Below are 48,695 nucleotides of genomic sequence, written 5' to 3'. Positions count from 1 at the left end.
GGCGGATCCTCCGCAAAGCCCGCTGCAACCCGAGCCAGATGACATCAATCGTCAAAGCCATCCTCACCCTCGAGACTCACCGCTGAACAAGCTCACTGGGTGGCCGGCCCCCAGTACCTGGCGGCAGTCTTCTTCGAGCGCCGCCAAGAGGGGAGTTGCCGCGTCCGGCCCGTGGAGGGCCCGTGTGACGAGGGCGTGATCGAGACGGGTGGCCAGCGTGCGGGGATGGCCGGGGCCGTGCCATCGTTCCTGGTCGGTTATGACCTGCGTGAGGCGCTCTACCGCTTCAGGGGTCCGTGGCGAGGAGTCTGCCGAGTTGGTGGCGTGTACTGAGTGTGCGCGAGTGGAGGCCCAGAACCCGCTGTTGGTCCTCGAGGACGGGCTGGAGCTGCTGGACTGCTTCATGCGGGGCGCCTGACTGGGCGACCAGGAGCGCCTGCTCGAAGCGTGTGCTCAGAGTGTGGGGGTGAGCATCTCCCAGGACGCGTCGCTGATCGCACAGGACCCCATTGATGGCGGTCAGCGCCTCGGCGGTCCGGCCTGCCCGGCCTGCCCGGCCTGCCCGGCCCATGGAGCGTGCGAGCTCCTGGCGGGTGAGCGGGACATCGAGGTGGTCGGGGCCGAGAACTGCCTCCTGCTCGGGGAGGACGGCGCGGAGCTCGCGTATGGCCTGTTCGTGGTTTCCGCCGTAGCCGGTGAACCGGGCCTTGCTGCCCCGGGTGACCAGGGTGGCGGGATGACGGGCACCCAGAATGCGCTCACGGTCGTGAATCAGGCTGCTCAGCCTGGTCACGGCTTCGCCGCTTCTACCTGCCTCAGCGAGGTAGCGTGCGATGTCATGGCGGGTGGAGAGAGTGTCGGGATGATCCGGTCCCAGGCGAGCGTCGCGTTGGCCGTGTAATCGGCGCAATGCATACGCCGCAGCGAGGGGCCGCCCCGCATTGCCCAGGGCGACGGCGTGTGCGTAGTCGGCATCGGGCACCCCATGGTGACGCGCGTGGTCGAAGGCTTCCATCGCTATCCCAGCTGTCCTCGGGTATCGCTGAAACTGCTGCCATGTAGTCGTCTCGCGCGATACGGCTGTGCGCTGCCGCGGGTGCCCACTCGCAGTCCTGGCTGTGACCACGGATGCGGGTGAACAGCGATCAGGGCGTGGTGATGGGCCACCCGGGTAGTCATGCCTACGCTCTGGCGCGCCTGCCTCACCCCTCCGCGCGAACCTGATCGGCTGGATGGGAGTCGATGCGCGTCGACTCTGCACTGAGCAAACCGGGCAACGCAACGTGCGCTCTTTCGGCACGGCCGCCCGCACCCTCGCGGGGTGCTGGGCGTCGGTGCCGGGCCGTGCGTTCCCTCGGTCCTTACGGCACGCGGGTGCGTGTCCGTTGTTCTGTCGTGCACCGGCGCAGGAGGAAGCATGCGCGAGACGGACATCGCACAGTTCTGGTCGTCCCATCCCTGCGGTGAGCAGCTGGTTGGCGGCGGTCCGGCCGAGCGGGACGGGGATGACCATGCATCCTTCTTCACCCGGTACGACGCGTTCAAGTACTCGCTGGAGCCGCACATCCCCCAGTGTCTGGATGACTTGGACCTGGCGGGCCGCCGTGTCCTGGAGATCGGGCTCGGCCAGGGCGCGGAATCAGAACAGCTGATCCGGCGCGGCGCACGGTGGACGGGAGTTGATCTGACCCAGGAGTCCCTGGACCGGGTCAGAACCAGACTGTCCCAACGTAATCTGCCCTTCGAAGGACTACACCAAGGCAGTGTCCTCGACCTGCCCTTCCCGACCAACGCCTTCGACATGGTCTTCAGCCACGGTGTTCTGCACCATGTGCCGGACATCCGCTCCGCCCAACGGGAAATCCACCGTGTCCTCGATCCGGGAGGCGAGCTGGTGGCCATGCTGTACGCCCGGTGGTCACTGAACTACCTCATCGCCATCGGTGTCCTACGGCGGACCGCTCTGGCGGCCGCCGTATCCCTGACCCGGGCCGGGCTGCTGACACCGGGCGGAATCGTCGGCGCCCATGTCGGTCAGGCCAGGCGTCTCGGCCTGTCCCGGTACCTGCGGATGAACGAGTTCATCCACCACAACACCGACGGGCCGGCCAACCCCTACTCCAGGGTGTACGACCGGCGCTCAGTTCGTCGGGCGTTCCCCGACTTTCGCCTGACTCGGACGTACAAACGCTTCATGCACGCGCCGCCCCTGCCCGTGCGCGGTCTCCCGGGCGGGTCGTTGATGGGCTGGCACCTGTGGGTACACCTACGTCCACGGTGACGTCGTGCCGCCACGCGCCCGGCAACCCCTGCCAACGCTCCCTGGAAGCCGACCCCTTGCCGGGATAGTCCGGGCGGCGTCGGGCTTGGGTCGGTATGCGCACTCCCTTGGTGTCGATGCCGATCACCGGCGATGGCCGGCGGCATCCGCCTGAGGCCGGAATTGTGCGCCATGTGCTGCTGGGGTGGTCTGCTGTGGCTGGCGTCCGCCTCGACCAGGAGGTGCTGGCATGGAGACCGGGAGCGGTCGCGCGGTGTTTCCCACTGCCCGGCAGTTCGCTGTGGAGGGAGACAGCGAGGCCGGTCGCCCCCGGGCAGCGCCTCGCGCTGCCACCGGCATTGCTCGTCGAGTACGGCGTGGTGCCCGGTGAGCTCCGCTGATGTCGCTGTGAGCCCGGGCTCCGGTCGTGCGGTTGGAACGCTGCCGCCTCGGTCAGTGCGGAGCCCTGACTCCTCGCACCGGGGTGGCCGGATCCGCGTCCGCTTCGAGCGGCGTCGCGGACGATGGTGTGGCCGTTGCCCGCTGCCGCCCGGCCGGACTTGGAGGCGGCCGGCGCCGGAGAACCGCGACGCCGCGGCGCGGGTTCGGCCGTCCGTCCCGCCGCCGCCGCAGCTCCTGACGCTGCGAACAGCCGGGAGCGTGTAATCGAGCTCTTGACGCGAAGGGTGAAGTGGCCCAGTCTGAACGGATGTTCAGAACAAGCGTTCAGAACGTTCAGGAGCATGCCGACGTGGCGGTGGTCGGCGGCGGCATGGCAGGCATGGCGACGGCGTTGCGGCTGCAAGCGGCCGGGCTGTCCACGCTCGTACTGGAGGCACACGGCCACGCCGGCGGCTGCGCCGGGTACTACAGGAAGCGGGGCTTCTCCTTCGACGTGGGTGCGACCACCCTGGTCGACTTCGGCCCCGGCGGTGTCGGCGGCGAACTGCTGGACACAGTGGGCATTCCGTCACTGGCCGCACACGAACTGCCGGGCTACCGCGCCTTTCTGCCGGACCGTGAGGTCGTACTGCACCGCGACCATGTCGCGTGGCACGCCGAGCGACTGCGCAAGCTCGGCGACAGCGAGGACCACCGACGGTTCTGGGCGCTGCTCGACCAGCTGGCACACACCTTCTGGCGGGCCAGCCGGAAGGGCGTACGGTTGCCGGTGCGCGGCCCCGCCGACGCCCTCCGCGACCTGCGGGCGGTCGGGATGCCCGGGGTACGGCTCGCCCGCCACCTGAACCGGACCCTGGGAGACGCCCTGCGGGACCACTCCCTGCGGGGCGACCACGCACTGGTCGGGCTGCTCGGCATGCTGGTCGAGGACACGGTGCACACCAGTGTCGACGACGCGCCCCTCATCAATGCCGCGCTCGGGGTGACCATCCGGGGCGCAGGGCTCAGCCGGCACACCGGTGGCATGCACGGGTTCTGGCGTGTACTCGTGCAGCGCTACCGGGCCCTGGGCGGCTCGCTCCGGGTGGGCTGCCGCGTCGGGCGTGTCGAAGGCGGCCCGGGCCACTTCCGGCTGACCACCCGTCAAGGTGTCGTCCACGCCCGCCGCCTCGTCTGCGCGGTCCCCGCCGCCACAACGGCGACGATCTGCGCGGGGCTCCCGGTCGCCGGCAGACTGCGGACGTATCTGGAGCGGGACGCGGACTCCCTGGGCGGTGCGGCCGTGGTCTTCCTCGGTGTACCCGAAGCGGAGGTGACGGGCCAGGACCTCACCCACCACCAGGTGCTGCAGGCATACGACCGCCCTCTGGGCGACGGCAACAACATGTTCGTCTCCGTGTCCGCGCCCGGCGACACGCTCAGTGCTCCCCGCGGGCACCGGGCGGTGATGATCTCCACCCACACCGAGCTCGCCGCCTGGCGCGGCCTCGACCAGGCCGCGTACGAGCAGCGCAAGAAGGAAACCGGCGAAAGGCTCGTGGCCCTGGCCCGGCGCGTGTACCCCCAGCTCGGAGAGCGAGCCGTGTTCACGCAGACCGGGACGCCCCGCAGCTACGAACGGTTCGGCTTCCGCCCCGACGGAGCGGTCGGCGGAGTGCGCCAGCATCTGCGCAACACCAACCAGCACGCCGTTCCGCATGATCTCGGTGGTCCCGGGCTGTGGCTCGTCGGTGACTCGACCTGGCCGGGCCTCGGCACGGTCGCCTGTGTGCTGGGCAGCCGCATCGTCGCCGAGGGCCTGCTGAGGGAGAAAGGCCGAGCCCGATGACCCCGCCCGATCCGGCCGCAGGGCGCGAACCGCCAGTCGCACCGGCCGCAGGGCCCCAACCGCCAGTCGCACCGGCCGCCTTGCCGACTCGGGCGGCTGGGTCCCCGGCGCCGTCCCTGCCGTCCCTGGCGGATCTGGGCGATGATCTCCTCGTCACCACACGCAGACAGCGGTTCGTCGCCCTCTGCCGCCCCGGCGCCGGCCTGCTGTGTTTCGTGGGCGCCGTGTGGTTGGGTTGGTGGTGGCTGACGCCCGTGATCGTCTTCGGCATCTTCGTCGCCGTCGTGACCGTCACCCACGACGTGGTGCACCGCACGCTCGGCCTGTCGCCCCGCGCCACCGACTGGGCGCTGTTCGCCATGGGGTTGGTCCTGCTGGAGAGCGGGCACGCCTACCGGTCCACGCACACCCAGCACCACCGGATCTTCCCGCACCCCGACGACCCGGAGGGTTACCCGGCCGAGCTGTCGCTGCTCGGCGCCGTCGCCTACGGCCCCGTGTTCCTCGTGCGCCTGTGGTTCTGGTCCTACCGGCACGGGCGGGACCGCAGCTGGCTCCTCGCGGAAGCCGTGGTCCCGTTCGCCGCGCTGGGCGGGGGAGTGCTGCTCCTGTCGCGCACGCCATGGGTGCTGGTCTATACGGTGATGGCGATCGTCGGGAGTTGGGTGTACCCCCTCCTGACCGTGTACCTGCCGCACCACGACTACGGAGATACCCCGTTGACGCAGACCCGCACCTTGCGTGGGAGGATCATCCCCGCCGTTTTCCTGGAGCTCACCTACCACTTGGAACACCATCTCTACCCGCGCGTGCCCAGCCATCACCTGCCGGAGCTCTCGCGCCGGCTCGAAGGCCACTTCGCCGCTCACGGGGTCCGGCCGGTGCGCGTTGTCTGACACCCGTGACCGCGTCCTGGACGCCACCCTCGCCTGCCTGGTGCGCAACGGCCACGGAGGCACCACCGCCCGGGCGATCGCCCAGACCGGCGGCTTCGCTCCCGGGGTGATCTACTACCACTTCTCGGACCTGGACGATCTGCTGGTGGCCGCGCTGGCACGGACCAGCGCGTCCCGGATACGGCGCTATCGCGCCGAGCTGTCCGGGACGGACCGGGCCGTTCACGCTGTCGCACGGCTCCGCGAGTTGTACGACGAGGACATCGAGACCGGGCACGTCGCCGCCGTGCAGGAGCTGTACGCCGGCGCCAGGCCCGAATCGAAGCTCTCCGCCCGGCTGGTCCTCGAGACCCGGAACTGGGAGAAGCTGGCCGAGGAACTGCTGACTGGGCTGCTGCGCGGCAAGCCACTTGCGTCCGTCGTACGCGTGTCCGTACTGGCGAGCGCGTCAGTGGCGTTCTACCTCGGCATGGAGACCCTCACCCACGTCGACGGTGACCGCTCCCGCCCACAGGCCCATTTCGACCAGGCCGCCAGGCTCGCCGCGGTCTTCGACCGGATCCCCCGCCTGAACCGGCGGACGCGGCAGTCGCCCTGAGCCCTCGGCTTCCGCCACGTGATCGACTCTGCCCCCGAACACATCCCTCGTCCAGGGGCCAGAGCAACGCGCGGTGGTGCAGCCGCCGGCAGCCTCCGTTCTCTGTCGTCCTTGAACGTCCACGGGCCGGCTTCTGCGGTACTAGGGGGTGTTCAGCTGAGCGGTGATCTCCGAGGAGAAGGCGCTGACGCGGGTGTAGAGGCCGGGGAGGCCCGGCTTGCCGCAGCCGATGCCCCAGGAGGTGATGCCGGCGAGAACGCCGTCGACGACGAGCGGGGTGCCGCTGTCGAAGTCGCAGGTGTCGACGCCTCCGCGGGCGAGGTCACCCGCGCACGTGTACTGGGCGGGGTCGTATGCGTCGCCGTACGAGTCGATGTCGGCGCAAGCGGAGTCGGCGGCCACCGGAACCGTAGCGGTGCGCAGCACTCCGCCGTCCAGGGCACCGGAGGACGTGGTGCCCCAGCCGAGGATCCGAGCGGTCCGCCCGGGTTCGTAGAGGTCGCTCGAATCCGGGCCCGCGATGGGCAGGGTCGGGGCGTTGATCGGCGACTTGAGTGTGAGTACGGCGACGTCGTTCCGGTAGCCGGTCTCGCCCTTGTGGGTGAAAGTGGCGTAGCGCGGATCGCGCCAGACGCGCGCCACGCTCACCTTGGTGCCCTTTGAGGACCACATGTTGTCGCGACCGGAGACCACCTGCAGAAGGCCAGGGGTCTTCAGGAAGGCGTCCACGCAGTGCCCTGCGGTGAGGACTTTGGTCGGGGCGATCAGAGTGCCGCCGCAGAACGCGAACGGGACCAGCACAGGCTTGACCGCCACGGCCCAGGGGTAGTCCGCCGCCCGGGCAGGCTGGCCGCCCTGGACGGCCGCGGCCGGAGTCGCGGTGTTGAGCAGCGCGGCGGAGACCAGCGCCGTGGTCGACAGAGCCGTGACAGCGCGTTTGCCTATGGCAGTGATCATCACGAGAGACCGTCCTTGCATGACTTGAGGGGGGTTATGGAGTCGCATCGCCCATGCGCCGGTGTGGCTTGGCGCGGATGGGCCGGCTGGGCGAAGTCGTACGAGGGACGCGCGGTAGACGTGTCACGTCGGGACTCCGCCGTTGCCATCCCTGGAGCACACCGTCTTGGGCGAGGTCGTCGCCCGGGCTGACCACGGCCGACAGGACTGCCGGACACCTCGAGATCATCAGGCGTCTGCGCTGGCGCGGTTCGGGCCCTCGGGCAGCACCCCGATCACGTACCGCCGCTCGTATCATTCTGGCCGTCTCCGCGCGGTTCACAGGCAACGTGATCTCGGCAATCCGCGAACAGTGGTCTGGTTGGCTACAGTTGCGTTGAGAAGAGGGACCTGAGCCCTGATCGGTTCCATGGAACTCCGGCCCGATCGGGCTCGGGAGCAGTCGGCAGAGCAGTTCCGCCTCGGACGCTGATCGCGACGGCCTTCGCCGTCACCCGATCCCGCAGTTCCTGATGCGGGGCATCGGCCATACATCGCCGCACACTCCCGCCACCGCACAACACCGACTTCGTTCTGTCCGGCGGGCCATGAGCTAGCCGGAGGCGAATGGCTGCGACGGTCACCGCGCCATGGAAGAGGTGCTCTTGTCGAATGAGTTGGCACGGAGCGGAGCTCTTGGAGCATCGATCGTGTGCTCGACTTCGTCGCGGCGCTTGCAGGCCGTGATCGGCGGATCGTGGGTGGGCCGCAGGGGCGGCCACTGAGAGGCTGCGCTGGCCGGGGAAGCGGAGGGTAGCCGGGGCCTGCCGGTGGGTGAAGGGGATCAGCCGAACTGAACCGATCGCTTCGCCAACCCCATCCAGAATCCGTCGATCACGCTCCGGTGGGTGTCCAGTTCGCCGAATGTGTCAGCGGTCCCCATGGTCACGAACAGCGGCGCGAAGTGCTCGGTACGCGGATGGGCCAGTGCTCCGGCCGGGGACTTGTGCCTGAAGTCGAGCAGGGCGTCGATGTCGCCGGCGTCCAGAGCACGGTGGCCCCAGTCGTCGAACTCGGCCGACCAGGACGGGATCCCGCCCCGGCGCAGTGCGGCGAGGTTGTGTGTGAAGAAGCCCGAGCCGACGATCAGGACGCCCTCGTCGCGCAGTGGGGCGAGCCGGCGCCCGATGTCCATGAGTTTCCGCGGGTCGAGCGTCGGCATGGAGATCTGGAGGACGGGGATGTCTGCGGCGGGGTACATCTCGACCAGGGGTACGTACGCGCCGTGGTCGAGGCCCCGCTCGGGTGCCTCCTGCACGGTGACGCCGGGCGCGGTCAGCAGCCTGCGCACCGATTCGGCGAGTTCCGGAGCGCCCGGGGCGGTGTACGCCACTTGGTAGTACTCGGGGAAGCCCCAGAAGTCGTACACGAGCGGCACGGTCTCGGTGGCGCCGAGCGCGAGTGGGGCCTCTTCCCAGTGCGCGGAGACCATCAGGATCGCCTTGGGGCGCGGCAGGTCGGCCGACCAGGCAGCGAGCTGGCCGGGCCACAGAGCGTCATCGGCGAGCGGCGGGGCGCCGTGGGAGAGGTACAGCGCGGGCATGCGCTCTGGTGCGGGCACGGCGGACACGACATCCTCCTTCACGTTCACCACGGCGTGCACGCCGCGGTCGTCTGGTTCCGAACGACCGCGGCCTTGCGGTCGAGTACCGGATACCGCACCCACGGGAACGGCGGTGGGGCGGCAGCCGGCGGCGGTCAGAACATGGTGTCGCCGTTCTCGTCCGGCTGGAAGCTGGAAGGCGGAGTCCCGGCAGACGCGGGGAAGCACATGCTCCTCCCCGTCGCCGCGGTGGCGTCAGAACAGGCCGTTGCCGTGCGGCAGGTCAGCCGGGACCGGAGCGATGACGTCCCAGTGCTCGACGATCTTGCCTTCGGCGACGCGGAACAGGTCGTAGTACGCCACCGGGACACCGAACTCGCCTTCGGACTGAAGCAGCACGAACTCACCCTCGGCGATGACTTTGTGGACGTTCTTGTAGACGAGGTTCTTGCCCTGCTCGGCCCATGTCGCGGCGGCGGTACCGAAACCGTCCAGGCCGTCGGCGGCCTCCGGGTTGTGCTGCCGGTAGGTCTCGGTGGAGATGTAGTCGGTGAGTACCGAGTAGTCGGCGCCGACCAGGACCTTCTCGGCGAACTCCGCGACCAGTGCGCGGTTGGCCTCGGTCTTCTCGACCTCGGTGACGTCGGCGGGTCCGTCCGTCTGCGTACGGCCGGAGGCGGTGTCGGTGACGACGGGGGTCAAGGCGTCCCAGTGCTCGGCGAGCTTGCCGTCGCCGTCGACGCGAAAGATGTCGAAGCCGACCAGTGGGGCAGGGCCGAAGCCGAAGTACGTCCCGTGCAGGACCACCAGATCCCTGTCGGCGAGGACACGGGCGCCCTCGTAGCGGAAGTCTCCCGGCAGACCGGCGACCAGCTGACGCAGGGCCTCGGGGCCGTCGCCGGCCAGAGCGCTGTGCTGTGTGTAGTCGGTGGAAACCCAGCGGTCCACGGCGCTCGGGTCCTTTTCGCCGAACAGCTCGGCGGCGGCCGTCAGGACGGTGTTCTTGGGGTTGCTCATGGTGCTTCTCCTTGCGTGGGAAGAGGGCGGGGCCACCTGCTGGCCGAGTGCGCTGGTCAGACAGGCGGAGGCGATGCTCAGGCAGACTCCAGCGGTGCCGTGCGAAGCCGCAGCACCAAGCGCGGTAGTCGCCGCAGTACGCATCACACTCCTCCGCTCTTACTTCTTTCCGACATCCACGCGACACCGGCTGATGTCGCACTTCCAAACTAGGAGGACAAGGGGATGCACTCTGAATACGCTTGCGACTACTGATGGCCAAAAACCGACACGATGCCTCTCTGGGAAATTTTGAGATCCCCGAGGTCTCCTTCACCGCCCCTGCCGGAACCCCCGCGGGGATCGAGGTGCTGCCCCTCTCCGACCTGCGGTCCCGCGCACCGGCCGAGCGTCTCGCGAACCCCCAGCGCCCGGACTTCCACCACCTGCTCACCCTCACCGACGGCAGCCTGTGGCACACGGTGGACTTCACCGCCTACGCCCTCGAGCCCGGCTCCTGGCTATGGGTACGCCCCGGCCAGGTCCAGCAGTGGGGCGACCTCACTCACGCCGAAGGCACCCTCATCCTGTTCCAGCAGGACTTCGTCGACGCGGCCTCTGCCCGTACCGCCCGCATCGACGACCCTCATGCCCCGGTCCTGCGCCGCCCGCTGCCCGACGACGCGACGGCGTTGCTCCAGGCGGCCGACCACCTCACTGCCGAGTTCCGCGCACTCGGACAGCTGCCCCTGGAGATCCACAGAGCGGCCCTACGCCACCTGCTGTCCGTCCTGGTGCTGCGTCTGGCCCACCTGACCGCACCCGAGGGCACACCTGCCCCCGAACCTCACCACACCTACCTGCGCTTCCGTGATGCCGTCGAGAAGGACTTCACCAGCTCACGCCAGGTGGAGGACTACGCGCGGGCCCTCGGCTACTCGGCCCGCACCCTCTCCCGCGCCACCTTGGCCACCGCCGGCCTCGGGGCCAAGGAGTTCATCGACCGCCGTGTCGTCCTCGAGGCCAAACGCCTCCTGGCCCACAGCGACCAGACGGCCACCCGCATCGCCGACCGGCTCGGCTTTCCCAGCGCCACCCACTTCAGCAAGTACTTCCACCAGCGCACTGGACAGACCCCGATCGCCTTCCGCGACACGGCCCGCGGGCACTCCGGCACGACACACGGCGGCGCCGCCTAGTAGTCGCAGAGACCCAGCAGCTGTCCGAGAGGGCTCGCCCAGGGAACGGCGATCCGCCTGGGGATCTGCCATCCGCCGGCGGAGAAGCCCGGGACCGGTGCGGCCGCGGTGGTCCGGGATCGGCGGCCATCTCGACAGGCCGCCCTGGCTGGCTGGATCACGCTCACCAGGGCCCGCTCACCATCGCCGGTGTCGACACGATCGGGGCACACCACCGCAGCGGCCCTGCCGGCCGAGCCTGCCTACTCCGGCTGCCTGCATCTCGGATGCCTTACCGAGCGGCGGGCCTGGTCGGAACTCTTCGTCTGATGACCTGTGGGAGCTGGTCGGCATCGACCACAACGGCGCGAGACACGCTTTGGGTCCTGCATCGCTGCCCGGGCCGGACCGGTCGCTCGGCCGGTGTGCGTTCCAGACGGCCGACGGGGCAGGCGCTCCGAGCGTCCCTCGTTCGCCCTCGCACGTCGTGTCACCTTGAGTGGCGGGACGTCTTACTGTCGGTGATGGAAGTGACTGTGGTGAGACGGAAGAGACAGGTGGAAGGCTATGCACGGGACACGACGTGCGACGCGGGTGCTCGGAGCGTGCGCGGCGGCGCTGACGCTGGCCTTGGCGGCCCCAGGCACGGCGCAAGCAGCCAACGGCGTGTTGATCATCGACGGGGCGCCGTACATCGCTCCGTCGGGTTGTTACCCGCTCGGTGACTTCGTGCCCTCGAAGGTCGCCAACTACACGGATGAGGTGGCCTTTGTGTGGTCTGGGTCATCCTGTGACGGGCAGGTGACAGCCGCCGTCATGCCGGGACGGGTTGGGCGACCGGCCCCCGGCAGGAGCCTGTTCATCGCCTGACGACGCGGCGCGCCTACCGCCCGACGAGCTCGCTCGGGATTCCATGCGCGGCGCGGGTATCCCTGGCGAGCGCATCCGGAACGACGGCATGGCCCCGGTGGGGTGCCGGAAAGGAGTCGTCGGCGTAGGAGCGGCAGGGACCGTGGCGTCCATGCGTTCGTCCTGGACGCGGTCGTAGCTCAGCGCGATCGTCCGCAGGGGGGTTGGAGCTGCGCTGAGTCGAGGCAGCTGCCGAGCGATGCCGTGCTGCGGGGTGCGAGTGGCTGCATGCAGACTTCGACGAGCACGTGCGTTTCGATGCCTGCCGTTTCGGCGAGACCGCGGCAGGGCTGATCGCCCTGTGACTCTCGGCCTCCCGGGCCTGATGACGTGTTCGGAGGCCGGGGGAGAAGCTCGTGATCCGGCAACATGCTCTTTGGCTGGGGCGGCACCCTGAAGAGCAGCTCGGTGCCATGGCGATCAGGTCCCATGTGCGGTCGCTGCGGCGAGCCCGAGGCTGAAAGACGAGTCACCTATGTCGGATGACCGTCACGCCGGTGGCGTGGCCGCGTCGCGTTCGGCAAGCTCTTTGATCGTGAGTAGTTGTTTGCGCATCATGATCACGTCGCCCCAGGCTGTCAGGCGGCGCTGTATTCGGTGTAGCGGCTTGGCTCGCTTTTCGACGTCGACGGCTGCGATCAACCGGCTTCCGTGGGGTGTCGGTTCGAGGAGGTAGGTGACTGCCATGTGCCCGTGCCGTTTTGCGGGCTCGTCCGGGAGTACCCCGGTGATGTGGCGGTCGGACTCGAAAGCGACGATGCGGAACACGATGAACGGCTGTCCGATTTCAAGAGGCTCTGCCTTCTCGGGCAGTTGGTCCGGGCTCTTGCGTCCGCGGAAGTCGATCCAGTCGTAGCTGTAGGGCGCAGTGCGCAGCTGCGCAAGCCAGCGGAAGACGAGCTCCTGCGGCGCTGCCACGTCGACGGCTCGCGTCCAGCGCTCATAGGGCATGCTCATGAAATCGTCGCAGGGGCGGGCTGTGTGCTGCTCTGCCGCGCTTGCGCCCCATACCGTGCCGGTCAGATCCATGTCTGGAGCGTACGCCTGTGGTGTTGGCGCAGCGCGGATGTGGCCCAAGAGACCCAGGACATGGAGGGCGTCGGCAGATTCGGTTGGGTCACCGATCCTGAGGGCAATCGGCTGGAGCGGTGGCAGCCTGCCTGACCGTGTCACCGCACGGGCGAAAGGGTCTGTCGCGGGATTGGTGGTCTCTCTCACGGTCGGGGACATGGGGAAGTCCCTGCGATCCGCCTGGTCTTTGATGATCCATTAGGCCCGCAAGGATGGCGGATGGCGGATGGCGGATGGCGGACGGCTGACGCGACGCCACGCGTCGTCGGGTCGCGGCCCGGGTCCTCTACCTCTGGGCACGCCAACACCCAACACCCAACCGTCAATGGCGCCCGCTTCGGCGGTACGCAGGCCAATGGGAGGCCTCGGCGAAACCAACCGCGCCGTCGCCGACCTGATGTACGTCCGCGACGGCGCCCAGCTCCTCACCCGGTCCACGATGAGCGCCGAAGGTGCCCGTGCGGTCGGACATCTGCTGACCGGGTCGGGAGAGTGGCGACGCTCTTTGTTCGTGTCTCTCCGCTCGTTCTCCGCTATGCCTCCAGCAGCAGCGTCAGGCCTCCGACGGTGTAGCAGATCATGAGCACCAGCAGGGGGAGCTGTCCGGCGACAGCGCGAGATGGTGGGAAGAGACGGACGGATCGGTCGTGGGCGGCGATCACACCGAGGATGTGGCCGAGGACGATCGCGGTGACCTGGAGGGATGCCAGGGCGCCTGGCGACATGAGATCTGCGGGTGGGGGCGGATTGTCAGTGCCCCATGCGATGGTGACTGTACGTACGGATTCGATGATGAAGAGTGATAAGTAGTGGGCGAAGAGATAGCCGGTGGCGATGGGGAGGAGGGAGTGCGCGAAGGCGTTGGTGGGACGCTCGTCACCCGGGCCTGAGATGAGACGTGTGGCGGCCGCACAAGAGGCGTAGAGCAGGGCGACGATGACGCAAGAGGCGGTCAGGCCAAGGGTGCCGGCACCGGTCCGGCCCAGGGACGAGGTCTGGAGTGTGGTTATCCACCACGGCGCCTTGGAGAAGCCGTCATAGGCGGTGCTGCCCAGCATGACGCACAGCGTGGCAGCGAGACCCGGCGCGACCGGGACGGCGTCCAGGCTGTTGAAGGGGCTGCGCAACACGAGAAGGTGGTCGTGTGGGCGGCGGCCCAGAGGAGAGAGGTGACCGAGGAGCGCGGAGTACACCTCGAAGGCGTCCCCGCGGTCGAACCAGTGGGCCCCGTACACCGCTGCCCCGGCGAGCTGGGCGACGGCGTAGAGGAAGAAGAACGTGAGCAAGGCGGCGAGGGAGGCAGGCTCCCGTGAGGCGAGCTCCAGCCAGGTGAAGACGAACAGGCCCACGGCGGCGGGCCAATAGCCCAGGGCATTCGGGAGGGGGCGCCCGGAGCGAGGGTCGCGACCGAAGGCACGGCAGGCGCAGGCATGGAGCGTGCGCAGGGGGTTCACCAGACGCCAGACGGGGCCGAGGAGTACGGAGGCGGGGACCAGGCCCACCCAGAACAGGACGTAGACCGTGCCGGGGGCGGGGTTGCGGTCGGGATTGTCGGGGCCGAGGAGGAGGTGGACGGCGACGAAGGCGGTGGCGGCGAGGCCGAAGGCTTTCAGGATGCGGCGCAAGGGCGCGCCGTCCGCGGCGCGTTGGAGGGCGACTGGCAGCGGACGCCCGGCGGTGACGCCGGTGAACCTGGGGGTGGGCCAGAGCAGGCCCAGGGCGAGGAAGGAGACGAAGAGGGCCGTGATGGCTCCGGCATAGGCGTAGAAGGCTGAGATGGGCAGGTCCTGGCGGCTGCCGATGCCGTGGGCGAGGTCAAGAGCGTGGTCGACGTCGAGGTCGTGGATCATGAGCGGGTACCGGGCAAGAGCGGGACGGGTGCCGCGGCGGCCCGCCGCGACGCCTCGCCGGTGAGCGGTGCCATCAGCGGACGACGAGCTGGATGAGTACGAGTCCCGACTTGTGGGTCTCGACCGCGAACAAGCCCGTCCGGACGGCCACGAAGGACAGCGTCCGGGCGCGCTCCGGAGTCAGCTCGGCGGTTACGTCGAAGCCATGAACGTGCAGTTCGTCGGCCTGGTCGCTGGTGACGACGAGGGTCACCCGGGTGCCCCTGGCCACTTCGACGCGGCGGGGAGCGGGGCTCACCTCGTTGCCCGTGATACTGATGCGGACGGTTCTGGTGGACGGCCCAGCGTCCTCGTCACCGTGTTTCTGCATGTCACTGCCTGAATCGTCGGGCGGCTGGGTTGCCGGCGCGACGGGGGCCGTTGCAGTGTCGTGGCTGGTCCCGGGCTTGTGGTGAGTGGTGGGAGGGGCGCAACCGCCCTCAGTCACGGTGACCGCGAGGACAGCGCCGATGGCGAGCGCAAGGCGCAGTGACGCGGTTCGGTTCCTCATGACGTCGCCGTCTTCGTGTCCGGTCCAGGCTCCGCCGAGCCCTCGGTGCGTACATCGCCCGTAGCCGTAGCCGTAGCCGTAGCCCGACCCTGGGACCGGCTCTGGTTCGTGGCATCGCCCGCCTGCTCCGGCTGGCCGGCGGCAGCGATCACCGCCCAGACCACCCACGCCACGCCCACCAGGATCCGCAGCCACGCTGGGCTCAACGGAGTCCACGGCACCATCACGACGGCCTTGTCCCAGGCGTCGAGCACGGTGAGCGCGCCCAGCCCCACGGTCACCCAGCCGAACACCCTGCGTCGCTGAAGTAACCGCAGGCCCATACCGGCCCATCCGAGCCCAAGCAGCAACAGCGACACGGCCGGGATCACCGAATGGTCGTACGGCCTTGCCGAACCGATCACATCGACCACCAGCCCGGCCAGCCCCACCCCGGCAGCCACCGTCCCCCACCGATCGTGGCGCAGCGTCCGCCGCCACAACACCCCGCCGACCAGTGCCAGCACGGCCGCCACGGCGATCGCGATCTGAGTCTCGATCCGCTCCACACCCCGCGCGCCGTACCAGTCGCACCCCGCCGGCAGCTTGCGCGCCCGGACGTCGTACTCCGAGCACACCAGCAGCTGTACCAGCTTCACCGGCTCGCCGACGATGCGGTCGCTGCCTCCCGACACCTCGCCCGGCTTGTCCCCGCACTCCGGCAGCGTCCGCGGGTTGCCCGGACCCGCGAGCCCGGTCCAGCAGTTGCCCTCGCCCTGGCCGTCCCACCAGACGGAGGTCTTGTTGGGGCGGGAGTTGTTTTCCCGGTCGACGCCGAGGTGGTTGCCGATGAAACGGTTGTGGTGGGAGGTGTCCCACTGCTTTTCCATGCCCTCCTCGCCGCGGATGAACCCGGGCACGGCGTGCAGCACGAAAGCGGTGCGCTGGTTGCCGTAGATCCAGTTGTCCTGGAAGAGGTTGTAGTTGCCGCCGGCGATGATGACGCCGGATCCGACCGGGACCGGGATCTGAGGACAGACGACGCCCCTCTCGTATCCCCGCTCGGCGGGCGGCTTGGCACAGGTGCCTTCACGGACGTGACGGTAGTAGTCCTGGTTGTTGTCGTGGATCAGGTTGCGTTCGAACTTCGAGTGGTCCTGCGGGAGTCCGGGATGACCGGGGAAGGCACTGTCCATGGCGGCGCCCGCCATGTTGTGGTCGAACTCGTTGTCGTGGGCCCAGACGGAGTTGCCGGCGGTGCCGGAGTAGCCCACCATGTTGTGGTGGCTGCGGCAGCCCGTGATCTCCATGGAGTAGCGCTCGACGCCGTAGCCTCGGTCGCTGTTGACGTCGGAGGCGCTGCCCGGATAGATGCCGGAGTCGCCGTTGCCGTAGGACTCGCAGTCCTTGTACAAACCGTGATCGCTGGCGAAGGTCAGGAAGCCGTACTCGTCGTTCCAGCGGGTGAGCACGTCGTCGATGACGAAGCCGTCGCCCGCCAGGATGTAGAGGGAGTTGAACGTCGAGCGCTGCGCGGTGAAGTTCTTGAAGTAGATACCGTCGGCCATGTCCGCCCGGATGACGTTGAGCTTCCTGTACCTGCCGTCGATGATGACGTCGTTGCGGCTGGCGCCGGTGCCCTCGATCTGCAGATCTGTCTTGCCGAGGATCGCGATCAGGTTCTGGTTGTTGGGGCACTGCTCCTGCTGCTCGTACGACAGTATTTGGTATCCGAACGACGACGTGGGTGCCTTGAGCCGGGCGCACTCGCCCGTCGGGGCCGACTGGGTCGGCTCCTCCAGATACAGCCCCGGCAGAATCGCGATGTTCATGCCCGGCTTGTCGACGGCGTTCACCGCTTCCTGCAGATGCCGGAATCCCTTGCCCTGGCAACGCTCGAAGAGCCGGATATTGCGGTCCTTCAACTCCGCCGGGAAGTCGGAGACGCGGCGCTCGAAGTCAGCTCGGTCGGTCTTGCACACGATGAGATCGGGCTCCACGCCCCGATACGCGGGGACGCTCCCCGAACCGTCTGGAAAGTCCACGGGTCGCTCTTCGTGCGCCATTGCGGGCATGGCACCGGCAAGCATGAATATGCAGGCTAAGAGGACGCTCATGGCACTGCGGGGCCTCGGCATGGCGGAAGAGTAGAGCAACGCTCATCATTTGTGATCCCCTGGCACATCACACGTTCTGGTCGCCGTTCCAGCCCGATGTCGGGGCGGACGCGTCGCCAACGGGACGACGGTGAATCACGTTCGTGCAGTGCAGCGAGCACGTGAAACGTGTCATGAGGCGGGAGGGCGCCCGCACCGAACTGCGAGCGCTTCCACCGGCGGCACGTGTGGGGCCACGCCAGGCGACTGCACACCTTGCCGATGCCGAGGAGCGGCAGGCCGACGCGGCCAGCGCAGCCAAAGGGAGCGAAGCACGAGCCATCGCCAAGAGGCCATGACGCGGCCGTCAGAGAGAGCCTCCCTCCGCACCAGTCCGTAAATTGAGCAGCACCGTTGCTCCGATGACACCAGCCGGCGATGACCAGTGCACTGTCTGGCGGGGCGGGCCGCACAGGGACGCGAGGAACCCAAACGGCTGTTCCAGGTTGCAGCGGATACTGAGCCGACGGAGCATCACAGCGACAGAGACCTGCGCCGGGGTTCGCGCCGGCCGTTGCCTGCTTCGGAGTGATGCACCATGGACCCGTCCTCGCTTGCTGCTATCGAGTCGGTTGTCGGTGGCGGCAGGGCCGTCATCATGGCCGAGGACAGCATTGTCGTGGACGCCGTGAGAGCCACGGTGAAGAGTGGCAGGACCGCCACCTTCTATCTGACCCGCGCCCAGTTCTCGGCTGTCAACGCGTGGTACTGGACGCCGCAGCGGATGAAGCACATGGGCCTCGAGCCGGTGTCGGACGAGGAAATGGCCCGGATCAGAACCGAGCTCGGAGCCGAGGCGTGCGGTTCGGCCTACTCCAACCGCATCAAGTGCCCTAACGGTCACACATACGGCGCGTTTGAATTCGTGAAGCAGGGAATCGAGGAGCACGGGCTGGAGACCACCCGAGCGATCTTCAGCCTCAAGGACACGGCCGTCATCCGTGCCAATCCCCACCAGCAGGTGGTGTGCACGACGTGTCGGCGTCAGCTGGCGACCCCTCACTACTACGTCTACTGGGGCTACGGATGCTGCGTGGACCTGGACGACACCTCGACCGCCGCCTTCGCGGCCCGACACGGCTGAGCGCCGGCACCAGCGACCTGTGCCGGTCCCCGCACTCACGGTTGGCGACTGCTGAACTGTTTCCAGCAGGCCCTCCTCGTGCTGGTGCGTCTCCGAGGGAACGAGACGCTGGAGCAGGTCAGTTCGGGTTCGGCGTATCGACCGCCACGCCAGCCGGTACGTGACCGAAACCGTCGACGTCCTGCCGAGCGTGCCCCACCCTGCTGGATGCGCTGGGCAACCGCGTCCCGAGCGAGTTCCTCGCCGGGACGACACCTGACCAGGAGGGGCCAGGTGGTCGGCGACGAGCCGTACTACTCGCACAAGCACCGCCACCATGGGATGAACGTCGCCGTCATGGCCCGCCCCGGAATGGCATCGCGCTGTGGCACTCGCGCGCACCGCCGGGCCGCACCCACCAGCTCACCGCCGCTCGTGCCCACGGGGTGATCCACGCTGCCGACTGCCACGACCACGCCACGGCCTGACCGCGTACACGGCGGCGGGAGAGCAAACGGGCAGGTGACGGCTGTGGCAGGGAGTGTGAACGCCCCGGCCCCGGTCTGCGATCCGGCGAACGGATCGCAGACCGGGGCCGGGGTTCGTCAGCGGCTCAGGTCCCGGAACCTCTTCACGGCCAGCGGGAAGAACACCGCGATCAGGGCCACCGGCCAGGCCACCGCGAGGAATTCCACATGGGTCGCGGCCCAGGAGTCACCGACCGCGCCCGGGTTGCCGAACAGGCCGCGTGCCGCGGTGGCCGTCGCGGACATCGGGTTCCACTCCACGATCGCGCCCAGCCACGACGGCATCGACTCGGGCGAGGCGATGGCGTTGGAGAGGAAGCTGACCGGCCATACCAGGATCTGCACCGCCTGCACCATTTCCGGCTTGCCCGCGACCATCGCCAGGTGGATGCCGATCCACAGCATCGCGAACCGCAGCAGCAACAACAGTCCCACCGCACCCAGGAAGGAGGCGAATCCCTCGTGCCAGCGCCAGCCGATCGCGTATCCGACCGCGATCATCGCGGTGAGGCCGAACGCCGATTGCAGCATGTCGGCGATGCTCCGTCCGACCAGGACCGCGCCGGAGTTCATCGGCATCGAGCGAAACCGGTCGATGACCCCCTTGCCGAGGTCCTGGGTGACCGAGAGCATCGTCGCCTCGAGACCGAAGGCCATGGTCATGGTGAGCATGCCGGGCACCAGGTAGGACGTGAAGTCCCCCTCGACGCCCTGTCCGCCGCCGATCAGGTAGCTGAACATCAGCAGCATCATCACCGGGAAGACCAGCCCGACGACCACCTGCACCGGCTGACGAGCCCAGTGCGCCAGTTCGCGCCGTGTCATCGTCCATGAGTCGGCCGCCGCCCAGCTCAGCTGCGAACCCGTGCCGTGCGCCGTACTCACACCAACCGTGCTCACACCATGGGTCGCAGTCATGCGGCGTCCTCCTTCGTCAGGTGCATGAAGACCTCGTCGAGGGTCGGCCGGCGTACCGCGACGTCCTCCGCCTTGATGCCGGCCGCCTCCAGCGCCCGCACGGTCGCGGTCAGGGCGCCCATCCGGTCGCTGACCGAGGCGCTGACCATCCGCCGGTCCTCGTCCACCCTTACCTCGCCGGACAGGAGCGAGGCGGCGCGGGCCAACTGGGCCGTGTCGTGCAGGACCACGTCGATCCGGTCGCCGCCCGTCTCGGACTTCAGCTCGTCCGCCGTGCCCTCCGCGATGACCCTCCCGTGGTTGATCACCGAGATCCGGTCGGTCAGCTGATCTGCCTCCTCCAGGTACTGCGTGGTCAGCAGGACGGTCGTGCCGCAGCCCACCAGGGACCGCACCGCGTTCCACACTTCCGTGCGGCCGCGGGGGTCGAGTCCGGTGGTGGGCTCGTCCAGGAAGAGCACCTGCGGCCGGGAGATGAGAGCCGCCGCCAGATCGAGCCGCCGCCGCATACCGCCGCTGTACTGCTTGATCGCCTTGTTGCCGGTGTCCGCGAGCCCGAACCGGGCCAGCAGCTCATCAGCCCTCGTGCCGGCGCGGCGCGCGCCGAGGTGGTGGAGGCGGCCGAACATCTCCAGGTTCTGGCGGCCGCTGAGCTCCTCGTCGACGGCGGCGCTCTGGCCGAGCAGCCCGATCCGCGAGCGCACCTCGCCGGCCCGGGTCGTCACGTCGATGCCCGCCACCTCGACACGCCCCTCGTCGGGGCGCAGTAGCGTGGACATGATGCGTACGGCCGTGGTCTTGCCGGCGCCGTTGGGGCCGAGAACCCCCTGGACGGTCCCCGCTCGGACCGTGAGGTCGAGGCCGTCGAGGGCCTGCTTGCCCTTGTACCTCTTTCGCAGACCTTCGACAACGATCGCCAGATCGCAGTCAGACAAAACAGTCTCCCTCGCCGCAGTGGTTAAATTTGACTAGAGGTGCAAGGTAGGGCACCGTAGATAGTTAGTCAAACTTGATTACCTTGCGAGAGCTGCAAGGTTCACGGCTGGGTGGGCTTGGATGGGGCTAATCTAGTCAAAGTTATCTAGAAGGGAGATGTGCATGTCAGCGATCCGGCTACTGGTTCTCGGTGCGGTCCGCCAGCACGGACGGGCGCACGGCTACCAGGTACGCAACGACCTGGAGTACTGGGGCGCCCACGAGTGGTCCAACGCCAAGCCGGGCTCGATCTACCACGCACTCAAGCACATGACGAAGCAAGGACTCCTCGTCGCCCATGAGGTCGCACCGAGCACCGTCGGCGGCCCGCCCCGCGTGGAGTACGAGATGAACGACAAGGGAACCGAGGAGTACTTCACACTGCTGCGCGAGGCCCTGAGCTCGCACGAGCAGAAGGCCGACGTGCTCTCGGCCGGCATCGGCTTCATCGTCGATCTGCCGAGGGGTGAGGCAGTTGCGCTCCTCAGGGAGCGGATCGCGGGGCTCGAGCAGTGGCGGTCCACGGTCACTGAGTACTACACGCCGGAGGACGGGCCCGAGCAGCTCGGGCACATCGGCGAGATCATGAACTTGTGGGTGCACTCGGCCGACGCCGGCGCGGAATGGACGCGCGGTCTGATCGAGCGGATCGAAGGCGGCGCCTACACGTTCGCCGGGGAGGGGGAGCCTTTCGTCGGCGTGCTTGCGGACGATGAGCCGAACCCGTTCGCGATGGACCCGCACCCAGAAGACAGCCGACTGGCAAAGCGCCGTGTGGACGGCGGACGTTGACCGGAGTGCAGAAACAGGGGGCGGAACAGATGGTGTGGATGTCACATGAGCAGGCCGGCCTGCTGGCGCAGTGCGCGGTGGTCTTTGAGGCGGGCGATCCGGCGCGTACCGGAAGGCTCGCCTTCCGGTACCCCGACGCCCCGGCCGGCCCCGACCCCGCCGCACGGCTGCCCTTCGGCGAACCCGGTGAAGCCGACCTGGTCACCGCCGACGGAGGCACCGTCGCGGTGCTCCGCTGCCCGGTCCTGAGGCTCACCGTCGCCGAGGCCCTGCCCGCCCTTACGCTGGCCCGTCGGCTCCACACCGGAGCGACCACCGACGGGACGGCGAACGGCACCGCAGAGGTCACCCCCAGCCCCTCCGCCGCGTACTGGGGCGCCGCGACCGCCCTCGGACTGCATCTCGCCGCCCGCGAACGGCTGCTTCCCGGCGTCTCCGCCACCGGCCACGACACGTGGCGCGCCGGCCCGCTCGCCCCGGAGGACGTCCAGCGCATTCGCGAACTGGCCGCCGCGGCACCGGCCGAGGCGCTCGCCGCCCCCCTGCCCGTACCGCCGGGCGGCCCGCTGCTGCTGCCCGACGCCGCCGCCCTGCTCCGCTCCTTCGTCGACGCGGTCGCCGACACCCTGCCGCGTACCGCCGCCGCCCCGGCCGTGGCCGGCCGCCGGGCCTTCGCCGCCGTCGAGCCACAGTACGTCCCCCAACTGCGCGCCTGGGCCGAGGAGATCTCCGCCGGCATCGACTCCGGCGTACGACTGGCCCTGCGCCTCGACCTGGTGCCCGCCGACGGCGACGACCAGGCGCCCGCCCTGCGCCTGGTGCCCCAAGTTTCCAGCCGGGCCGACCCGACCCACAGCGCCGACGCCGACGAGCTGTTCGCCTCAGTCGAGGCAGCAGGGTTCGGACCGCGGGCCCAGACCGACACCGTCCTCGCCGTACGACGGGCCGCCGACGTCTGGCAGCCCCTCTCCCGCCTGCTGCCGGTGCCTTCCGCCCTCGAACTCACCGCCCGCGAGGTCCAGGACCTGCTCGGCGACACCACCGTCCGACTCGCCGCCCACGACGTCGAGGTGCTCTGGCCCGAGCACGCCGTCCGTTCCCTCACCACCCGTGTAGTCGTCGGCGGCGAGCGGACCCCGCCCACCGACATGCGCTCCTTCTTCGGCGGCGACGGCACCGTCGGCCTGCGCTGGCAACTGGACCTCGACGGAGAGGCCCTGACCGAGCAGGAGACGGCCGAGATCGCCGCCGTCGACCAGCCGCTGGCCCTGCTGCGCGGGCACTGGGTGCTGATCGGCGCCGACATCGCCCGCAAGGCCCGCGACCGCGACCTCAAGCCGCTCACCGCCATCGAGGCGCTCGCCGTCGCCCTCACCGGGTACACCGAGACCGGCGGCAAGCAGGTTCGGGTCGCGCCCAGCACCTGGCTGCTCGCTCTGCGCCGACGCCTGGCCGAACCCGACGGCGGCACCGAAACGGTCGAGCAGCCCGCCGCGCTCGCGGCCACCCTGCGCGACTACCAGCTGCGCGGCCTGCGCTGGATGGACCGCCTCACCTCGCTCGGCCTCGGCGGCTGCCTCGCCGACGACATGGGCCTGGGCAAGACCGTCCAGCTGATCTCGCTGCACCTGCTGCGCCAAGAGCACTTGGAGAGCGCCGGCCCCACCCTCGTCGTCTGCCCCGCCTCCCTCCTGGGCAACTGGCAGCGTGAGGTCGGCAAGTTCGCCCCCGGCACGCCCGTCCGCCGCTACCACGGACCCGGCCGCACCCTGGCCGGCGCCGACTCCGGCTTCGTCCTGACCACCTACGGCACCATGCGCCTGGACACCGAGCGGCTCGGTGCACACCGCTGGAGCATGGTGGTCGCCGACGAGGCGCAACACGTGAAGAACCCGCACTCCAGCACCGCGCGGGCGCTGCGACTGATCCCCGCCGATGCCCGGATCGCCCTGACCGGCACCCCGGTCGAGAACAACCTCTCCGAACTCTGGGCCGTCCTCGACTGGACCACCCCCGGACTCCTCGGCGGCCACGGCCACTTCCGCCGCCGCTGGATCGCCGCCATCGAGGCCGAGCACAAGCAACGCGCGGAGTTCGGACCACCGCCGGGCGAGGAGGGAGAGTACGGCTCCACCGCACAGCGACTGGCCGAACTGGTCCGGCCGTTCCTGCTCCGCCGCAAGAAGTCGGACCCGGGCATCGCCCCCGAACTCCCGCCGAAGACCGAGACGGACCGTCCGGTCTCCCTCACCCCCGAGCAGCGGACCCTGTACGAGACCCATGTCCGCGAGATCATGGCGCAGATCAAAGCCACCCAGGGCATCGCCCGAAGTGGCCTGGTGCTCAAGCTGCTCACCGGCCTGAAGCAGATCTGCAACCATCCCGCGCAGTTCCTCAAGGAGGCGGAAGGCACCCGGCTGACCGGCCGTTCCGGCAAGCTGGAACTGCTCGACGAACTGCTGGACACCATCACCTCCGAGGGGGGAGCCGCCCTGGTCTTCACCCAGTACGTCACCATGGCGCGGCTGCTGGAGGCACACCTGCGCGAGCGCGGCGTCCCCACCCTGCTGCTCCACGGAGGCACCCCGGTGCCACGCCGCGAGGAGATGGTCCGTCAGTTCCAGGACGGGGAGGTGCCCGTCTTCCTGCTCTCCCTCAAGGCCGCCGGCACCGGACTCAACCTCACCCGCGCCGACCACGTCGTGCACTACGACCGCTGGTGGAACCCGGCGGTGGAGGCCCAGGCCACCGACCGCGCCCACCGCATCGGGCAGACGCGCACCGTCCAGGTGCACCGGATGATCGCCGAGGGCACGGTCGAGGACCGCATCGCCGACCTGCTCGAAGCCAAGAAGAGCCTCGCGGACGCCGTGCTGGGCACGGGGGAGCAGGCACTGACGCAACTGACCAACGACGAGCTGGCCGGCCTGGTCGAGCTGAGGAGTACGGGATGAGCGGAGACGAGACGGACGCGCGGGGCTTCCCGGCCTTCGCCGCGCGCCGGGGCAGCCGGGCACGCGGCCAGTCCTGGTGGGGCAAGGCCTGGGCCGACGCGCTGGAAGACACCTCCCTGGACGAGGAGGCCCTGAAGAAGGGCCGGGCCTACGCGCGCACCGGCCGGCTCGGACCGATCACGATCAGCCCCGGGCGCATCTCCACCACCGGCTACGAAGGCGACACCTCTTTCAGGACCGTGCTCACCCTGGAGGAGCTTGACGAGGACGACTGGGAGCTGCTCTGGGAGAAGACAGCGGAGCGGTCGGACGTCATCGATGAACTGCTCGCCGGCCGACTGCCGCCCGACCTGCTGGAGGCCGCCGAGGACGCACGGGTGCGGCTGCTGCCCGGCTACGGCGACCTGGAGGCGGACTGCGACTGCGACGCGTTCGATCACCCCTGCAAGCACGCGGCCGCGCTCTGCTACCAGGCGTCCTGGCTGCTGGACGAGGACACGATGCTGCTGCTCCTGCTGCGGGGGCGCGGAGCGGAGGCGGCGCAGGAGGAACTCCGGTCCGTCATGCTGATGCAGGCGATCGTCAGCGGCCTCGGGGACGAGGACGACGCCGATGGGGCGGAGGAAGAAACGAAGGCCGCTGCGGCGCGGCTGCCGGACGGCACTCCCGCCGAAGAGGTCTTCGGCCGTGGGCCCGCGGCGCTTCCCGAGCTGCCGCCGCTGCCCGGCCCGACCGTCAGGCAGGACACGTCCGACGGGGCCGGAGCCGACCCGTTGGAGCAGCTGGTCACCACCGCGGCCGTGCGCGCCCGTGAACTGCTCGCCTACACCCACGGTTTCACCGCCGAGCCGCCGGCGCCGCTTGGCCTCTGGCGGGACTGCGTACGGATCGCCGCGACCCGCCCGGGTTCGCAGGTCCTGGCCCGACTTCGGGAGGCCTGCGGCAGCCCGGAGCAGCTGGACCGGGCGGCCGAGGCGTGGCGGCTGGGCGGGAGCACCGGCCTGGACGTGCTGGAGGAGGCTTGGACGCCGCTGAAACAGGACACCGCCCGGGCCCGCACCGCGCTCACCGCGGGCTGGGAGCAGAACGAGCTCCCCGAGCTGGAGGTGCGGGACAACCACTGGACCCTGGCCGGCAGCGGGCTCCAGCTCCGCTACGGCCGCGACGGCCGCTGGTACCCGTACCGGCAGGAGGACGGCCGGTGGTGGCCGGCCGCCTCACCGCACCACGACCCGGTCGAGGTCCTCGCCGGGCTCCTCGACGGCTGAACTGCCAGGCGCCGTTCGCGCGGTGGGCCCGGGACGGATACGGTCCGCCCCGCCCCGTACGCCCCAGGTCCACCACGACGCGGCCGCCGGGCATCCCCGCGCATTCGGAGCGTTGCTCACGGGCCACTCGCCGCCATGCTCCCTGCCGGAGCGGCGCGGACGATGCCGGCCGACTACCCGTCCTCACCGGCTTCGCCTTCGCCCGCTCCTGGACCGCGACGCCGGTGACAGCCGGCCTCAGGCCGGCTCGCCGTCCCGCCCGCCCCGCCGTTCCCGGAGGACCTGCACGGGAAGAAGTCGTGCGGCATCGTGTGGTGCTACACCGGTGACCTGGACCGATTCGAATCGGCCCTCGCAACGGTGAACGACCCGGGGCCGCCGGCCTTCCACTTCACGACGCCCATGCCCTACCCCGCGCTGCAGGGCATGTTCGACGAGCTCATCCCCTCGGGATACCAGTGGTACTGGCGCGGTGACCTCTTCGACCGCATCCCGGACACCGCTCTGGACGTGCACCTCAAGTACGGCGAGAACATCCCCGCCCCGCTTTCTCTGATGCACCGATGCAACACCGGGCGGGGGAGACTTCCAACGTCCGCTTCACGGTCGCGCGGATGCTCTCCCGCGGGGGGATTCCGTACGACGGAATCCCTCTGTGAAGTTTTATCCGACTTTGTAAGGGAATTTCCCTAGTCGCGTCCGCCTGTGCCCCTCGTCCGAAGGGGACCCCGGACACGGCCGCGACATGATCGCTGAGGGAAGCAGGAAGTAGCGCAATGCAGTACTGGCGCCGGATGTCATCGGAGACATCAGCGACATGGCGCTCGGCGCTCCGGAGCCTACGGGAGCCGGGACGTGAGCGGGACGTCCTGGTCCAGTCGATGAAGGCCGCGGGGGCAGCCGTGCTGGCCTGGATGATCACGGGATGGTGGTGGGGAGGGTCGGTGACGCTGATGGCACCTTGGGCGGCCGTGGCTCTCGTGCAGGTCACGGTCTACCGCTCCGTGGTCTCCGCGGCACAGCAGTTCACCGTCATCGCACTCGGCGCGGTGGTGGCCTCGATGGCGGCGGCTTTCACCGGCAGCACCACCATGGCCATGGTGATCGTCCTGCCCGTCACAGTCCTCCTGGGGACCTGGACCCGCTTCGGGACACAGGGGATCTACGCCTCGACCACCGCCGTCCTCGTTCTCGCGTATGGCTCCACATCCTTCGCCGACGTGGGCCACCGACTTCTGGAAACCCTGATCGGGGCCCTCATCGGCATCAGTGTGAACGCGCTGGTCCTGCCACCTGTGTATGTGCGGGACGTGCACACCCACCTGGACCGGCTCGCCCAGGAGACTGCGAGTCTTCTGCGCGCCATCGGGGCCGGTGTGGACAGGGGCTATGGCCGGGTCGACGCCGAACGGTGGCACGACTGCGCGCGCAGGCTCCACGGCAGCCTCACCGCACTGCGCGACGCACGCGGCTGGACGAAGGAGAGTTACCGCTTCAACCCCGGCTACCGGCTGCGCCGCCGGGGCCCGGCCCTGCCTCCGTCCGAGCTGGACGCCGCCTGGGAGTCGGTTGTCCATCACCTGATGTCCCTGACCCGCCTGCTCGCCGACACCGTCGGCGATGCGCCGTCCCTGCGCCTGCCCCCGGCCGACGCGCTGGAGCCGCTGGGCGAGGTACTGCGGCACGCCGCCGACGCCTCCGCGCCGCTGCCACGGCAGAGCATCCCCGCGGAGGGTGACGACCCGCGGTCGCAGCGTGCTGACAGTCTCTCCGAAGCTTGGCAAGCTCACGCCAAATTGAAGGCCTGGGTCAGGATCGAGGACCAGGAGGAGGCCACCTCGCTCGGTGGTGTCGTGGCGCAGACCCAGCAACTGCTGTACACCCTCGCGCCAAGCGGTGCATGGGACTGACGCGCCCCCGCCCTCCGCCCTGGAATCCGCGTCCCCGGACCCCTGCCCTGGCGGGCCACGCACGAGTCGGACGGTCTCGGGGCCGACAACGCCTACAACAACGGCCCCGGTGCGAGTAGCTGCGCCGCCGGGGCATCCGACACGCGATCTCGGAGAGGACCAGGCGCGGCTGAGGCCGGTGTCGAGCCTACACGACCGGCAACATCCACTTCGGGCTTCGAGGCGGGGCCGGGCCTACACTGCGTCAGCGACACCAACGGCGCGGGGCTCGCCGGATTCCGGATCGTGCGTCGGGTCCGTGAACAACTCACGGAGGTAGTTCCAGACAACCGCTGTCATAGCGGCCGCTGGCACGGCGAGCAGACTGCCCACGATACCGGCCAGACTGCCGCCCAACGTCACCGCCAGCAGGACCACCGCAGCATGAAGGCCTAGACCGCGACTTTGGATCATTGGCTGCAACACATTGCCTTCGAGCTGCTGCACCACGACGATGATCGCCAGCACGAGGAACGCGTCCGTCAGCCCGTTCGACACCAAAGCGATGAGCACCGCGACCAAGCCGGCGAACAGTGCACCCACGATCGGCACGAAAGCGGATACGAAAGTCAGTACGGCAAGCGGTAGCACCAGAGGAACTCCCAGCACCCACAAGCCGATGCCGATGAGGACGGCGTCGATCAGGCCCACGAGCGCCTGGGAACGCACGAACGCACCCAGCGAGTCCCAGCTGCGCGCTACCACGATCGGGACGTGGGTCGCCAGCGAACCAGGCAGCTGACGAGTGAGCCATGGCAGGAACCGAGGGCCGTCCTTGAGGAAGAAGAACATCAGGAAGAGCGCCAGGACTGCCGTGACCACACCGTTGACCACGGTGCCCACTCCCGTGACGGCAGCGGTGACCACACTCCCGGCACTGCCCTGGATACGGGCGATCCCGGCGTCGAAGGCGCCCGTGATCTGGTCGTCCCCGATGTTCAACGGCGGTCCCGCAGCCCACTCGCGCAGCTTCTGGATGCCTTGGACCACGCCTTCCGACAGCTCGCCGGACTGGGAGGCCACCGGCACGGCGATCAACGCGACGACGCCTGTGGTGACCAGTAGGAACAGCACGGTCACGGCCGACGCGGCCAACGCGGGAGGACACCCCCGCCTGCGCAGGAAACGGGTCAGGGGCCAGGTCAGCGTGGTGAGGAGCAATCCCACTATCAGCGGCCAGACGACCGACCACATCCGACCCAGCAGCCACAGGGCCGCCGCGACCGTCACGAGGATCAGCAACGACTCGACGGACATACGGGCCGACGCGCCGAGCGCGGCGCGGACCCTCGTGGAACTCAACCTGGTGGACATGAGATCACCCTATTGGCACACCGTTCACGCCCTTGAGCCCCGGTCCGTCGAAGGCTGCGTCGCCCTCGGCGTTGTCGACCCGCCGAGCCGTGGCGCCGAGAAAGCCGCCGAACCTGAACCCCTGAGCCATCGACAACACTCCGTCAACGCCGAAAGGTTCACTGTCTCCTCGGCGTCTGCGCCCTCAGCGTCCAGCAGGGTCTGATCCACCGGCACGACGACTTGCACGCGGTCGTCCTCTCTCCCGCGCAGCCGAACCACCTTCCGGGCGGCCTCCGGGAGCAGAGCTGCTGACCTCGGCGGCGCTTCGTTGCCACGCCTACCGAGTCGCCCAGGCCACGCGCAGGCGAACCGCCGCCACAGCCCCACCTGCGGTGTTGTTCGTGGACTTGGACGGCTTCAAGGAAGTCAACGATGCCGCAGGGCATGCAGCGGGCGATGACCTCCTCGTCCAGGCCGCTCGCCGACTCCCGACATCCGTGCGGGCGGGAGACACCGTCGCCCGGTTCGGCGGGGACGAGTTCGCGGCCCCGCTGGAGGGAGGGACAGGGCCGTCCCCTGGGGGTGCGAGAGCCATCGCCGAAAGTCTGCTGGCTGCCCTGATGGAGCCATACCGCCTCGGTGACAAGGAAGCCATGGTCTCGGCCTCCATCGGCATCGCTCTGGCCACTCCCGGCATCACCCCTGAGGAACTGCTGCAGCATGCCGACCTGGCCCATGTACGAAACCAAAGCAGCAGGCAAGGGCTGTATTCGGATGCATGTCCCGCCGACGTGCGACAGCCTCGCCCCACCGGCCAGGGTTTGGCCGACCGGGCGCAGCAAGCAGCTCCGAACCTAGTGCTCTGGCCGGGAGAGTTCACCGGGGCGCCGTTGGTCCACGTGTCGTTCGCCTACCGTCGCGTTCATGTCCGGACCCGAGCACGTTCTTGAGTGGTTGCAGAGCTGGTATTCCGCGCAGTGCGATGGCGACTGGGAACACGAACGGGGCGTGACGGTCGAGAGACCGACAACCCAGGGTGGTTCGTCAAGATCAATCTCGAAGAGACGGAACTGGCTGACCGGGAGCATCCCCAACAGCGGGTTACTCGAGACGAGCACGACTGGGTCATGGCGTGGACGTCTGAGCAGACGTTTCACATCGCCTGTGGGCCCGGCAATCTGACCGAGGCACTCTCGCTGTTCCGGATCTTGGCGTCCGAGGATGTCGCGGAATAGCTCCGATCGGAGCTCCTCCGGTGGATCAAGTCGCGGACGGTGTCCTCGTCGGCCCGGACCAGTTGCGCGATCACCGGGACCCGATTCCCGCCGGCCGAGGCCGGCAGCATCATCGTGCGCCGGCACCGCACCGAACTGGTGCTGCCCCGACGCACGATCCGCTGCAGATCCTGCCCTCCCCGTCGGTCAACCCGCGTACACGGACAGGCTCTGCCACCGCACCTCCAGCAGTCGAACGGACGTCACCGCACACCCAACCGCCACGACCACCAACCCGGCGAACCTTCCCGGTCAGAGCACTAGGTGGGCCCGCCCGTCGGCCCTGGCGACTGCTGGACCAGCGCCGTCTTCGACGTCGACGAACCCCACGCCGGCCAGGGCTGTGACGGGGAGGTTCGCTGCCACCGCCCAGGACTCGCGGCAAGGATGCACCCAGGGCGGCCTGGTGCACGCCCGTACCTTGAGGTGGGGAATGCCGGGAGGGCGGCCTGCCGCCCCCGGTACTTCCGGGAGCGGCGAGCCGTGCGATCCGGTCAGGCGGGGAGCTTGGCGGCGAGGACGTCCACCGGGCGGATGCCGGGCGCCTCCGCCAGGAGCGGGGTCGACTCCATGAGGGCCTTGGCGATGGGTCCCTCCAGGTGGGCGCGGCGGCCCTCCTCGTCGGCGAAGGCGTCGAAGACGCCGAAGGTCGTGGGGCCGAGGCGCAGGGCGAACCAGACGGTGGTTCCGGTCTCCTGCGCGGCGAGGGTGACGGCGCCGGTAAGCAGGTCCTGGACTTCCTGAGCGTGCTCGGGCTTGGCCTCGATGCGGGCGAGCAGGCCGAGCTTGGCGGTGTCGTTGGTCATGAGGGATCTCCGTCAGGGTCGGGCGGTCTGGGATGGTGTTCCGATCGGTTTGATCACCGTAAGCGCGGGTCACGGGCCCCTCCCAGTGGCGGATCCGACACGTCCTTTACCGTTTCCGACATGAAGGTCTCGGTATTGGTATGTGACGGCGTCTTCGATTCGGGACTCGCGGGGGTGTTGGACGTCCTGAAGACGGCCGACGAACTACGGGAGGAGCTGCCGCAGCCCCCGCCGCCGTGGGAGGTGACGATCATCAGCCCTGCCGGTCCCGTACGCACCGCCGCCGGGTTCCTCGTGGACGGGGTCCTGCCCAGGGCCGCGGTGCCGCCGGACGTGCTGGTGGTGCCGGCCGTCGCGCACAAGCGGCCGGGGCCGCTCACGCAGTGGGTGGGTGGGCCCGGGCAACAGCCGGTGCGCGACGCGGTCCAGCAGGCACGGGCCGACGGGTTGCCCCTGGCGGCAGCCTGCACCGGCACCTGGATGCTGGCCGAGAGCGGTGTGCTGGACGGGCTCCCGGCCACCACGAGCTGGTGGCTGGGACCGGACTTCCGACAGCGTTACCCACGGGTGGCCCTGGACGAGACCCACATGCTCACGCAGGCGGACGGGGTCACGACCGCTGGCGCGGCAATGGCCCATCTCGATCTGGCCCTCTCCCTGGTGCGGGGAACCAGCCCCGCGCTCGCCGACCTCACGGCGCGGTACCTCGTCGTCGACGACCGTCCCAGCCAGGCGAGTTACGCCATACCTGGCCATCTCGCACGTACGGATCCCACAGTGAGCGCATTCGAACGCTGGGTGCGCGAGCACATCGCCCAGCCCCTGCGCATCGCGGACGCGGCCAAGGCAGTCGGGGCCAGCGAACGTACCCTGCAGCGGGCACTGGACCGGGTCCTCGGTATTTCACCACTGCGTTTCGCCCAGCACATCCGGCTCGAGCAGGCGACGCACCTGCTGCGCACCACGGATCTGCCGACCGGTGTGGTGGCCCGTCGGGTGGGCTATGAGAACGCTGCGACACTCACGTCGCTCCTGCGGGAACGACTGCACACCACCCCTGGTAGGCTGCGCGGCCGGCCGATCCGCTGACGCCACGGGCCGCGACTCCAGGTGCACACCAGGGCGGACGGACACCCGGCACGACATGCTGATTTGTTCGTTGATTCCGGCTGCCAGGCCCGGCGGCTCGGCCGTAAGCCTGTCAGTGACCCTCAGTCGACGCACGCCACACCTGGTTGTCACCGCCGCCGCAGTCCCACAGCTGGATCGGTGTTCCAGGCTCGGTCCCCGCGTTGAACGCATCCAGGCAGAGAGCGCCTTGACGAACGCTGCCGTCGTCGAGGACCGTCCAGCGTTGCTGCTGATCGCCGGTGCACTTCTCGGCGACCACGAGAGATCCGCGAGTCTCTCCGCCAGGTACGCCGGCGCACAGGCCGGTCGCGGTCCGAAGCTCGTGTGCGCTGCCAGAGGTGAACAACTGGGGGGCTCCGCCGTCACATGTGGCAAGTTGCAGCCGTGTGCTGGAGGCATCTAGGCACAGTGACGATGCGGCACCTACGTAAGCGACATTTGCGGGGCTGCCGGATACCTCAGGTGCAGCGCTGCGTCGTGCGGCCCCCTTGCTGGGCTTCGCCGTGGGTGCTGACGGTGACGTATCGGTGGTCGTGCGTGGGGGTACGGCCGCCGTACTGGCGCCAGGATCTCCGGCGGTCCCTGAGGCAGGGAGCCTTGCGGGCGATCGCATGACATCGGAGGGAAGCCCGGCATCCGGGCGCTGCTCCTCGTCACCGAAGACCACCACCGCGCCCGTCAGGGCGGCAACGCTCACGCCGACGAACAACGCGGTGCGGATCCGCCGGGCGGCTGACGATTTCGGGCGGCTGGAGCCTCTTCCTGCGGTGCCACGCTCTGTTCGGTCCGTGCCACGACCGTGCCCGTGGCCCGGGTGACTCGTGGACGCCGAGGAGGTCTGCTCTTCCTCGAAGGCGGCTATCCACGACTCGTTGAGCGGGACGGGTGCGGCCGGGTGGTACACGCTTGGAACGGACATCGCCCCGCGGTCCGCGGGAGCAAGGGAGCGCCCCCCTTCTCGAAACGCATCGCCCACGTCGTCGGCGTCGTTGTCCGCTGCCGGGTGGTGAGGGCTGCGTTCTGCGGTCATTTTCTCCGATTTCCCTTGTGTGCATGACTCGACGGCCGTTCGGTCGGCCCGGGGCTCAGCGGCGTCGCGGACGCTCCCTGTGAACGTTGAGGGTGCAGCCACCCGTCCGCGCAGGACGTCGGACCGACTAAGTGGTGTCCGGCGAGGGCGGTAAGGAGACGCCTACGGCGGTTCCGTGTGCCTACCGCTCGGCACCACTCTTTCCTGAGCCGGCCCGGGGCGGGAGGGTCCTCGTCAGCCCATTCTGCGCAGGCGCGGCAATGCTCACGGCCGCGACGGTGAAGGTCGGTCTTGGGTCCGGCCAAGGCCTGCCGCCGGTTGCCACCCGCCATGAGGCCCCTCAGAGGGGCCAGACGCGCCCCGCGTGTCATCTGCCCACTCCTCGTCGCACTCGTCGGCCCCGATCACGTTCGTCCCCGCCGCTCGGCGCAACGCTCACGATCCATGGCCCCGGCGACCGTCAGAGTATCCGGAAGATGCGATTCTGCCGATCGTCGCACAGCACGTCTTCAGAGGTCGGCGAGCAGGTCAGCGGAAGGCTGCCTTGCGATGTGTGGTCGGGCAGTAGGTGGTCGAGGTCTTCTCGCAGTGGGTGGCGAATGCCATGCCGCTTCTTCAGGCGGTCGATACAGTGCTCGTCCGTGTTGCGCTGCGAAGATTGCGACCAGGCGCGGAAGTGGCGTGACCATGCGGCGTCGCCGGGGCGACGGTGCCAGGGGCGTTGCGAAATGGGCGTGGCCGCGTCCTTCGTGGAGCTGCGATCACCCAGCCGGATCGGCCCGGCGATGACAAGGGCGTCGGCGGCCGTCACCGGCTGGTAGAGCGCGGGCCACGCGTCGCGCAACCAGCCCTGCCCGGTCGTCCCCGGCCACACCCCCTGTGGCGGTCTCATGGTCATCGGCCGCAGATGCTCGACCGCCGAACTCACCAGCGAGTGCGGCGTGAGCGTGACCGGGCGGTCGCGTCGGCCGGTGTGAGCGATGCGGCAGGCGGACCCGACGAGCGGTAGCGGCCGCGGGGCCCGCTACCGCGCGGGCACCTCGTACGCGCTGCACGCCTACGGCGAGTTGCAGCCGATCGCCGGGGCCGGGATGGGCGACCCAGGCATGCCGTTGGGATGTGAGGTGGAGGAGGTGTGTGGGACGGATGGCGTGTGATCGTTCGTATGTACGGTGCGTGTTAGCCTGCCCGCGGTCGAGATCGATGTTGTACGGGGGAGGCGCGGTGGGCCCGGATGGCTACCAAATCAAGTCAGGTATGACCGGCCAGGCCCAGCAACTCGATGATGCCGGAACGGACATGGAGGGCGTCACCTCGGCCGTGAAGGCTCGCACGAGTTACTCGTACCGCGATGTCGGCGGCGAAGACGCCGCGTCGGCTTTGAACGCGTTCGTCAAGGCCTGGGAGGCGGAGGCCAAGACACTGGCGTCGGCCTTGCACGAGCTCGGTGGCAAGGTGCAGTTGTCCAAGAAGACCTACCGCGGCACCGACGGCCTGGTACGGACGCACGTGGACAGCGTCCCCACCGGCGGCACGAGCAGCCTCACCGATACTTCGACGCAGGGCGGGCGCACCTCGGTCCTGTCGAGCTACTGAGGAATGGGCCGGTGTCGTTCTTCTCCTCTCCCCTCGACTCCCCTTCCTTCCGTCTCGACTGGCTCGCCGGGCTGTCCAAGAAGATGCTCGGTGCCGGGAGCAAGAACGAGCTCCTCGACCTGATCGACAACGCCCTCTCGGTGCCCGAACCGGGCGGCGACCAGGGCGTGCTGGAGAGCCTGGCAAGGCTCTACCACGGCCAGGTGGACCCGGTCGGAAGCGTCTTTGACCAGGTCGACCGGGTGGGCCGTAAGGGTCTTCCGGAGGTGTGGGTCGGTGACACGAGCGCCCTGGCCTCCGACGTGGTGAACGCCGCCGGGCGGTCCGTGTCCGGGATGAGCGAGGCGTTCCATGGTTGTGCGACGGTACTGCTGACGCTGTCCGACGCGATCGGCGCCGCGCAACGCAAGGACGAGCAGGGCCGTGGACAGTTGCTGGAGCAGAAGAAGATGCTCGGCGGCAAGGACGGCTTCTTCGACGACCTGCACGAGGACGACGAGGAGGAGTGGGACCGCAAGAACGCCGCCCACTTCGGCTCCTACGCGGTCGACCTGATGCACGCCGCGGTCTCAGACGCGCAGGAGGCCACCCGCGTCGCGGCCCGGGACCTGAACAAGTGGGCGGCGGAGGCACGTGCCGGGAAGATGGAGACCAGCGAACTCACCGCCGTCGACAAACTGATGCTCGCCGACACCGGGGTCGCGGGCGCCGACACCGAGCTGAACGAGATCCTCACCTCCGGCGACGTGGCGCGCGCGTCGACGCGTATGGACCTGCTGAGCCTCGACGACGAGATGGCGATGGAGCGGATGCTGGCGAAGTCGGACAGCCCACAGGAGCGGGCCTACCTGATGAAGGCCCTGGCCGCCGGCCACAGCGTCGCCGAGATCGAGAAGTTCCAGAACAAGATCCACGGCAAGGACCCCGACTGGCTGCGCCAGCACCTCACTCCGGTGGTCACCGGCGCGGACAGCATGAACGACGAGGGCCTGGCGCCGGACGGCTCGAACAACAACAAGGACTACGTCACGTTCAACGGCCAGCGGTGGGTCCAGGGCGGTGACGGCTCCGAGGGCACCTGTGTGGCCTCGTCCACCGTCATGTCCCGCGCCTTGGTCGATCCCCTGTACGCGCTCGACCTCACCGGCGGACCCGACGGGCAGCAGGACGACCCCAACGCCTTCAAGCAGCGCCTGGTGGCCGAACAGCACCGGCTGCACAACGAAGGCGACGGCGGCGAGAACTGGACCGGCATGGGGCCCGAGGGGCAGGAGCGGATCAACGACACCACCGTCGGCAGCGCCACCGGCAGTGACTACGAGCGCCAGGACCTGAACAGCGCCGCGGACCGCAGGGGGGTCCTCACCGAAGTCGAGAAGTCGGTGGCGCAGGGGCGGCCGGTGCCGGTCGACGTCTCGGGCAAGGAGGGCGCCCACGCCATGACCATCATCGCCCAGGAGGGTGACATGCTCCAGGTGTACAACCCCTGGGGCTCGACCACCTGGGTCAGCGAGGACGACTTCATCAACGGCCGCATGGGCAAGGCTTCCAACAGTGATCTCCCCAACGCGTACAGCGTCTATCTTCCGCGGTAGCAGGGGCGGTGCCGCGACCGCGGCGGCTGTCCTCCTCGCATTGGCCACGGGCTGCGGCTCGGGCACCGACGAACCGGGCGGCGGCTCCCCGAGCCCCGCGACGAGCCACCCGGTGAAGGACACCAGCATCAACGCCAAGCCGGGCGAGCGCTTCACGCTCACCGTCGACCAGAACCCCTCCACCCGCGAGTACTGGTACCTGGTCGCCCCCGAGCCAGACAGCCCGGTGCTGATCAGCCGCGGCCAGGACTACGCGTCGGACTCCGGCGACGAGCCTGTGGCGGGTGCCGGCGGCCGGCTCACCTTCACCTTCGAGGCCAGGGGCAAGGGGACCACACGGTTCACGCTGGTGCACTGCACCTTCACCACCTGCCAAGGCAACAACTCCACCCTGCCTCCCGAGCCGACCGGACCTTCCGCAGTCCCGACCACAGGGGCGGCCACCCCCTCCCCGGCCCCCGAGCGCATCACCTACACCGTCACCGTCAACTGAGCCGCAGCGGACCGGTCAGACGAGACGAGATATCCGAGGCCCCACGATGAACGACGACTCCCGCTATCCGCCGGAGCGCACGGACGACGAGCTGGCCCAGCTCGACATCACCGTCCTGCTGCGTTACGGCCTCACCGCCCCACCGGGCAGCCGGCGAACCGCCCTGTTCGGCGACGGCGCCGCGGCTGCGGCCGTCGTCCTCGACCGCCTCGGCACTGAGCCGCGCTCGGTGGCCTTCCTCGCCGACACCGTGCGCGCCGGCGGACTCGCCCGCGCCGCGGAGCTGCCCGAGCCCCTACCCCGCTGGGAGGCGGCCGTCCTCGTACGGGAGTGGCTTCGAGCCGGTACCGAACTCGTGGGCGGGATCGCCGCCGACGACACCGCGGCCAACTGGCTGCGCGCCGTCGCGACCATCATCGAACTGAAGCAGCTGACTCGCGCCCTGTAAGTGGGTGGTGGGCGGCAGTAGGCGGGCGTCAGCGGGATCGTGGTGTGGATGTCCTGGTGGTGGGTGTGGGGCGGGGCGCCGAGGTGGGATCCCCCGTCGCAGCCAACTCGTTGGTCGCGGTGGACGACGAGCACGACCCCGAAGGGGACAGCATCGCCTTCGAGAGGGCCCACGCCGCCTTGATGGCGCGGGCGCGCGAACACCTGGAAGCACAGGACGCGGCGCTGCAACGGCTTGAACGGGGCGAGTACGGGAAGTGCGAAGGCTGTCGGGGAGCATTGCGGCCAAGCGCCTGGAGAGCCGTCCGGCGGCGACCACCCGTGTCCGCTGCGCCCGGTCCGCTCCGAGCGCCCGCCGCGTTCCGCCCGACGCCCGCAGGCCACCTGCAGCGCCTTTCCGTGGACCGTGACACGGGCGCCTGAACGCACTTCACGGCCCGGTGACTCCACCGGCGGGCCGTTTCGGCCCGGCAGCACACCGATGAGACGGCTCCGCAGCAGCGGAGCTGTGCGAGACGGGATCGGTTTGCCGGGAAGCTCGCGGCGTCTTGCCGACCGGGCTCCAACGGTCTGAAATCCCGTCCGGCTAGGACGCGCAGATGTCAGTGCCGCCCTCCATACTCGTGCTGCGGCGCCGCCCGGGCACCGCAGTACGACGGGAGCGACATGGCCGAGGTTCTGGTTTTTCACCACGGGCACGGGCTGACCCTCGGCGTCCACGAGTTCGCCGAGCAACTGCGGCGGGCCGGACACACCGTCCACGTCCCCGACCTGTATGAGGGGCAGGTATTCGACAGCCTTCAGGAGGGCATCGGCTACGCCGAGAACGCCGGGTTCGGCACGATCATCGCGCGTGGAGCCGCCGCTGCCGAGGAGCATTCTGCGGAGCTCGTCTACCTCGGGTTCTCGCTCGGCGTCCTGCCAGCGCAGAAGCTGGCTCAGACCCGACCCGGCGCGAGGGGCGCGCTGCTGCTGGAGGCATGCATCCCGGTCGCGGAGTTCGGCGGTGCCTGGCCCCACGATGTCCCGGCCCAGGTCCACGGCATGGACGCGGATCCGTTCTTCGCCGGGGAAGGCGATGTGGACGCAGCGCGGGCGCTCGTCGAGATGGCCGCGGATGCCGAGCTCTTCCTCTACCCCGGCGACAGGCACCTGTTCACCGACAGCAGTCTGCCGTCCTACGACGGGCAGGCCGCCGCGCAGGTCTCTCATCGAGTGCTGGACTTCCTCGACCGCACCAGATAGCGCCCGCTGCGGCGAGGACCACGACGGCCAGGGGTGCCCGCTGCAACTTCCGTTTCAAAGTCCGGCGCGTCGCTGGCCTCGTACCCTCATCGCCAACGATGTCCGCTACTACAAGCGTCCCTTACGACACAGCGTAGGCTATCTGACCTGGACGAGCTGTCGGACGCAAGCGTGCAGGTGCATGTCATGCGGGCCGTCCGCATGCCGATGGGCCCCGCTACGGGTGCCCTCCAGAACGAAGCCGGCTGACGAGGACGAGTTCCCGGAGCTGGCTGCCCGAATCGCTGGTGCTGACGCTGCAGCGCTTCTCCCCATGCACGCCGATGAACGCATGCCGCTGCTCTCTGCTGTCAAGCCTGACGGCGACGGAGTGGTGCGGGCCCGCTGGCAGGCCGAGCGATCTCCAAACGACGCGGCCCAGAGTACGGTGACGGGGACAGGGAAGCGCTCGATCAGGCGAAGGGCAGCCTGTGCGGGCTCAGACCGCTCCGTTGCCTGTCAGTGCAGTCCGCGGTAGGCGGCCATGATGATCTCCATGCCGCGGTTGTCCTCCTGACGGTCCCGGTCGATCATCTGGTTCATGACGTAGGCCACCGTCATGCGTGAGCCGGGGTCGCTCGCGACTAGCGAGCCGCCCCAGCCGCCCCAGCCGAAGGTGTTGCCGAACTTGCCGAAGCCCACCGTCCAGCACATCGGCTTCCCCAGGATCTGGTCCTCGCCGCGGAACACCTCTTGCCAGGCGGGCTCGCAACCCTGGGGGGACAGCAGCCGCACGTCGCCGGCCGTTCCCCGGTTTGCCAGGACCGACTGAACGAGGGCGACAGAGCGAGCATTGCCGAAGCCGTTCACCGCAGGGATCTGGGCACGGCGCCAGGCCACTGAGTTGACGTCCTTGACCCGAATGGCGGCGCCGGTCTTCTCCCGGGGTACGTCGCCCGGTCCGGACGGTGCGCCGGCGGTGTACTCGTCGGTCAGTGAAGGTGGCGGGATGAGCGGCGCGACGCGGTGGTCGTGCTCCGCAGCGAGTCCGATGTGGAAGTCCGCGCCCAGCGGATGGGCCACTTCCTCAGCGAAGAACTCGCCGATGCTGCGGCCGGTGATGCGGCGGACGATCTCACCCACAAGGAATCCGAAGGTGAGCGCGTGGTACCCGGCTGCCGTTCCCGCCTCCCATTCGGGCGCCTGCGCGGCCAGCCCTGCCGTCACGCTGTCCCAGTCGTACAGCTCCTCGACCGCCCTCGGCCCGGACAGGTCCGGCAATCCCGCGGTGTGCGACAGTACGTGCCGTACCAGCACGCTGTCCTTCCCGGCTGCGGCGAACTCGGGCCAGTAGGCGGCGACCGGCGCGGCCAAGTCGAGCTGGCCTCGGTCGGCCAGGATCAGCGCACACAGCGCCGTCATGTTCTTGCTCGTCGAGTTCACGCCGACGATGGTGTCGCGCTCCCAGCTGACGGGACGGTCCGCATCGGCGTATCCGCCCCAGATGTCGACGACCGGCTCACCGTCAATGTATACGGCCACCGAGGCGCCCACGTCGTCCTTGCCGAGCGAAGCTGCCAGTGCTTCACAGACTGCGTCAAACCGCGGCTCGCAGAGTCCCTCAATATCAGTCATGGCGTAAGCCTCAGGTGCCCCCCAGGGCTCCGGCCCGACAATTCCCGCACCGGTTTTGTCGGGCGGTGCGCGATCGAATCTTCTGTACTCCATCAAGGCGGGCCGACGGCCGCGCGGTCGACAGCCCGGCCCGGTGCCCGAGGCCCAGTACCAATGACCACTAGGGCGCCCCACGCGGCGAGCGGCTCCGACCTGGGCTCGGCCGCCGGCCGCCGCGGCTCCCGAGGCTGCGACTGGTTGTCAGGTGGGCGTTCCTACAGTGAAGACACAAGGACGAAGGACGGATACGCATGCTGGAGCGGCTGAATCAGGCGCTGGACCACTTGGAGGCTTGCCTCGACCGGGAGATCGACATGGCCGAGGTGGCCCGGATCGCCACGGTGTCGGAGCATCACTTCCGACGGCTGTTCGCCGCGCTCGCCGGCATGCCGCTCCCGGTCTACGTGCGCCGCCGCCGGATGACAGTCGCCGGTGCAGAGGTGCTGGCCGGGGAGCGGACGCTGCTGGATGTCGCGACGCGGTACGGGTACGGCTCGGGCGAGGCGTTCGCCCGGGCGTTCCGGTCGGTGCACGGCATCGGGCCGGGCGAGGCCCGGCTCACGGGTGCCGTGCTGACTTCCCAGCCGCAGATGTCTTTCCGCCTCGTCGTCGAAGGGAGTACGACCATGCGGTACCGGATCGTGGAGAAGGAGTCGTTCCGGGTCGTCGGCAGGAAAGCCATGGTCCCGCTCGTACACGAGGGGGTCAACGCGGCCGCTGCGGCGCACGTGGAGGGCCTGGAAGAGCAGGCGATCGTCCGGATGAAGGGGCTGGCCGGCATAGAGCCGGAGGGGATCCTGTCGGCGGTGGTGCACCTGACCGACAGTCGGGAGGAGGGCGCCGAGGTGGACTACTGGGTCGGCGTGGCAGTCGGTCCCGGCGCTGCTGTCGAGGAGTTCGACGCACTCGACGTTCCGGCCGGGGCCTGGGCGGTCTTCGACAGCCACGGACCGTATCCGAGCGCGCTCCAGGAGTTGTGGCGGGACGTGTTCACGCAGTGGTTCCCCTCGAACCCGTATACGACCCGGCCGGGTCCGGAGCTCCTGCGGACCCAGCCGGTGGATATCGGCGCGGAGACCGACTCCCAGTTGTGGATCCCGGTCGAGCGGAAGCCAGCGGCGTGAACATCGGTACCTGGACGTCCCCCACCGCACGGTAGCCTCTGCGGGCTCATCGGCAGGAAAGCCCTCAAATCTGCTGTCGCATAAGAAGCCGTTTCCATGCCGATCATGGAGTGTGCCGATCGAACGGGAGTCTCGATCGGGTGCTCGCGGGCCTTGCCCGGCATGAGAGCAGGGCCTGGCGGTATGCGGGGGAAATCCAGGGGAGCGGACGGCCGCGCGCTGCTACGGTCGGGCGCCATGAGCTGGCTTCCCGATGACTTCGTCCACCCCGTCCTGGTACCGCTGCCGGGCGGTGGCCATCACCTGCGGCCGATCCGGGAGGCGGACACCCCGCTCGACTATCCGGCTGTGATGGGTTCGCGCGAGCGGCTGTGGACCATTTTCGGTCCGGCCTGGGGCTGGCCCGCGGAAACCATGACCTACGAGGCCGACCAGGCCGACCTCTTGCGGCACGAGAAGGAGATCGCCGCGCACCAGTCCTTCAACTACGCGCTGTTCGACGCGGCGGAGACAGTTCTGCTCGGCTGTGTCTACATCGACCCGCCGGAGAGGGCCGGCGCGGACGGCGAGATCTCCTGGTGGGTGGTGGACGAGCTGGTGGGCAGCAAGGTCGAGCAGGCCCTCGACGCGCTGGTGCCGCAGTGGATCGCCGCCGACTGGCCGTTCGAGCGGCCGCGCTTCCTCGGCCGTGAGATCTCCTGGTCGGACTGGCTCGCCCTGCCACAGCATCCCGACACCTGAGTGGTTGTTGCCCGTACCGATCTCGAATGCTGTCGGTCGAACGGGAGTCTCGATCGGATGACTGCGGCGGTTTCCGCCCGTGGAAGCAGGGCCTCCTGGTAGCTCGGGGGTGCGATCCCATTCCGAGCGGTTCCCCGAGGCCCTGTTGTCTTTGTTGTACGTGCCCGGGCATGTTGACTTCAACTCGCCCGCCGTGTCGTGCGATTGCCTCGCGCATGTGTACGGCAGCGCGGCCGACAATCCGGACCGGGTGCGCCGGTATCCGTCGGACATGACGGACGCGGAGTGGGTGGCCGTCCGGCCGTTGCTGCCTGCCTGGTTCCAGGGACGGGGTGGACGGCCCGGGGGCTACTGACATCGGCAAGTGCTGGACGCGATCCGCTACCTGGTCGCGGGCGGATCTCGTGGCGGGTGATGCCGCGGACTTACCCGATTGGGGCCGGGTCTACGCCTTCTTCCGCCGCTGGCGCGAGCACGGGCTGATCGGGGTGTTCCACGACCGGCTGCGCGGGACGGTCCGTGAGTACGAGGGCCGCGAGGCCGAGCCCGCGGCGGGGATCATCGACGCGCAGTCAGTGAAGGCCGCGGCCTCGGTGCCGGCCGCCTCACGCGGCTATGAGGGCGGGAAGAAGGTGCCGGGCCGCAAGCGGCACAGCGTGACCGACACCCTAGGCCTGCTCCTGGTCGTCGCGGTCACGGCTGCGAACATCGGCGACCTGGACGCCGCGGCGGGCCTGCTGATGCGGCTGCGTCGTATGCACCGCGACATCACCCTCGTGTGGGCCGACGGCGGCTGCACCGGCGGCCTTGTCGGCCGGTGCCGGGACAAGCTCGCTCTGTCCCTGGAGATCGTCAAGCGCACCGACGACATGGCAGGGTTCTGGTGCTGCCGAGGCGGTGGGTGGCAGAGCGCACGTTCGCGTGGCTGATGCATTCACGCCGCCTGGCCCGGGACTACGAGACCTGCCCGCGAAGCGGTGATCCGGTGGTCGATGGTCACGCGGATGAGCCGGCGTCTGGCGCGGCCTCGGGCCACCGACACTCCACCGCGGTCTCCTTGGCCCGAAGCAGTCCGTGACCCGTGGATCGCTGCCGTTCCAGTCCGCAGGGGCGTCGGATCGGCGGTGACCCGGACTGCTGCGACTATGAGCCGCCTGACCGGGGACCATCTCACTGCGACCGGGGAGTGAGAGGTGCGCTTTGGGACAATGCCCAGGGCTATGCCCTATCTTCTCCACCCCAATCTCCCTTCAGTAGTTGACACCTCAACAGAAGGGACCTCCTGTGCGATTCTGGGTGGGCCTGGCGCCCGCGCTGTCGACTCGAGTTCCGTAGCTGTGCCATTGGACGTTGAGCGCGTGACGTCGGGGTTTGAGTGATCAGCGTCCCGCCTCTCATCGCCTGGGTCGCAGGACCTGGTCTTGCTGAGTAGGCGTACTCATGTACAGCCCAAGGCTTGATCGAAGACTGTGCCCATGACGCGAATTCCTGCCCTGACCAGTACGGTTGCCCGCTCCTCGCGCCGACCTCGGCTCGCCTTCGCGGTTACAGCTCTCGCCGTTCTGTCGCTCGCCGCCTGTGGCACCGAGAAGCCAGGGGCTAGCGGCTCACAGAACAGACCGGATGACGCCGTCGGAGCGCAGCCAGCCACCGTCCGGCCCACGCCTACTCCTCGGCAGGCAGTGGCTTTCCTGGAGATGCTGGACGAGGTCGCGCGGCCGTGCCCTTCCGGCGCCGCCGGCACCGTGCACTCGGGCCCCCCGCAGGGACCGCAATCGAACGCTCCAGCAGATGAGCTGCCGACCAGCCCGCCGCAGACACCGCCAGGCGACGCGACCGAGCCCATCGCCCCCACGGCAGGGCCGGAAGTGGAGTTGAACGCTCGCGACTGGTGTGCGAAGAGCCTTCATGAAGAGCGCATCATCCAAGCGCTTCTGGACCTGGCAGACCCCACTCCCGCAAAGGTCAGGAAGATCCTTAACGACCTCGGCTACATCGACGAACGCATCCACGATCTCAAGCAGTCCGGTGCGACCACACGGTTCTACCTCGACCTGCGCGACAAGGGAGGCCAGCTTTGCATGGACGGCTCAGCAGCCGGCGCGGAAACCATCGTCGACGGATGCGTGGCCCCCGAGACGGGTCCGTTCAGGCCGAACAAGCGGAACCATCCCTGACGGACAGGCACCCTGTGGGCTCAGACCTCCATCGCACAATCGCTTCATGAGGCGAAGCGATCAGAGAGGCAGCCACGCTGCGTTCACAGGCCGCGGCAGCGACCGAGGCCCCGGGGCTCATGCTCGCGGGCACCCCCGGTGGTGTCGCTGACCGGCCCGCATGGTCTCCGGCGATCGCCTGGTGACTCTTTCGATGTCGTCGCAGATGGCGGTGAAGCGGCTTGGGCGGAGTCTGGTCAGGCATCCGATGGAGCCTGCGGTGCGCCCGGTCCCCCTATACAAAACCGTGCTGTTCGAGGACACCTTCCGGCAGCGGCGGGTCAATCTGGTCCGACGGAGTCAACCGAAGACCGCTTCCCGCGCTGGGTCCCACAGTGCTCCGTGCTCCTGGTCAAGAGCGCAGCTACTGCCAACATCAAGAGTCCCTCGGCTGTGATCCACGAGGTGGGGCATCCGGGCAGGCCGGTGCCGGGTCAGGGGTCACTCGCGTAAGCCCGCTAGTTCCACCGACCTGCGGCGGAGGGAGAGGCTGGCGCGACCGCCGAGATCCGGGCGAGCAACGCGCAGGCGCCCAAGGTCGCGGCGAACACCGCCCACGGGACGTAGATGGACGTCCATACCGACAGCAGGGCCAGCGCGCTCCACATACTCACCAGGTTCAGTCCGGAGGCCAGCGCTCCCAGCAGCCGGCCGACCGCGACCACCGACAGCGCCTCGGCGCCCACCAGCCGTACAACTTGCCACCTGGTGGCGCCGACCAGTCGCAGCAGAGCGAGGTCGCGTAGGGAGTCCAGCGGGGCGATCCAGGCGGAGTTTGCCCGGCTACTGGATGGGGCACAGCAAGCCTCGGCCTGCCGGGCAAATGATCGCAGACGGGGCTTGAGTGAGTGTCAGGTCCATAATGCCTGCTCGGAGGCGGTTTCGGTAGGACGCACGGCACGTCCGTTCGATCTTGTGGCAGCTGGTGCCGCGCGTCAGACTCGTCGTCATCCACTCTCCGGCCAACCTGTCGGCAACCCTTCTCGGTTGTCGGCGCGTTCGCTGTGCTGTCTCGCCGTGGGACGTGCACCGGTCGGGTGTGGGGGGATGAAGGGGATCGATGGATCAGGACATGGTTGTGCTGGCGAGGGTCAGGTTGCTGAGTGCCAACAGGCGGGTGGTGCGGGGTGCTGAGGGGCTGTGGATCTACCGCCTTCTGACACAGGTCGAGCCGGAGGCGTACGGGTCGAAGCTGGCGTACGTCCTGGTGGAGGCGAGCGCGTCGCCCCTGGTGCGGGAGTTGCCTGAGCGACGGTTGGCTCTGTTGGACGAGGCTGTGGATGTGGCGAAGGCCCTCGGTACGTCGAACCCCTACCGGGCGAAGATGCTGGCGAGGGCCCTGGCCGCCAGGCAGCGGGAACTGGATGGTCGCCCGGGGGAGCCGCTGGCCCCGATCGGGCCGGTCGACGAGGCGTCGACCAGGCACAGGTAGAAGGCGGGCGGGGGTGGCCTCGGCGCTGGTTGCCGCCTTCGCCGCGGCGTTTGCCCGCCGCAGGTGCTGACGGTGAGCGACGGCAAGCCTGCGGACTCCGGGATGAGCGGCTGATCTACCGGCGCGGCTCCAGGCCCTTTTCGACCGGGCTTTGGGAAGTGTTGCTGGCAATCGTCTGCGTCCTGGTCCTGGGCGTTATGAATCCAGGTCGCTTGTACCCCCGGGAGCCCGTGCGGCAAATCTACTGACGGCACGAGGCCCCAGGACGCTTGTCCTGGGGCCTGGCTGGTTACTTCGCTGTCGATCCGCTTCACGCCCGGTCCCGGCAGATGATCTCCACGCCAGGGTGGCGGTCCAGCCAGGCGGCGATCGGCCCGGCTTCACGCGTCGGGAGCACATCGACCACGCGATGATCTTCGACACTGGTCAGCACGGTGGAATTGGTTGGGCCGCGACGGATGTGACGGGCACGCTGTCGCCCTTCCGATGCACAGACCCGCCATCTCAAGTGCTCACGCCAACTGTGATGCTGACACCCCCGAGGCCTGCCAGTGCCCCGACCGGCATGAACGTGCTTGGGGGGACGGCTGCCCGTGCAGGAGGTGACGCGCCACGAGGTCAGTGGACAGCGCATGGCTCACGCGCTCGATGACATCAGTCGGCGGAGCCGGTCGCGGTGGCACGGGATGCGCTACGACGACCCGTCCCCGGAGAAGCTGCAGGAGATGTCTTCGACCATGTCGCCGCTCGTACTGTGGAGAACCCCGCGCTCGACGAGTCGTCACGCTCGGCACGGCGGACCGCGGCGGAGTGTTCTCTGGGAGCGCTGAGCGTTGGCTGCTTCCCCAATGGTGACCAAGGGATTGCCTTCCCGCTTATCGATGAGAGGCTCAGCAGCGATGACATCGCGTTCGACAGCGTCGTCGAGCATGCCCCGACGGCCAGAACGTGGGTCGATACGTTTGAGATGTGCTTGGTCAGTGGGCTGGTGTGGGAATGGCGGCGGGTGATCGGCCTGCTGCTGCGGCAAGAGTTCGCGCCCACGATCCGCGCTGGGGTGCCGCATTTGAGGCTGGACTCGATCTCTGCCCCGGCGGACCTTGCTGCGATGCACGCCCTGTGCGGCTACCTGACTCAGTCGCGCGGGCACCTGCCTCGAGACTGGCCCACGGTGACGCTGTGTAAGCCGGACTCGGGCCCCGATGAGCGCGCCGAAGCGGCGCGGCAATTGGACGTAGTCGGCCCTCTGACACCGGACCAGCGTCTCCTTCGCGTACTCCTCGATGACGACCAGCACGCCTTTGAGCAGGCTCTTGTGGCGCGACTCATCGAGCACCGGGAGAGCGTGGGCTCCGATCCCGCCCCCTGGACCCTGCTGCCGCTCGGCGCCCTTGCCCTGGCCGCCCTTGAGGTCCAGGCGCACGGGTGGGAGCTGGGTGTCCGGTCCGGCTACCTGCCCCGTGGCATGCTGGGTTCCCGGGAGGCGCTGCGGCGAGCGGCGGACGCTGGCGGGAATGACCTGGGCTGCTGGACCGCCGAGTAGTTCGGACTCACCGCGGCGTGCAGGGGGCATTCCCGGTCTGCCCAGGGTGGGACGCACCGTGCCTTGTCTTTCACCTGGTGGGGTGGTCCGTTGCACTCCTCGCCCCACCTTGCTGCGTGCTGGGTGTCGAGACGCTCGCGTTCTCCTGCTACGTCCGCATGCTCGCCAGCGCCCCCGAGCGCTTCGACGAAGTCACCGACCGACTCGTCCTCGACAGCGTTCAGTGGTGCACCCCGGTGCTCGACACGGCCGCCCAGGCTCGCGCCCTGCGACTCGTCCAGGACTGACCCAAATCCGGGGCGCAGCCGACCCGCTGCGGCGGGGGAGTGGCACCCCTGCCGCGCCGAGAACACCCACTCGAAAGCGAGGCAGCCCCCATGACTAGAGCCTTCCCCCGTCGCCCTCCACTCTCGATCCCGATCGCGCCACCGATCTGCGGATCGGCTTCTCCGACGGCGAACGTGGGCGGGTGCTCAGCTCACCCCCTTCCACGCTTTCCATTTTTCGGGATTGTCGTGGATCAGCTTCAGGACGTGAGCGAGGCCGGTGCGGTCGTATAGAGCGGCGCTCTCGGGCGGGAGTCTTTTTCCGTTGATCCATGCTGAAGGCGTTCCCGGCCCTTCGGGTTCGGCGCTGCCGCCGGCCCGCTCATAGGCCTTCTCAGAGGCGGCCGCGAATGCGCGGTACTTCATGGACTTCAGGGCGCTGTCGAAGTCCGGTCCGCGTAGTCCCTCGACCTGGCCGGCGAGCCTGAGTAGATAGTCATCGGTGAAGCCGTCAACGGCTTCCTCGGGCTGGTTTGCGTAGATCACCTCGTGGTACACGGCGAACTTCCCCTTCTCCAAGGCGGCCCGCAGTGCGTTCACAGTCTTCTTCGAGCCGCTCCCGCCCACCCGTTCGTCGAGGAAGGAGGCGAGGGTGTACTCGATCTTCACTTCGCCTCGCATCGCTGCTTCCCGCACCGCAGGGCTGCCGCCGGTCGTCTCGAACTCCGCGCAGTACGGGCAGCGCGGATCCTCGTACAGGTGGACCGTCACTGGCGCAGAGGGGTCGCCCACGGTGATGGTCGTACCGTCAGCGCCGAGGCGCTCGGGAAGCTCAAGCACGCTTCCGTAGGACTTCTGTCCCTCTGGCGTTCCAGGCGCCTCCGGCCGGCTACCGCATCTGGCCAATACCAGCATCGTGGCCGTGCACAGCACGGCCCATTGCCCCCCCGCGCATAGTGTGCCTCCTAGTTGTCTTGTGTGCCTTTACGAGTTGGTGCGTGATAGCGGGTGGGGCGTGTTTGCCCTGATCACGGCGTCTTTCACATGGTGATGTTGTCGCGCGTCAGACTTTGTGGCAGGGCTCGTTTCTTGCGGGCTCTGCTGATCTTGAAGGAGTCTGATCGTTCATGGTGAGGCCGCCGGTGCTTC

42 protein-coding genes and 6 pseudogenes are annotated in these 48,695 nt (G+C 68.9%); 29 read left to right on the top strand and 19 right to left on the bottom strand.

What is annotated here, in order from left to right; genetic code table 11:
* Positions 1-286: 286 nt before the first annotated feature.
* Positions 287-1,015, bottom strand: a complete 729-nt coding sequence (locus ABZ532_RS28665; RefSeq protein WP_361289928.1) for a tetratricopeptide repeat protein — start codon at positions 1,013-1,015, stop codon at positions 287-289.
* A gap of 402 nt (positions 1,016-1,417) precedes the next feature.
* On the opposite strand from ABZ532_RS28665, the gene ABZ532_RS28660 reads away from it, so the two are divergent.
* The 5 genes from ABZ532_RS28660 to ABZ532_RS28640 all read left to right on the top strand — a co-directional run bounded on the left by ABZ532_RS28660 (position 1,418) and on the right by ABZ532_RS28640 (position 5,984).
* Positions 1,418-2,281, top strand: coding sequence for a class I SAM-dependent methyltransferase (locus tag ABZ532_RS28660; protein WP_361289925.1), 864 nt, complete (start codon positions 1,418-1,420; stop codon positions 2,279-2,281).
* 194 nt (positions 2,282-2,475) lie between these two features.
* On the top strand, positions 2,476-2,661 hold the full coding sequence (locus tag ABZ532_RS28655; RefSeq protein WP_361289922.1) for a hypothetical protein: 186 nt from the start codon (positions 2,476-2,478) through the stop codon (positions 2,659-2,661).
* A 308-nt stretch (positions 2,662-2,969) separates the two neighbouring features.
* Positions 2,970-4,490: an NAD(P)/FAD-dependent oxidoreductase gene (locus ABZ532_RS28650; RefSeq protein WP_361289919.1), complete on the top strand. Its 1,521-nt coding sequence runs from the start codon at positions 2,970-2,972 to the stop codon at positions 4,488-4,490.
* Positions 4,491-4,570: 80 nt separating this feature from the next.
* A complete protein-coding gene (locus ABZ532_RS28645) occupies positions 4,571-5,386 on the top strand; it encodes a fatty acid desaturase (RefSeq protein ID WP_361289916.1) in 816 nt (271 codons plus the stop codon).
* A complete protein-coding gene (locus ABZ532_RS28640; RefSeq protein ID WP_361289912.1) occupies positions 5,379-5,984 on the top strand; it encodes a TetR/AcrR family transcriptional regulator in 606 nt (201 codons plus the stop codon). The genes ABZ532_RS28645 and ABZ532_RS28640 overlap by 8 nt, the downstream gene beginning before the upstream one ends.
* Before the next feature lie 141 nt (positions 5,985-6,125).
* On the opposite strand, the gene ABZ532_RS28635 is transcribed toward ABZ532_RS28640, so the two are convergent.
* The 3 genes from ABZ532_RS28635 to ABZ532_RS28625 all read right to left on the bottom strand — a co-directional run bounded on the left by ABZ532_RS28635 (position 6,126) and on the right by ABZ532_RS28625 (position 9,540).
* Positions 6,126-6,941, bottom strand: coding sequence for a serine protease (locus ABZ532_RS28635; protein WP_361289909.1), 816 nt, complete (start codon positions 6,939-6,941; stop codon positions 6,126-6,128).
* An 823-nt stretch (positions 6,942-7,764) separates the two neighbouring features.
* Complete coding sequence (locus ABZ532_RS28630) at positions 7,765-8,523, bottom strand: class III extradiol ring-cleavage dioxygenase (RefSeq protein WP_361289940.1); 759 nt, start codon at positions 8,521-8,523, stop codon at positions 7,765-7,767.
* Between the two features lie 255 nt (positions 8,524-8,778).
* Complete coding sequence (locus ABZ532_RS28625) at positions 8,779-9,540, bottom strand: nuclear transport factor 2 family protein (protein ID WP_361289906.1); 762 nt, start codon at positions 9,538-9,540, stop codon at positions 8,779-8,781.
* A 254-nt stretch (positions 9,541-9,794) separates the two neighbouring features.
* On the opposite strand from ABZ532_RS28625, the gene ABZ532_RS28620 reads away from it, so the two are divergent.
* Entirely contained in the window at positions 9,795-10,718 is a 924-nt protein-coding gene (locus tag ABZ532_RS28620; RefSeq protein ID WP_361289903.1) for a helix-turn-helix transcriptional regulator, read from the top strand.
* A 1,377-nt stretch (positions 10,719-12,095) separates the two neighbouring features.
* On the opposite strand, the gene ABZ532_RS28615 is transcribed toward ABZ532_RS28620, so the two are convergent.
* Complete coding sequence (locus tag ABZ532_RS28615) at positions 12,096-12,635, bottom strand: hypothetical protein (RefSeq protein ID WP_361289943.1); 540 nt, start codon at positions 12,633-12,635, stop codon at positions 12,096-12,098.
* A 33-nt stretch (positions 12,636-12,668) separates the two neighbouring features.
* Here ABZ532_RS28615 and ABZ532_RS28610 point away from each other — a divergent pair.
* Positions 12,669-12,770: pseudogene (locus ABZ532_RS28610) on the top strand (VOC family protein); the annotation flags it as partial.
* Positions 12,771-13,210: 440 nt separating this feature from the next.
* On the opposite strand, the gene ABZ532_RS28605 reads toward ABZ532_RS28610, so the two are convergent.
* From ABZ532_RS28605 to ABZ532_RS28595, 3 genes are all read right to left on the bottom strand, one after another.
* Positions 13,211-14,527, bottom strand: a complete 1,317-nt coding sequence (locus ABZ532_RS28605; RefSeq protein ID WP_361289900.1) for a hypothetical protein — start codon at positions 14,525-14,527, stop codon at positions 13,211-13,213.
* Between the two features lie 73 nt (positions 14,528-14,600).
* On the bottom strand, positions 14,601-14,897 hold the full coding sequence (locus tag ABZ532_RS28600; RefSeq protein WP_361289896.1) for a hypothetical protein: 297 nt from the start codon (positions 14,895-14,897) through the stop codon (positions 14,601-14,603).
* 176 nt (positions 14,898-15,073) lie between these two features.
* The gene (locus ABZ532_RS28595) at positions 15,074-17,173 is read right to left on the bottom strand and encodes a right-handed parallel beta-helix repeat-containing protein (protein ID WP_361289893.1); all 2,100 of its coding nucleotides are present in this window, start codon (positions 17,171-17,173) and stop codon (positions 15,074-15,076) included.
* A 577-nt stretch (positions 17,174-17,750) separates the two neighbouring features.
* Between ABZ532_RS28595 and ABZ532_RS28590 the strand changes: the two genes are divergently transcribed.
* A complete protein-coding gene (locus ABZ532_RS28590) occupies positions 17,751-18,296 on the top strand; it encodes a hypothetical protein (RefSeq protein WP_361289890.1) in 546 nt (181 codons plus the stop codon).
* Between the two features lie 584 nt (positions 18,297-18,880).
* Here the strand turns inward: ABZ532_RS28590 and ABZ532_RS28585 are convergent.
* Positions 18,881-19,720, bottom strand: a complete 840-nt coding sequence (locus tag ABZ532_RS28585) for an ABC transporter permease (protein WP_361289887.1) — start codon at positions 19,718-19,720, stop codon at positions 18,881-18,883.
* Positions 19,717-20,655 carry an ATP-binding cassette domain-containing protein gene (locus tag ABZ532_RS28580; RefSeq protein WP_361289884.1) on the bottom strand — a complete coding sequence of 313 codons (939 nt, stop codon included), beginning with the start codon at positions 20,653-20,655 and terminating at the stop codon, positions 19,717-19,719. Before ABZ532_RS28580 ends, ABZ532_RS28585 begins: the two co-directional genes overlap by 4 nt.
* Positions 20,656-20,818: 163 nt before the next feature.
* Here ABZ532_RS28580 and ABZ532_RS28575 point away from each other — a divergent pair, with 163 nt between their 5' ends.
* From ABZ532_RS28575 to ABZ532_RS28555, 5 genes and pseudogenes are all read left to right on the top strand, one after another.
* Positions 20,819-21,487, top strand: a complete 669-nt coding sequence (locus ABZ532_RS28575) for a PadR family transcriptional regulator (RefSeq protein ID WP_361289881.1) — start codon at positions 20,819-20,821, stop codon at positions 21,485-21,487.
* A 29-nt stretch (positions 21,488-21,516) separates the two neighbouring features.
* Complete coding sequence (locus ABZ532_RS28570) at positions 21,517-24,441, top strand: DEAD/DEAH box helicase (protein WP_361289878.1); 2,925 nt, start codon at positions 21,517-21,519, stop codon at positions 24,439-24,441.
* On the top strand, positions 24,438-25,709 hold the full coding sequence (locus ABZ532_RS28565) for an SWIM zinc finger family protein (protein ID WP_361289876.1): 1,272 nt from the start codon (positions 24,438-24,440) through the stop codon (positions 25,707-25,709). Before ABZ532_RS28570 ends, ABZ532_RS28565 begins: the two co-directional genes overlap by 4 nt.
* A gap of 246 nt (positions 25,710-25,955) precedes the next feature.
* Positions 25,956-26,270, top strand: a pseudogene (locus ABZ532_RS28560) (oxidoreductase); the annotation flags it as partial.
* Positions 26,271-26,485: 215 nt separating this feature from the next.
* Positions 26,486-27,619 (top strand): aromatic acid exporter family protein, encoded by a 1,134-nt coding sequence (locus ABZ532_RS28555; RefSeq protein ID WP_361289874.1) that lies wholly within the window; start codon positions 26,486-26,488, stop codon positions 27,617-27,619.
* A 234-nt stretch (positions 27,620-27,853) separates the two neighbouring features.
* Here ABZ532_RS28555 and ABZ532_RS28550 read toward each other — a convergent pair whose 3' ends face one another.
* Both ABZ532_RS28550 and ABZ532_RS28545 read right to left on the bottom strand, forming a co-directional pair.
* The gene (locus ABZ532_RS28550) at positions 27,854-28,972 is read right to left on the bottom strand and encodes an AI-2E family transporter (RefSeq protein WP_361289871.1); all 1,119 of its coding nucleotides are present in this window, start codon (positions 28,970-28,972) and stop codon (positions 27,854-27,856) included.
* Between the two features lie 4 nt (positions 28,973-28,976).
* A complete protein-coding gene (locus tag ABZ532_RS28545; protein ID WP_361289868.1) occupies positions 28,977-29,102 on the bottom strand; it encodes a hypothetical protein in 126 nt (41 codons plus the stop codon).
* Between ABZ532_RS28545 and ABZ532_RS28540 the strand changes: the two genes are divergently transcribed.
* Both ABZ532_RS28540 and ABZ532_RS28535 read left to right on the top strand, forming a co-directional pair.
* Positions 29,101-29,904: a GGDEF domain-containing protein gene (locus ABZ532_RS28540; protein ID WP_361289938.1), complete on the top strand. Its 804-nt coding sequence runs from the start codon at positions 29,101-29,103 to the stop codon at positions 29,902-29,904. The two genes, ABZ532_RS28545 and ABZ532_RS28540, sit on opposite strands and share 2 nt — an antisense overlap.
* A pseudogene (locus ABZ532_RS28535) lies at positions 29,879-30,189 on the top strand (immunity 53 family protein). Before ABZ532_RS28540 ends, ABZ532_RS28535 begins: the two are co-directional and overlap by 26 nt.
* Positions 30,190-30,206: 17 nt before the next feature.
* Here the strand turns inward: ABZ532_RS28535 and ABZ532_RS28530 are convergent.
* Together ABZ532_RS28530 and ABZ532_RS28525 are read right to left on the bottom strand one after the other, a co-directional pair.
* Positions 30,207-30,406, bottom strand: a pseudogene (locus ABZ532_RS28530) (IS630 family transposase); the annotation flags it as partial.
* 316 nt (positions 30,407-30,722) lie between these two features.
* Positions 30,723-31,034 carry an antibiotic biosynthesis monooxygenase gene (locus tag ABZ532_RS28525; protein ID WP_361289865.1) on the bottom strand — a complete coding sequence of 104 codons (312 nt, stop codon included), beginning with the start codon at positions 31,032-31,034 and terminating at the stop codon, positions 30,723-30,725.
* 120 nt (positions 31,035-31,154) lie between these two features.
* Here ABZ532_RS28525 and ABZ532_RS28520 point away from each other — a divergent pair, with 120 nt between their 5' ends.
* Entirely contained in the window at positions 31,155-32,123 is a 969-nt protein-coding gene (locus tag ABZ532_RS28520; RefSeq protein ID WP_361289862.1) for a helix-turn-helix domain-containing protein, read from the top strand.
* 112 nt (positions 32,124-32,235) lie between these two features.
* Here the strand turns inward: ABZ532_RS28520 and ABZ532_RS28515 are convergent, their stop codons facing one another.
* The gene (locus ABZ532_RS28515; protein ID WP_361289935.1) at positions 32,236-32,778 is read right to left on the bottom strand and encodes an RICIN domain-containing protein; all 543 of its coding nucleotides are present in this window, start codon (positions 32,776-32,778) and stop codon (positions 32,236-32,238) included.
* A 1,168-nt stretch (positions 32,779-33,946) separates the two neighbouring features.
* Positions 33,947-34,072: pseudogene (locus ABZ532_RS28510) on the bottom strand (flavodoxin family protein); the annotation flags it as partial.
* A 103-nt stretch (positions 34,073-34,175) separates the two neighbouring features.
* Between ABZ532_RS28510 and ABZ532_RS28505 the strand changes: the two are divergent.
* From ABZ532_RS28505 to ABZ532_RS28480, 6 genes are all read left to right on the top strand, one after another.
* The gene (locus ABZ532_RS28505) at positions 34,176-34,352 is read left to right on the top strand and encodes a hypothetical protein (protein WP_361289859.1); all 177 of its coding nucleotides are present in this window, start codon (positions 34,176-34,178) and stop codon (positions 34,350-34,352) included.
* Positions 34,353-34,452: 100 nt separating this feature from the next.
* Complete coding sequence (locus ABZ532_RS28500) at positions 34,453-34,791, top strand: hypothetical protein (RefSeq protein WP_361289856.1); 339 nt, start codon at positions 34,453-34,455, stop codon at positions 34,789-34,791.
* Positions 34,792-34,802: 11 nt separating this feature from the next.
* A complete protein-coding gene (locus ABZ532_RS28495) occupies positions 34,803-36,386 on the top strand; it encodes a peptidoglycan-binding protein (RefSeq protein WP_361289853.1) in 1,584 nt (527 codons plus the stop codon).
* 112 nt (positions 36,387-36,498) lie between these two features.
* On the top strand, positions 36,499-36,879 hold the full coding sequence (locus ABZ532_RS28490; RefSeq protein ID WP_361289851.1) for a protease inhibitor I42 family protein: 381 nt from the start codon (positions 36,499-36,501) through the stop codon (positions 36,877-36,879).
* A gap of 46 nt (positions 36,880-36,925) precedes the next feature.
* Positions 36,926-37,327, top strand: coding sequence for a hypothetical protein (locus ABZ532_RS28485; RefSeq protein WP_361289848.1), 402 nt, complete (start codon positions 36,926-36,928; stop codon positions 37,325-37,327).
* Between the two features lie 665 nt (positions 37,328-37,992).
* Entirely contained in the window at positions 37,993-38,571 is a 579-nt protein-coding gene (locus tag ABZ532_RS28480; RefSeq protein ID WP_361289845.1) for a dienelactone hydrolase family protein, read from the top strand.
* 498 nt (positions 38,572-39,069) lie between these two features.
* On the opposite strand, the gene ABZ532_RS28475 is transcribed toward ABZ532_RS28480, so the two are convergent.
* Entirely contained in the window at positions 39,070-40,185 is a 1,116-nt protein-coding gene (locus tag ABZ532_RS28475) for a serine hydrolase domain-containing protein (RefSeq protein ID WP_361289842.1), read from the bottom strand.
* A gap of 290 nt (positions 40,186-40,475) precedes the next feature.
* On the opposite strand from ABZ532_RS28475, the gene ABZ532_RS28470 reads away from it, so the two are divergent.
* The 4 genes from ABZ532_RS28470 (at position 40,476) to ABZ532_RS28455 (ending at position 44,266) form a co-directional block, all read left to right on the top strand.
* A complete protein-coding gene (locus ABZ532_RS28470; protein ID WP_361289839.1) occupies positions 40,476-41,348 on the top strand; it encodes an AraC family transcriptional regulator in 873 nt (290 codons plus the stop codon).
* Positions 41,349-41,585: 237 nt separating this feature from the next.
* On the top strand, positions 41,586-42,089 hold the full coding sequence (locus ABZ532_RS28465; RefSeq protein WP_361289836.1) for an N-acetyltransferase: 504 nt from the start codon (positions 41,586-41,588) through the stop codon (positions 42,087-42,089).
* Between the two features lie 404 nt (positions 42,090-42,493).
* Positions 42,494-43,018: a transposase gene (locus ABZ532_RS28460; RefSeq protein ID WP_361289833.1), complete on the top strand. Its 525-nt coding sequence runs from the start codon at positions 42,494-42,496 to the stop codon at positions 43,016-43,018.
* 753 nt (positions 43,019-43,771) lie between these two features.
* Positions 43,772-44,266: a hypothetical protein gene (locus ABZ532_RS28455; RefSeq protein ID WP_361289830.1), complete on the top strand. Its 495-nt coding sequence runs from the start codon at positions 43,772-43,774 to the stop codon at positions 44,264-44,266.
* Between the two features lie 497 nt (positions 44,267-44,763).
* Here the strand turns inward: ABZ532_RS28455 and ABZ532_RS28450 are convergent, their stop codons facing one another.
* On the bottom strand, positions 44,764-44,994 hold the full coding sequence (locus ABZ532_RS28450) for a hypothetical protein (RefSeq protein ID WP_361289932.1): 231 nt from the start codon (positions 44,992-44,994) through the stop codon (positions 44,764-44,766).
* A 371-nt stretch (positions 44,995-45,365) separates the two neighbouring features.
* On the opposite strand from ABZ532_RS28450, the gene ABZ532_RS28445 reads away from it, so the two are divergent.
* From ABZ532_RS28445 to ABZ532_RS28435, 3 genes and pseudogenes are all read left to right on the top strand, one after another.
* On the top strand, positions 45,366-45,737 hold the full coding sequence (locus ABZ532_RS28445; RefSeq protein WP_361289827.1) for a hypothetical protein: 372 nt from the start codon (positions 45,366-45,368) through the stop codon (positions 45,735-45,737).
* A gap of 593 nt (positions 45,738-46,330) precedes the next feature.
* Positions 46,331-47,280: pseudogene (locus ABZ532_RS28440) on the top strand (immunity 49 family protein).
* 116 nt (positions 47,281-47,396) lie between these two features.
* Positions 47,397-47,567 carry a hypothetical protein gene (locus ABZ532_RS28435; RefSeq protein WP_361289824.1) on the top strand — a complete coding sequence of 57 codons (171 nt, stop codon included), beginning with the start codon at positions 47,397-47,399 and terminating at the stop codon, positions 47,565-47,567.
* 186 nt (positions 47,568-47,753) lie between these two features.
* Here the strand turns inward: ABZ532_RS28435 and ABZ532_RS28430 are convergent, their stop codons facing one another.
* Entirely contained in the window at positions 47,754-48,386 is a 633-nt protein-coding gene (locus ABZ532_RS28430) for a thioredoxin domain-containing protein (RefSeq protein WP_361289821.1), read from the bottom strand.
* Between the last annotated feature and the right edge of the window lie 309 nt (positions 48,387-48,695).

It is taken from the genome of Streptomyces sp. NPDC019396 (assembly GCF_040632375.1).
Classification (GTDB): domain Bacteria; phylum Actinomycetota; class Actinomycetes; order Streptomycetales; family Streptomycetaceae; genus Streptomyces.
This window is presented reverse-complemented; position numbering and strand designations above follow the sequence as displayed.

Bases quoted from the DNA above. Each gene is read 5' to 3' on its own strand.
- ABZ532_RS28590 (WP_361289890.1), top strand. From the start codon at position 17,751: ATGGACCCGTCCTCGCTTGCTGCTATCGAGTCGGTTGTCGGTGGCGGC.
- ABZ532_RS28625 (WP_361289906.1), bottom strand. From the start codon at position 9,540: ATGAGCAACCCCAAGAACACCGTCCTGACGGCCGCCGCCGAGCTGTTC.
- ABZ532_RS28665 (WP_361289928.1), bottom strand. From the start codon at position 1,015: ATGGAAGCCTTCGACCACGCGCGTCACCATGGGGTGCCCGATGCCGAC.
- ABZ532_RS28470 (WP_361289839.1), top strand. From the start codon at position 40,476: ATGCTGGAGCGGCTGAATCAGGCGCTGGACCACTTGGAGGCTTGCCTC.
- ABZ532_RS28650 (WP_361289919.1), top strand. From the start codon at position 2,970: ATGTTCAGAACAAGCGTTCAGAACGTTCAGGAGCATGCCGACGTGGCG.
- ABZ532_RS28515 (WP_361289935.1), bottom strand. From the start codon at position 32,778: ATGCGATCGCCCGCAAGGCTCCCTGCCTCAGGGACCGCCGGAGATCCT.
- ABZ532_RS28475 (WP_361289842.1), bottom strand. From the start codon at position 40,185: ATGACTGATATTGAGGGACTCTGCGAGCCGCGGTTTGACGCAGTCTGT.
- ABZ532_RS28485 (WP_361289848.1), top strand. From the start codon at position 36,926: ATGAACGACGACTCCCGCTATCCGCCGGAGCGCACGGACGACGAGCTG.
- ABZ532_RS28605 (WP_361289900.1), bottom strand. From the start codon at position 14,527: ATGATCCACGACCTCGACGTCGACCACGCTCTTGACCTCGCCCACGGC.
- ABZ532_RS28465 (WP_361289836.1), top strand. From the start codon at position 41,586: ATGAGCTGGCTTCCCGATGACTTCGTCCACCCCGTCCTGGTACCGCTG.
- ABZ532_RS28575 (WP_361289881.1), top strand. From the start codon at position 20,819: ATGTCAGCGATCCGGCTACTGGTTCTCGGTGCGGTCCGCCAGCACGGA.
- ABZ532_RS28635 (WP_361289909.1), bottom strand. From the start codon at position 6,941: ATGATCACTGCCATAGGCAAACGCGCTGTCACGGCTCTGTCGACCACG.
- ABZ532_RS28500 (WP_361289856.1), top strand. From the start codon at position 34,453: ATGACCGGCCAGGCCCAGCAACTCGATGATGCCGGAACGGACATGGAG.
- ABZ532_RS28550 (WP_361289871.1), bottom strand. From the start codon at position 28,972: ATGTCCACCAGGTTGAGTTCCACGAGGGTCCGCGCCGCGCTCGGCGCG.
- ABZ532_RS28525 (WP_361289865.1), bottom strand. From the start codon at position 31,034: ATGACCAACGACACCGCCAAGCTCGGCCTGCTCGCCCGCATCGAGGCC.
- ABZ532_RS28555 (WP_361289874.1), top strand. From the start codon at position 26,486: ATGCAGTACTGGCGCCGGATGTCATCGGAGACATCAGCGACATGGCGC.
- ABZ532_RS28660 (WP_361289925.1), top strand. From the start codon at position 1,418: ATGCGCGAGACGGACATCGCACAGTTCTGGTCGTCCCATCCCTGCGGT.
- ABZ532_RS28600 (WP_361289896.1), bottom strand. From the start codon at position 14,897: ATGCAGAAACACGGTGACGAGGACGCTGGGCCGTCCACCAGAACCGTC.
- ABZ532_RS28570 (WP_361289878.1), top strand. From the start codon at position 21,517: ATGGTGTGGATGTCACATGAGCAGGCCGGCCTGCTGGCGCAGTGCGCG.
- ABZ532_RS28445 (WP_361289827.1), top strand. From the start codon at position 45,366: ATGGATCAGGACATGGTTGTGCTGGCGAGGGTCAGGTTGCTGAGTGCC.
- ABZ532_RS28620 (WP_361289903.1), top strand. From the start codon at position 9,795: ATGGCCAAAAACCGACACGATGCCTCTCTGGGAAATTTTGAGATCCCC.
- ABZ532_RS28545 (WP_361289868.1), bottom strand. From the start codon at position 29,102: ATGGCTCAGGGGTTCAGGTTCGGCGGCTTTCTCGGCGCCACGGCTCGG.
- ABZ532_RS28630 (WP_361289940.1), bottom strand. From the start codon at position 8,523: ATGCCCGCGCTGTACCTCTCCCACGGCGCCCCGCCGCTCGCCGATGAC.
- ABZ532_RS28565 (WP_361289876.1), top strand. From the start codon at position 24,438: ATGAGCGGAGACGAGACGGACGCGCGGGGCTTCCCGGCCTTCGCCGCG.
- ABZ532_RS28615 (WP_361289943.1), bottom strand. From the start codon at position 12,635: ATGGATCTGACCGGCACGGTATGGGGCGCAAGCGCGGCAGAGCAGCAC.
- ABZ532_RS28505 (WP_361289859.1), top strand. From the start codon at position 34,176: ATGCGGCAGGCGGACCCGACGAGCGGTAGCGGCCGCGGGGCCCGCTAC.
- ABZ532_RS28585 (WP_361289887.1), bottom strand. From the start codon at position 19,720: ATGACTGCGACCCATGGTGTGAGCACGGTTGGTGTGAGTACGGCGCAC.
- ABZ532_RS28520 (WP_361289862.1), top strand. From the start codon at position 31,155: ATGAAGGTCTCGGTATTGGTATGTGACGGCGTCTTCGATTCGGGACTC.
- ABZ532_RS28595 (WP_361289893.1), bottom strand. From the start codon at position 17,173: ATGAGCGTCCTCTTAGCCTGCATATTCATGCTTGCCGGTGCCATGCCC.
- ABZ532_RS28480 (WP_361289845.1), top strand. From the start codon at position 37,993: ATGGCCGAGGTTCTGGTTTTTCACCACGGGCACGGGCTGACCCTCGGC.